Source organism: Saccharopolyspora sp. NPDC047091 (assembly GCF_040643635.1).
Lineage (GTDB): Bacteria > Actinomycetota > Actinomycetes > Mycobacteriales > Pseudonocardiaceae > Saccharopolyspora_C.
This window is the reverse complement of sequence record NZ_JBEYUS010000041.1, coordinates 1-55,453: the sequence shown is the minus strand read 5'-3', so window position 1 is coordinate 55,453 and position 55,453 is coordinate 1. Positions and strand designations below refer to the sequence as shown.

The 55,453-nt window shown below is 72.5% G+C and carries 53 protein-coding genes; 45 read left to right on the top strand and 8 right to left on the bottom strand.

The annotated features are described in order from the left end of the window. Nucleotides 1–134 precede the first annotated feature (134 nt). Nucleotides 135–1,526 carry a hypothetical protein gene (locus tag ABZ805_RS18605; protein ID WP_358441525.1) on the bottom strand — a complete coding sequence of 464 codons (1,392 nt, stop codon included), beginning with the start codon at nucleotides 1,524–1,526 and terminating at the stop codon, nucleotides 135–137. Between the two features lie 18 nt (nucleotides 1,527–1,544). Here ABZ805_RS18605 and ABZ805_RS18600 point away from each other — a divergent pair, with 18 nt between their 5' ends. From ABZ805_RS18600 to ABZ805_RS18550, 11 genes are all read left to right on the top strand, one after another. Beyond that, the gene (locus ABZ805_RS18600) at nucleotides 1,545–2,483 is read left to right on the top strand and encodes a hypothetical protein (RefSeq protein WP_358441522.1); all 939 of its coding nucleotides are present in this window, start codon (nucleotides 1,545–1,547) and stop codon (nucleotides 2,481–2,483) included. Next, complete coding sequence (locus ABZ805_RS18595) at nucleotides 2,480–3,520, top strand: HAD-IIA family hydrolase (RefSeq protein ID WP_358441519.1); 1,041 nt, start codon at nucleotides 2,480–2,482, stop codon at nucleotides 3,518–3,520. Before ABZ805_RS18600 ends, ABZ805_RS18595 begins: the two co-directional genes overlap by 4 nt. A 95-nt stretch (nucleotides 3,521–3,615) precedes the next feature. After that, complete coding sequence (locus ABZ805_RS18590) at nucleotides 3,616–3,852, top strand: hypothetical protein (protein ID WP_358441516.1); 237 nt, start codon at nucleotides 3,616–3,618, stop codon at nucleotides 3,850–3,852. A 5-nt stretch (nucleotides 3,853–3,857) separates the two neighbouring features. Beyond that, complete coding sequence (locus ABZ805_RS18585) at nucleotides 3,858–4,745, top strand: TlyA family RNA methyltransferase (protein ID WP_358441513.1); 888 nt, start codon at nucleotides 3,858–3,860, stop codon at nucleotides 4,743–4,745. Next, a complete protein-coding gene (locus tag ABZ805_RS18580; protein ID WP_358441511.1) occupies nucleotides 4,742–5,635 on the top strand; it encodes an NAD kinase in 894 nt (297 codons plus the stop codon). The genes ABZ805_RS18585 and ABZ805_RS18580 overlap by 4 nt, the downstream gene beginning before the upstream one ends. A gap of 114 nt (nucleotides 5,636–5,749) precedes the next feature. Beyond that, nucleotides 5,750–7,555 carry a DNA repair protein RecN gene (gene recN, locus ABZ805_RS18575; protein WP_358441510.1) on the top strand — a complete coding sequence of 602 codons (1,806 nt, stop codon included), beginning with the start codon at nucleotides 5,750–5,752 and terminating at the stop codon, nucleotides 7,553–7,555. Nucleotides 7,556–7,654: 99 nt separating this feature from the next. Further along, nucleotides 7,655–8,839, top strand: coding sequence for a putative cytokinetic ring protein SteA (gene steA / locus ABZ805_RS18570; protein ID WP_358441508.1), 1,185 nt, complete (start codon nucleotides 7,655–7,657; stop codon nucleotides 8,837–8,839). Further along, entirely contained in the window at nucleotides 8,836–9,783 is a 948-nt protein-coding gene (locus ABZ805_RS18565) for a copper transporter (protein WP_358441505.1), read from the top strand. The genes steA and ABZ805_RS18565 overlap by 4 nt, the downstream gene beginning before the upstream one ends. Nucleotides 9,784–10,039: 256 nt before the next feature. Next, nucleotides 10,040–10,948, top strand: a complete 909-nt coding sequence (locus tag ABZ805_RS18560; RefSeq protein ID WP_358441503.1) for a helix-turn-helix transcriptional regulator — start codon at nucleotides 10,040–10,042, stop codon at nucleotides 10,946–10,948. Between the two features lie 217 nt (nucleotides 10,949–11,165). Beyond that, nucleotides 11,166–12,866 carry a CTP synthase gene (locus tag ABZ805_RS18555; protein WP_358441500.1) on the top strand — a complete coding sequence of 567 codons (1,701 nt, stop codon included), beginning with the start codon at nucleotides 11,166–11,168 and terminating at the stop codon, nucleotides 12,864–12,866. 21 nt (nucleotides 12,867–12,887) lie between these two features. Continuing rightward, nucleotides 12,888–13,565 (top strand): NUDIX hydrolase, encoded by a 678-nt coding sequence (locus tag ABZ805_RS18550; protein ID WP_358441497.1) that lies wholly within the window; start codon nucleotides 12,888–12,890, stop codon nucleotides 13,563–13,565. Between the two features lie 186 nt (nucleotides 13,566–13,751). Here ABZ805_RS18550 and ABZ805_RS18545 read toward each other — a convergent pair whose 3' ends face one another. Further along, nucleotides 13,752–14,300, bottom strand: a complete 549-nt coding sequence (locus ABZ805_RS18545; RefSeq protein ID WP_358441495.1) for a DUF1707 domain-containing protein — start codon at nucleotides 14,298–14,300, stop codon at nucleotides 13,752–13,754. Nucleotides 14,301–14,513: 213 nt separating this feature from the next. Between ABZ805_RS18545 and xerD the strand changes: the two genes are divergently transcribed. The 6 genes from xerD (at nucleotide 14,514) to ABZ805_RS18515 (ending at nucleotide 19,954) form a co-directional block, all read left to right on the top strand. Then, the gene (gene xerD / locus ABZ805_RS18540; RefSeq protein WP_358441493.1) at nucleotides 14,514–15,464 is read left to right on the top strand and encodes a site-specific tyrosine recombinase XerD; all 951 of its coding nucleotides are present in this window, start codon (nucleotides 14,514–14,516) and stop codon (nucleotides 15,462–15,464) included. Nucleotides 15,465–15,592: 128 nt separating this feature from the next. Then, a complete protein-coding gene (locus tag ABZ805_RS18535) occupies nucleotides 15,593–16,534 on the top strand; it encodes a ParA family protein (RefSeq protein ID WP_358441490.1) in 942 nt (313 codons plus the stop codon). Nucleotides 16,535–16,568: 34 nt separating this feature from the next. Then, the gene (locus ABZ805_RS18530) at nucleotides 16,569–16,949 is read left to right on the top strand and encodes a hypothetical protein (protein WP_358441487.1); all 381 of its coding nucleotides are present in this window, start codon (nucleotides 16,569–16,571) and stop codon (nucleotides 16,947–16,949) included. A gap of 35 nt (nucleotides 16,950–16,984) precedes the next feature. Beyond that, nucleotides 16,985–17,845, top strand: a complete 861-nt coding sequence (locus ABZ805_RS18525) for a segregation/condensation protein A (RefSeq protein WP_358441535.1) — start codon at nucleotides 16,985–16,987, stop codon at nucleotides 17,843–17,845. Nucleotides 17,846–18,396: 551 nt separating this feature from the next. Next, a complete protein-coding gene (gene scpB / locus ABZ805_RS18520; RefSeq protein WP_358441532.1) occupies nucleotides 18,397–19,188 on the top strand; it encodes an SMC-Scp complex subunit ScpB in 792 nt (263 codons plus the stop codon). Next, nucleotides 19,181–19,954: a pseudouridine synthase gene (locus ABZ805_RS18515; RefSeq protein ID WP_358441484.1), complete on the top strand. Its 774-nt coding sequence runs from the start codon at nucleotides 19,181–19,183 to the stop codon at nucleotides 19,952–19,954. The genes scpB and ABZ805_RS18515 overlap by 8 nt, the downstream gene beginning before the upstream one ends. 216 nt (nucleotides 19,955–20,170) lie before the next feature. Here the strand turns inward: ABZ805_RS18515 and ABZ805_RS18510 are convergent, their stop codons facing one another. After that, nucleotides 20,171–21,349: a cation:proton antiporter gene (locus tag ABZ805_RS18510; RefSeq protein WP_358441481.1), complete on the bottom strand. Its 1,179-nt coding sequence runs from the start codon at nucleotides 21,347–21,349 to the stop codon at nucleotides 20,171–20,173. Between the two features lie 134 nt (nucleotides 21,350–21,483). Then, entirely contained in the window at nucleotides 21,484–21,966 is a 483-nt protein-coding gene (locus ABZ805_RS18505) for a TrkA C-terminal domain-containing protein (protein WP_358441479.1), read from the bottom strand. A 199-nt stretch (nucleotides 21,967–22,165) separates the two neighbouring features. Here ABZ805_RS18505 and cmk point away from each other — a divergent pair, with 199 nt between their 5' ends. From cmk to ABZ805_RS18480, 5 genes are all read left to right on the top strand, one after another. Beyond that, nucleotides 22,166–22,888, top strand: coding sequence for a (d)CMP kinase (gene cmk / locus ABZ805_RS18500; RefSeq protein WP_358441475.1), 723 nt, complete (start codon nucleotides 22,166–22,168; stop codon nucleotides 22,886–22,888). After that, a complete protein-coding gene (locus ABZ805_RS18495; RefSeq protein ID WP_358441472.1) occupies nucleotides 22,885–23,574 on the top strand; it encodes a lysophospholipid acyltransferase family protein in 690 nt (229 codons plus the stop codon). Before cmk ends, ABZ805_RS18495 begins: the two co-directional genes overlap by 4 nt. Next, on the top strand, nucleotides 23,571–25,034 hold the full coding sequence (gene der / locus ABZ805_RS18490) for a ribosome biogenesis GTPase Der (protein ID WP_358441469.1): 1,464 nt from the start codon (nucleotides 23,571–23,573) through the stop codon (nucleotides 25,032–25,034). The genes ABZ805_RS18495 and der overlap by 4 nt, the downstream gene beginning before the upstream one ends. 89 nt (nucleotides 25,035–25,123) lie before the next feature. After that, nucleotides 25,124–25,822, top strand: a complete 699-nt coding sequence (locus ABZ805_RS18485; protein WP_358441467.1) for a response regulator transcription factor — start codon at nucleotides 25,124–25,126, stop codon at nucleotides 25,820–25,822. After that, on the top strand, nucleotides 25,819–26,928 hold the full coding sequence (locus tag ABZ805_RS18480) for a histidine kinase (protein WP_358441465.1): 1,110 nt from the start codon (nucleotides 25,819–25,821) through the stop codon (nucleotides 26,926–26,928). Before ABZ805_RS18485 ends, ABZ805_RS18480 begins: the two co-directional genes overlap by 4 nt. Nucleotides 26,929–26,968: 40 nt before the next feature. On the opposite strand, the gene ABZ805_RS18475 is transcribed toward ABZ805_RS18480, so the two are convergent. Further along, entirely contained in the window at nucleotides 26,969–29,053 is a 2,085-nt protein-coding gene (locus tag ABZ805_RS18475) for a prolyl oligopeptidase family serine peptidase (protein WP_358441463.1), read from the bottom strand. Between the two features lie 140 nt (nucleotides 29,054–29,193). Between ABZ805_RS18475 and ABZ805_RS18470 the strand changes: the two genes are divergently transcribed. Further along, on the top strand, nucleotides 29,194–31,260 hold the full coding sequence (locus tag ABZ805_RS18470; protein WP_358441460.1) for a glycoside hydrolase family 43 protein: 2,067 nt from the start codon (nucleotides 29,194–29,196) through the stop codon (nucleotides 31,258–31,260). A gap of 63 nt (nucleotides 31,261–31,323) precedes the next feature. Here the strand turns inward: ABZ805_RS18470 and ABZ805_RS18465 are convergent, their stop codons facing one another. After that, nucleotides 31,324–32,112 carry a DeoR/GlpR family DNA-binding transcription regulator gene (locus ABZ805_RS18465; RefSeq protein ID WP_358441530.1) on the bottom strand — a complete coding sequence of 263 codons (789 nt, stop codon included), beginning with the start codon at nucleotides 32,110–32,112 and terminating at the stop codon, nucleotides 31,324–31,326. 140 nt (nucleotides 32,113–32,252) lie between these two features. Here ABZ805_RS18465 and ABZ805_RS18460 point away from each other — a divergent pair, with 140 nt between their 5' ends. From ABZ805_RS18460 to ABZ805_RS18435, 6 genes are read left to right on the top strand one after another with little or no spacing between them, the layout of a single operon-like run. After that, nucleotides 32,253–32,951 carry an HAD family phosphatase gene (locus tag ABZ805_RS18460; RefSeq protein ID WP_358441458.1) on the top strand — a complete coding sequence of 233 codons (699 nt, stop codon included), beginning with the start codon at nucleotides 32,253–32,255 and terminating at the stop codon, nucleotides 32,949–32,951. 27 nt (nucleotides 32,952–32,978) lie between these two features. Further along, nucleotides 32,979–34,145 carry an NAD(P)-dependent oxidoreductase gene (locus ABZ805_RS18455; protein WP_358441455.1) on the top strand — a complete coding sequence of 389 codons (1,167 nt, stop codon included), beginning with the start codon at nucleotides 32,979–32,981 and terminating at the stop codon, nucleotides 34,143–34,145. Then, nucleotides 34,142–35,608, top strand: a complete 1,467-nt coding sequence (locus tag ABZ805_RS18450) for an FGGY-family carbohydrate kinase (protein ID WP_358441453.1) — start codon at nucleotides 34,142–34,144, stop codon at nucleotides 35,606–35,608. The genes ABZ805_RS18455 and ABZ805_RS18450 overlap by 4 nt, the downstream gene beginning before the upstream one ends. Next, nucleotides 35,605–37,359 carry a dihydroxyacetone kinase family protein gene (locus tag ABZ805_RS18445; RefSeq protein ID WP_358441450.1) on the top strand — a complete coding sequence of 585 codons (1,755 nt, stop codon included), beginning with the start codon at nucleotides 35,605–35,607 and terminating at the stop codon, nucleotides 37,357–37,359. The genes ABZ805_RS18450 and ABZ805_RS18445 overlap by 4 nt, the downstream gene beginning before the upstream one ends. A gap of 2 nt (nucleotides 37,360–37,361) precedes the next feature. Next, entirely contained in the window at nucleotides 37,362–37,841 is a 480-nt protein-coding gene (locus ABZ805_RS18440) for a ribose-5-phosphate isomerase (protein ID WP_358441447.1), read from the top strand. Beyond that, nucleotides 37,838–38,476 carry a class II aldolase/adducin family protein gene (locus tag ABZ805_RS18435; RefSeq protein ID WP_358441527.1) on the top strand — a complete coding sequence of 213 codons (639 nt, stop codon included), beginning with the start codon at nucleotides 37,838–37,840 and terminating at the stop codon, nucleotides 38,474–38,476. Before ABZ805_RS18440 ends, ABZ805_RS18435 begins: the two co-directional genes overlap by 4 nt. A 67-nt stretch (nucleotides 38,477–38,543) precedes the next feature. Here the strand turns inward: ABZ805_RS18435 and ABZ805_RS18430 are convergent, their stop codons facing one another. Further along, entirely contained in the window at nucleotides 38,544–39,398 is an 855-nt protein-coding gene (locus ABZ805_RS18430; RefSeq protein ID WP_358441445.1) for an NAD(P)-dependent oxidoreductase, read from the bottom strand. A gap of 212 nt (nucleotides 39,399–39,610) precedes the next feature. On the opposite strand from ABZ805_RS18430, the gene ABZ805_RS18425 reads away from it, so the two are divergent. The 15 genes from ABZ805_RS18425 to ABZ805_RS18355 all read left to right on the top strand — a co-directional run bounded on the left by ABZ805_RS18425 (nucleotide 39,611) and on the right by ABZ805_RS18355 (nucleotide 52,899). Continuing rightward, on the top strand, nucleotides 39,611–39,808 hold the full coding sequence (locus tag ABZ805_RS18425; RefSeq protein ID WP_358441442.1) for a hypothetical protein: 198 nt from the start codon (nucleotides 39,611–39,613) through the stop codon (nucleotides 39,806–39,808). Nucleotides 39,809–40,215: 407 nt separating this feature from the next. After that, complete coding sequence (locus ABZ805_RS18420; protein WP_358441439.1) at nucleotides 40,216–41,217, top strand: LuxR C-terminal-related transcriptional regulator; 1,002 nt, start codon at nucleotides 40,216–40,218, stop codon at nucleotides 41,215–41,217. 183 nt (nucleotides 41,218–41,400) lie between these two features. Continuing rightward, nucleotides 41,401–41,580 carry a hypothetical protein gene (locus ABZ805_RS18415; RefSeq protein ID WP_358441436.1) on the top strand — a complete coding sequence of 60 codons (180 nt, stop codon included), beginning with the start codon at nucleotides 41,401–41,403 and terminating at the stop codon, nucleotides 41,578–41,580. Between the two features lie 57 nt (nucleotides 41,581–41,637). Then, the gene (locus tag ABZ805_RS18410) at nucleotides 41,638–42,042 is read left to right on the top strand and encodes a hypothetical protein (RefSeq protein WP_358441433.1); all 405 of its coding nucleotides are present in this window, start codon (nucleotides 41,638–41,640) and stop codon (nucleotides 42,040–42,042) included. A 193-nt stretch (nucleotides 42,043–42,235) separates the two neighbouring features. Then, complete coding sequence (locus ABZ805_RS18405) at nucleotides 42,236–42,931, top strand: HAD-IA family hydrolase (RefSeq protein ID WP_358441430.1); 696 nt, start codon at nucleotides 42,236–42,238, stop codon at nucleotides 42,929–42,931. A 77-nt stretch (nucleotides 42,932–43,008) separates the two neighbouring features. Beyond that, nucleotides 43,009–44,235 carry a transaldolase family protein gene (locus ABZ805_RS18400; protein ID WP_358441428.1) on the top strand — a complete coding sequence of 409 codons (1,227 nt, stop codon included), beginning with the start codon at nucleotides 43,009–43,011 and terminating at the stop codon, nucleotides 44,233–44,235. Between the two features lie 32 nt (nucleotides 44,236–44,267). Next, complete coding sequence (locus ABZ805_RS18395) at nucleotides 44,268–45,095, top strand: hypothetical protein (protein WP_358441425.1); 828 nt, start codon at nucleotides 44,268–44,270, stop codon at nucleotides 45,093–45,095. Beyond that, entirely contained in the window at nucleotides 45,092–45,823 is a 732-nt protein-coding gene (locus ABZ805_RS18390) for an SDR family oxidoreductase (protein WP_358441422.1), read from the top strand. The genes ABZ805_RS18395 and ABZ805_RS18390 overlap by 4 nt, the downstream gene beginning before the upstream one ends. Nucleotides 45,824–45,878: 55 nt before the next feature. Next, a complete protein-coding gene (locus ABZ805_RS18385) occupies nucleotides 45,879–47,021 on the top strand; it encodes a hypothetical protein (protein WP_358441419.1) in 1,143 nt (380 codons plus the stop codon). A gap of 66 nt (nucleotides 47,022–47,087) precedes the next feature. Then, on the top strand, nucleotides 47,088–47,855 hold the full coding sequence (locus tag ABZ805_RS18380; protein ID WP_358441417.1) for a class I SAM-dependent methyltransferase: 768 nt from the start codon (nucleotides 47,088–47,090) through the stop codon (nucleotides 47,853–47,855). 11 nt (nucleotides 47,856–47,866) lie between these two features. Then, the gene (locus ABZ805_RS18375) at nucleotides 47,867–49,192 is read left to right on the top strand and encodes an MFS transporter (RefSeq protein WP_358441414.1); all 1,326 of its coding nucleotides are present in this window, start codon (nucleotides 47,867–47,869) and stop codon (nucleotides 49,190–49,192) included. Next, a complete protein-coding gene (gene cysC / locus ABZ805_RS18370; RefSeq protein WP_358441411.1) occupies nucleotides 49,189–49,779 on the top strand; it encodes an adenylyl-sulfate kinase in 591 nt (196 codons plus the stop codon). The genes ABZ805_RS18375 and cysC overlap by 4 nt, the downstream gene beginning before the upstream one ends. Beyond that, nucleotides 49,776–50,711, top strand: coding sequence for a sulfate adenylyltransferase subunit CysD (gene cysD, locus ABZ805_RS18365; RefSeq protein ID WP_358441409.1), 936 nt, complete (start codon nucleotides 49,776–49,778; stop codon nucleotides 50,709–50,711). Before cysC ends, cysD begins: the two co-directional genes overlap by 4 nt. After that, complete coding sequence (locus ABZ805_RS18360) at nucleotides 50,711–51,982, top strand: GTP-binding protein (RefSeq protein ID WP_358441406.1); 1,272 nt, start codon at nucleotides 50,711–50,713, stop codon at nucleotides 51,980–51,982. The genes cysD and ABZ805_RS18360 overlap by 1 nt, the downstream gene beginning before the upstream one ends. Nucleotides 51,983–52,065: 83 nt before the next feature. Next, nucleotides 52,066–52,899, top strand: a complete 834-nt coding sequence (locus ABZ805_RS18355; protein ID WP_358441403.1) for an alpha/beta fold hydrolase — start codon at nucleotides 52,066–52,068, stop codon at nucleotides 52,897–52,899. A 19-nt stretch (nucleotides 52,900–52,918) separates the two neighbouring features. Here the strand turns inward: ABZ805_RS18355 and ABZ805_RS18350 are convergent, their stop codons facing one another. Continuing rightward, complete coding sequence (locus ABZ805_RS18350) at nucleotides 52,919–53,938, bottom strand: helix-turn-helix domain-containing protein (protein WP_358441400.1); 1,020 nt, start codon at nucleotides 53,936–53,938, stop codon at nucleotides 52,919–52,921. A 106-nt stretch (nucleotides 53,939–54,044) separates the two neighbouring features. Between ABZ805_RS18350 and ABZ805_RS18345 the strand changes: the two genes are divergently transcribed. Continuing rightward, nucleotides 54,045–55,340, top strand: a complete 1,296-nt coding sequence (locus tag ABZ805_RS18345) for a GNAT family N-acetyltransferase (protein ID WP_358441397.1) — start codon at nucleotides 54,045–54,047, stop codon at nucleotides 55,338–55,340. Nucleotides 55,341–55,453: the final 113 nt, after the last annotated feature.

Genomic DNA, 55,453 nt, shown 5'->3' with positions numbered 1-55,453 from the left:
CTCCAAGTGCTCGATCGGGCGGTGCTCCTCGAGGTCGGACTCGTCGGTGATCTCGCCGACGATCTCCTCGATGAGCGGCATCGCACACTCGGACGGCACCGGTAGACCGGTGGCGCCGAGGTCTACGCTGGTACTTAACCGAGTTTGCACGTCCAGGAGGTCTGGTGTCCGGGTCCGATGACACACGTGGCGGCGGCGACCGCCGCGGAGCCGATTCCGGCCGAAGCGGCCAGGCCGGCAAGAACGGATCGGCCGGGCGCGGGTTCGGCGGCCGGAACGATCGGGGCCGGGACAGTGGCCCCCGCGGTGGTTCCGGTGGCGACCGCGGCAAGCCGGCCCGTGGCGGCGACCGGTTCTCGAACAACCGCGACCGCAGCGGTGACCGTCGCGGCCCGCGCATCGAAGATCGCCGCGCGGACGGTGGACACCGCCAGCGCGCCTTCGGTCAGGGACGCGATGAGCAGACCTGGGGTCGGCCGGGGGACAAGGACGACTCCAAGTTCCGCAAGGACGGGCGTGGTCGCCCCGCGGACAAGGGCGGATTCCGCCGGGACTCCAAGTTCGACGACCGCAAGGGCGGACGTCCGGGTGAGCAGCGCCGGGGCGGGTTCCGCGACGATCGACGTGGGGACGATCGGCGCAACGACGCTGGCCGTGGCGGGTTCCGCGATGACCGGCGCGGAGACGACCGGCGCAACGACGGTGGCCGTGGCGGCCAAGGTGGTCCTCGGCGCTTCGACCGGCAGGACGACCGCGGGCGCAGCTTCAACCGGGACGACCGGCCCAATCGCCCGTACCGGGACGACCGGCGGCGGGACGACGACAAGCGCGGTGGCGATGACCGGAACCGTGGTGACTTCCGCGGCGGCGACCGGCGCGACAAGCCGCGGTTCGACGACCGCCGGGGCTCCCACTCCAACCGTGATGACCGACGCCCGGACAACCGGCGTCCCGAGCGGCGGGACGACGACCGGCGCGGTGGTGACCGCCAGGACGGCAACCGCTCCCAGGGTGGCAACCGCTCCCAGGGTGGCAACCGCTCCCAGGGTGGCAACCGCTTCCAGGGTGGTGGGCACCGCTCCGACGACCGTCCGCGGAACGACCGCCCGTGGCAGGACCGGAAGAACGACGGCCGGGATCGCGGCGACCGTCCCTGGGCGGACAAGCGCGACGATCGCGGGGGCGACCGGCGGCAGCGGGACGATCGCCGCGACGACCGTGGGGGCAAGCCCTCGTACGGCCGTCCGAAGGACGACCGCAGGGGCGGCGACCGGCCGCAGGGCAAGCGGGAGCGTTACGACAACGACCGGCCGCAGGGCAAGCGGGACCGCTATGACAACGACCGGCCGCGGCGCGATGACCGTCAGCGGCCGCACTCGGACAACCGCGGCGACAACCGCGGCCCGCGCCGCAATGACCGGGACGCGGGGCCGCGTTCCGGTGCCGCGGCCGAGGAGAACGTCGACGCGAAGCCCGTAGAGATCGCCCCGGAACTGCCGGACGACGTCGACGCCTCCGAACTGCACGGCGAGATCCGCCGGGACATGCGTTCCCTGCCGAAGGGCCTCGCGGACAAGGTCGCTCTGCACTTGGTCGCGGCCGGGAAGCTGATGGACACCGATCCGGAGCAGGCCTTGGTGCACGCGCGCTACGCGCGGCACCGCGCCTCCCGCATCGGTGCCGCGCGCGAGGCGAACGGGCTGTGCGCCTACCAGATGGGCGAGTGGACCGAGGCCCTGTCCGAGCTTCGCGCCGCGCGCCGCATGGGCGGCGGGCCCGGGCACATCGCGATCATGGCGGACTGCGAGCGGGCGCTGGGCCGCGCGGAGCGGGCGCTGGAGCTGAGCCGGAGCGCCGAAGCCGCGGAGCTGACCGGTGGGGAAGCCGTGGAACTCCGCATCGTCGCCGCCGGTGCTCGCCGGGACCTCGGTGAGGTCGAAGCGTCCGTGGTGAGTCTGCAGATCCCCGAGCTGGACCCGAAGGTTCAGGAACCGTGGAGCGCGCGGCTGTTCTACGCCTACGCGGACAACCTGCTCGCCGCCGACCGGGTGCAGGAGGCGTTCACGTGGTTCGTGCACGCTGCCCACGCCGACGACGACGGTGAAACCGACGCCCCGGAGCGCCTCGACGAACTGGTGGCGCTGCTCGGCGGTGACGCCGAAGCCGAAGAGCTCGTGGCCGAAGCCACCGCCGCCGGACCCGCCGTGCTCGATGAGGCGGACGACGTCGAAGTCACGCTGGAGGCGGAGGTGGACGCGGCAGACGTGGCGGCGGAAGCATCCGTGGACGCGGGCGACTCCGCCGCGGAACCGGACCCGGCCGACGAGGTCTCCGCGACTGACGAGGTCAGCAGCACCGAATCGGGCGTCACCGGATCCGACGAGGCTTCGGCTGCCGAAGCCGAACCGAAGCCGGAAGCGAACGAGCAGGCGGCCGCCCGAGCGGTGAAGGCGAGCGACCCGCGAGGGGACGAATCGCAGTGACCGAGACGCTGCTCGACCACCACGACGCGGTGCTGCTCGACCTCGACGGCACCGTGTACCGCGGCGGCCGGCTCGCCCCCGGGGCGGATGAGGCCATCGCCGAAGTGCGCCGCAACGGCGTGCAGGCGCGGTACGTGACGAACAACGCGTCCAAACCGGCGCAGGCCGTCGCCGACCACCTCAACGCGCTCGGCCTGCAGGCCACCGCGGACGAGGTCAGCACCAGCGCTCAAGCCGGGGCCGCACTGCTCGCCGAGCAGTTGCCCGCAGGTGCGAAAGTGCTGGTCGTCGGGTCGGAGGCCCTCGCGGCGGAGGTCGAGCAGCTCGGACTCACCCCGGTCCGGGAGAACGCGGACGAACCGGTCGCCGTGGTGCAGGGGCACTCGCCGGACACCGGGTGGTGGAACCTGGCGGAAGCGTGCCTGTCCATCCGGGCCGGAGCGACGTGGGTCGCCTGCAACGCGGACGCGACCTTGCCCACCGAACGCGGTGAACTGCCCGGCAACGGCTCGATGGTCGCGGCGCTGCGCGCGGCGACCGGGCAGGAGCCGCAGGTCGCGGGCAAACCGGAGCGTCCGCTGCTGGATCGTGCGGTGTCCTCGGCGCGGGCGAGCCGTCCGTTGATGGTCGGCGACCGGCTGGACACCGACATCAGCGGTGCCGTGCGGTCCGGGATGTCCTCGCTGATGGTGCTGACCGGGGTGAGCACTCCGGCGGACGCGCTGTTCGCACCGGTCGAACTCCGGCCCGAGCACATCGCGGACGACCTCCGCGGCCTGCACCTGCCGCATGCGGTGACCGCGGTCGGCGACCAGCCCGGCTGGAAGGTCCGCGTCGAAGATGGCGTCCTCGAACTGTCGGCCGCGTCGGACCAGGCGGCATCGGACCAGGCGGAGTCGGCCCGGGTGCGCGAGCGCGCGCTCGGTGCGCTGCGGGCGTTGTGCGCCGCGTGGTGGCCGGTCGGTACCGGCCAGGTCGCGGTCCGCCCGGCGGATTCCGCGTCCGCCGATGCGTTGCGCGAACTGGGCATCGCCTGAAGCGACCGGCTCCGCACGTCCGAGGTTCAGGTCGGATAGCGTTGATGTAGTCGCCGCGAGACGTCCGGCGATGTGGGCGACAGAAGCGGGAGACGATGACCTCTCCAGGGCAGGACGGCTCGTTCGCACCGAACCCGTCGATGCTGGCGAAGCCCTCGGACGACGGCTCGGCGGCCGAGCACGCCATCGGTGAAGCCCTCGCGCGTCTCGACGAGGTGCGCGAGCTGCCGGTGGCCGAGCACGTCCAGCGGTTCGAGGCGGTGCACACGGCGTTGTCCGAAGCGTTGAGCAGAGCCGAGAACATGCTGTCCGGCTCGACCGGCGGCGGGTGATCGGTGTGCCGCGCAAAGCGCGTTTGGACGCCGAACTCGTGCGCCGCGGCCTCGCCAGGTCGCGGGAACAAGCCGCAGAACTGATCGCCGCCGGCCGGGTGACCGTGCGGGGCATGGTCGCCGGAAAACCAGCGACCGCGGTCGAGATCGATGCCCCGATCGTGGTGGCCGAAGACGTGGACGACCCGAAGTGGGCCTCCCGCGGAGCGCACAAGCTGCTGGGCGCCCTGGAGACCTTCGGGCCGGACGGGCTGACCGTCGACGGTCGCCGGTGCCTCGATGCCGGCGCGTCGACCGGTGGCTTCACCGACGTGCTGTTGCGGCAGGGTGCTCGCGAAGTGGTCGCCGTTGACGTCGGGTACGGCCAGCTGGTGTGGGCGTTGCAGACCGACGAGCGCGTGCGGGTGCACGACCGCACCAACGTGCGCGCCCTGGAACCCACCGACATCGGCGGGCCGGTCGACCTCGTGGTCGCCGACCTGTCGTTCATCTCGCTGAAGCTCGTGCTGCCCGCGCTGCTGGCGTGTTCCGGGCCGGAAGCCGACCTCGTCCCGATGATCAAACCGCAGTTCGAGGTCGGCAAGGAACGACTGGGTTCCGGTGGCGTGGTGCGCGACCCGGAGCTGCGCGCCGAAGCGGTCCTGGACGTGGTCCGCTTCGCCGCCGAATCCGGACTCGGGTTGCGCGGTGTCACCGCCAGCCCGCTGCCGGGCCCGTCCGGGAACGTCGAGTTCTTCGCCTGGCTGCGAGCCGGGGCGAGCACCGACCCGGCGGAAGCGGCGGAGCTCGTCGCGGAAGCGGTGCGCACCGGGCCGCAGACGACGGACAAGGGCAGCGGGAGCCAGAAGGCGACCGCAGGCACGACCGGACACCGACGAGGGGGCCGCAGTTGACCCGAGAGGTGCTGCTGGTGGTCCACACCGGTAAACAGCACAACCTGCGCACCGCGGAGAAGGTCGCCGGCCAGCTGGTGGGAGCCGGCGTGCGAGTCCGGGTGCTGGAGGACGAGGCACGCGACCTCAGCCCCGGTTGCTACACGCAGGCCGTCCCGTCCGGGCCGCACTCCGCCGCGGGCACCGAGCTGGTGTTCGTGCTCGGCGGCGATGGCACGCTGCTGCGCGCCGCCGAACTGGCCCGGCTGCCGGGGGTCCCCGTGTTCGGGGTCAACCTGGGACGGGTCGGATTCCTCGCCGGTGCCGACTCGGACGCGTTGGACCAAGCGGTGCTGGCCGTGGTCGAAGGCCGCTACCACGTCGAGGAGCGGATGACCGTCGACATCACCGCGATGCTCGACGGGCGGGTGCTCGCGACCACGTGGGCGCTGAACGAGGCCAGCGTGGAGAAGAGCAGCCGGGAACGCATCCTCGACGTGGTCGTCGAGGTCGACGGGCATCCGGTGTCCGCCTTCGGTTGCGACGGGGTGCTGTGCTCCACCCCGACGGGATCGACGGCCTACGCGTTCTCCGCGGGCGGCCCCGTGGTCTGGCCCGAGGTGGAGGCGCTGCTGGTGGTGCCGAGCAACGCGCACGCGCTGTTCGCCCGCCCGCTGGTGGTGTCGCGGAACTCCACGGTCGCGCTGGAGATCGATCACGGCGGGCACGACGCGGTGCTCTGCTGCGACGGGCAGCGGCATTTCGACCTGCCCGCGGGCGCCCGGGTCGAGGTCGTGGCCGGGGCGAACCCGCTGCGCCTGGTGCGGTTGTACGACGCCTCCTTCACCGACCGCCTGGTGCAGAAGTTCGAGCTCCCGGTCCAGGGCTGGCGCGGCCCGGCCGCCGACTGACCGGCCGGGAACCGGGCCGAGGCGCGGTCGCGCGTCCAAGGTGTGCGCGAATCGGCGGGATTGATCGGACTGGCGGGGGCCGAGCGGTCGGGGCCGCCCGCTAGGGTGCTGGATGTGTTGGCTGAGATGCGCATCCAGGGACTGGGAGTCATCGACGATGCCACGCTCGAGCTGCACCCAGGCCTGACCGTGGTGACCGGTGAGACCGGAGCTGGCAAGACGATGGTGGTCACGGGGCTGCACCTGCTCAGCGGTGGTCGCGCCGATGCTTCGCGAGTCCGATCGAACACTCCGCGGGCTCTGGTGGAGGGGCGGTTCGAGGTCGTCCCCGAATCGGGGGCGGCGCGGGTCGCGGGCGAAGCCGGTGCCGAACCGGACGACGACGGCAGCCTGATCGCGCTGCGCAGCGTGAACAGCGATGGCCGTTCGCGCGCGCACCTGGGCGGCCGGGCGGTGCCGAACGCGGTGCTCTCCGAACTGTCGGAGCAGCTGCTCGCGGTGCACGGGCAGAACGACCAGCTGCGGCTGCTGCGCTCCGGCGAGCAGCGCGCGGTGCTGGACCGCTTCGCGGGTGAGCCGGTGGCCACCGTTCTCGAGCAGTACCAGCGGGTTCGCACCGAATGGGCCGCCGTGGTGCGGGAGCTGGCGGAGCGCACCGACCGGGCCCGGGAGTGGGCCCGCGAGGCGGAGCTGCTCAAGCACGGCCTGGACGAGATCGAGGCCGTGGCGCCGGAGCAGGGCGAGGACACGGCCCTCGTCGACGAGGCGCGACGGCTGTCCGACGTGGACCAGCTGCGCGAGATCGCGGCCGGTGCCCAGCACGCGGTGAGCGGTGCGGCCGACGGCGACCCGGAATCCCCCGGCGCGATGGGGCTGCTCGGCGATGCCAGGCGCCGGCTCGGCGCCGCCGAGGACCCGGTGCTGCTCGAGCTGGATTCGCGGGTCGCGGAGGCGACCGCGGTGCTCTCCGACGTGGGCGCCGAACTGGGCGGATACCTGGATCGGCTGGACGCCGACCCCGGACGGCTGGAGCAGGTGCTCGCCAGGCAGGCCGAGCTGAAGAACCTCACCAAGAAGTACGCCGCGGACATCGACGGCGTGCTGGCGTGGGCCGCGGACGCGCGGGAGCGCCTGGCCGGGATGGACACCTCCGAGGAGGCGCTGTCCGCGCTGGCGCAGCAGCGGGACGAGCTCGCCGCCGAACTGGCGGAGCACGCCCAGGCACTCACCAAGGAACGGCAGGAGGCCGCCGTCGGGCTCGCCGCCGCGGTCTCCGAGGAACTCGCCGGACTGGCGATGGCCCAGGCCAAGCTGGAAGTCGTGGTCGAGCCCAAGCAGACCGACGAGGCGGACGCTGCGGCGCTGGTGGTGGGGGACCGGACGCTGTCCGCCGGCCCCGACGGCACCGACGAGGTGGAACTGCGGCTCATCGCGCACTCGGGTGCCCCGTCGCTGCCGATCCACAAGGGCGCGTCGGGCGGTGAGCTCTCGCGGGTGATGCTGGGCCTGGAAGTGGTGCTCGCCGACGCCGACACGGTGCCGACGCTGGTGTTCGACGAGGTCGACGCCGGTGTGGGCGGTCGGGCCGCCGTGGAGATCGGCCGCCGGCTCGCGCGGCTCGCCCGGACCCACCAGGTGATCGTGGTGACCCACCTGGCGCAGGTCGCCGCGTACGCGGACCGGCACCTCGTGGTGGACAAGGGCGCGAACGACACCGGGCTCACCCGGAGCGACGTGCGCACCGTCGCGGACGGCAAGCGGGTGGCGGAACTGGCCCGCATGCTCGCCGGGCTGGACTCCACCGCCACCGGTCGGGCGCACGCCGAGGAGCTGCTGGCGACCGCCGCGTCCGACAAGTCGAAGGCGGAACCGGCGAAGGGCGGGCGCGGTGGGAAGAACGCGGCTGCGGGGTCCCGCTGACCCGAATGATCCATTTGGATCAATCAAGTAGGTCCGATCGGGCGCAGGCGTACGGCGTGGCGACCTCGCGGGCGTTGATCCGTTTGCAACCATCGATGCATGAAGCTCAGTGGTCTGCTCACACGTCAGGAGGAGGAGCTGCCGGGAGTGACCGGTACGGCGCGCGTCCCGCGCCGCACCGGCGAGCTGCCGCCGCGGCTCGGCCCCGGTGACATCGTCCTGCTGGACCAGGTCGACCTCGATCGCCGGACGGCGGACGCCCTGGTGGCTGCGGGGGTCATCGCGGTGGTCAACGCCGCACCGTCGATCTCGGGGCGGTTCCCCAACCTGGGGCCGGAGGTGCTGTCCGCGGCCGGCGTCACCCTGATCGACCGCGTCGGCCGGGACGCGCTGCGCGCGGTCAAGGACGGCGCCAAGGTGCGGCTGCACCAGGGCACGATCTACTCGGGTGATCGCGAGATCGCCACCGGTGTGGAGCAGGACGCCGACTCGATCGCGGATCAGCTGATCGAGGCCAAGACGGGCATGACCTCGCAGCTCGAAGCGTTCTCGGCGAACACCATCGAGTTCCTGCGCACCGAGCGGATGCTCATCCTCGACGGCGTCGGGGTGCCGGCCGTGACCGTGCCCATCGAGGATCGCCACGTCCTGGTGCTGGTGCCCGGTTACGGGCACGCCGACGACCTGAAGCGCCTGAAGCGCTACATCAAGCACTACCGGCCGGTGCTGATCGGCGTGGACGCGGGTGCGGACACCCTGCTGCGGGCCGGGTACCACCCCGACGTGATCGTCGGTGACCCGAACGGCATCGAGAAGGACACCTTGAAGCGGGCCACCGAGGTCGTGGTGCCGGCGCACCTGGACGGGCACGCACCGGGGATCGAGCGCATCCAGGACCTCGGCATCGGCGCGCTGACCTTCCCAGCCTCCGGGAACCCGGAAGACCTGGCACTGCTGATCGCGGACGCTCACAACGCCCGCCTCGTGGTGACGGTGGGCTTCCAGGCGACGCTGCACGAGTTCCTGGACCGCGGCCGGTCCGGTTCGAACCCCTCCACGTTCCTGACCCGGCTGCGGCTGGGCAGCAGGCTCGTCGACGGGGCCGCGGTGTCCGCGCTGCAGCGCAACGCCGGGTCGAACTGGGCAGTGGTCCTGCTGCTCGTGGCCGCGCTGCTGGTGCTGGGCGTGGCCTTGGCCGTGTCCGGGTTCGGGTCGTCCTTCCTCGCGGCGCTCGCCGACTTCGGCCGGTCCGCGTTCGGGAGCGTGCAGGAGTGGTTCGCATGATCTCGATGCGCCAACACGTGATCTCGCTGGCGGCGGTCCTGCTGGCCCTGGGGGTGGGGATCGTGCTCGGTTCGACCTCGCTCAGCGAGCGCGTGCTCTCGCACGTCGGTGAAGAGCGCGACTCGCTGAGCAACCAGGTCGACGAGCTCGGCGCGGAGCGCACCGCGCTCCGCGGCGAACTGGACGGGGTCAACCGGTTCAGCGCGGCGACGGCCCCGCTGACCGTGCGCGGGAGCCTGGCCGACCGCGGTGTCGTCCTCTACAGCACCTGGGACGTGTCGGAGCAGGACCGCGCCGGGATGCGCCGGCTGCTCGAGGAATCCGGCGCGCAGGTGACCGGTGAGGTGCAGCTGGACCGGGCGGTCGCCGAACCGGACCGGGCCGACCAAGTGCGGAAGCTGGTCACCCGGCTGCTCCCCGCCGGGGTGCAGCTGCCCACCGCCACCGACGTCGGGACGCTCACCGGTGGGCTGCTGGGGCCGCTGACCATGGCCGACCAGGGGGCCGGGGCGCCGCAGATCGCGCCCGAGGAGCGCGCGGCCGCGCTGACCGGCCTGTCCGAAGGCGGTTTCGCCACAGTGGTGGGCGAGGTGCGCCCCGCCCCGCTCGCGCTGGTGATGACCGGTGGCGACCAGGCCGGGGCCGAGGCCGGTGGGGCGGCCGATCGGGCCGCCTTCCTGGCCCGCTTCGCCTCGCAGCTGGACCGTTCCGGAAGCGGCGCCGTCCTCGCGGGTGCGCGTGGTTCTGCCGACGGCGACGGCCCGGTCGGCGTCGCCCGAGCCGACCGGGCGGTGTCCTCGGTGCTCTCCACCGTGGACAACGCGGACACCCCGCAGGGCAGGGTGGCCGCGGTGCTGGCGCTGCGGGAGCAGCTCGACGGCCGGGCCGGGCACTACGGCACGGCCAGCAGCGCGCAGGGAGCGGTTCCCGGCGTGCGCGACTGACCGGCGCGTCGCCCGGCCCGGCGGTACGGCCACGCCGGGCGGCGCGGACGCGGGGGCGCCGCCCGGCTGGGCGGCTCGGCACGCGGTACCTCCGGGCCGCGCCTCGGGACGGGGGTGGACGCGGCGGTTCGGAGCGGTGCCGAGCCGGGTTCGGAGAGCCATGCCATCGATGATGTTCGAGAATTATTCGATCCGCGATAATTCGATGGGGTGACATTCCTGTGCTGCGCGCCGAAGCGCGGCCAGAATCGGAGCCATGGACGAGATGCGAAGCGCGAACCCCGCCCCGGCCGAGCCGGCGTCCCGGGGGCGAGCCGCCGAACCCAGCCCCGTGGTCCGGCGCCACCTGCTCGCGGGTGAACTCCGGCAGCTGCGGCACGCGGCGCGGCTGACCCACGCCGACGTCGCGCAGCGGTTGGGCTGGCCGCAGGCGAAGGTGAGCAAGATCGAAGGCGCCCGCCAGCAGGTCGGCGTGGAAGCGGTGATCGCGCTCGCCGACATCTGCCACGCCGGTTCCGAGCGGCGCGACCGGCTGGTCGAGCTGGCGCACTCCGCGCGCGGCCGCGGGTGGTGGGAGTCGTACCGGGACGTGCTGCCCGCCGACGTCCGCGCGCACGTGGGGTTCGAGGCCGAAGCGGCCGAAGTGCGGGAGTTCGCCGTCGAAGAGCTCCCCGACCTGGTGCGGACCGACGAGTACGCCGCGGCCGTCGACGCGGCTCGCGAGCCGGAGCGCTCGCCGGAGGAGGCCGCGCGCTCGCTGGAGGTGCTGCGCCGCAGGCGGCAGCGGGTCGAGGACGGCGCGGTGCGGCTGGACCTGGTCCTGGCGGAATCGGCGCTGCACCGCGAGGTGGGCGGGCCGGCGGTGCTGGCGCGCCAGCTGGCAGGGCTGCGCGACCTCGCGGAACGGCCGACGGTGACGGTGCGCGTGCTGCCGTTCAGCGCCGGTGCGGCGGCGGCCCGAACGCCGTTCGCGGTGCTGTCGTTCGAGCTCGACGTGCCGGAGGTCGTGGTGAGCTCGAACGCCGGGCTCGTCGACCTGGTCGACGACCCGCCGGTCGCGCGGACGCACCACGCATTGCTGGAACGCCTGCGCGCGGCGGCGCTGCCACCCGAGGACTCGGTCCGGCTGCTGCATCCGGCGGGGAGGCTCACGATGTCCGGGTGACCCGGCGGGACGGGTGCGGCGGGCGGGGCGACCCGTCCGGATCGTGCCCCAACGGCGGTTGACCTGGAGCTCCGGGCCGTGTTCGAGGCCATGCGGGTCGCCGTGTACCCCCGGTTCATCGTGCGTTAGGCTGAAATCCCGTGGGAGCGACGGATTCAGCCGTCCTGCCAGCGCAGATTCACTCAGCCCGGCGACGGCTTGACCACGGGGAGCCTTCTTGGTGCCGCAAACACGCACGATCAAGCACGTGTTCGTCACGGGAGGTGTCGCCTCCTCACTCGGCAAGGGCCTGACCGCGTCGAGCCTCGGCGAACTCCTGACCTCCCGCGGCCTGCGGGTGACGATGCAGAAGCTCGATCCTTATCTCAACGTCGACCCCGGAACGATGAACCCGTTCCAGCACGGCGAGGTGTTCGTCACCGAAGACGGGGCGGAGACCGACCTCGACATCGGGCACTACGAGAGGTTCCTGGACCGGGACCTCACCAAGAACGCGAACGTCACCACCGGTCAGGTGTACTCGGCGGTCATCGCGAAGGAACGCCGCGGTGAGTACCTGGGCGACACCGTGCAGGTCATCCCGCACATCACCGACCAGATCATCGCCCGCATCCGCGCGATGTCCGAACCGGACGAGGACGGGCGCACGCCCGACGTCGTGATCACCGAGGTCGGCGGCACGGTCGGCGACATCGAGTCGCTGCCGTTCCTGGAGGCCTGCCGTCAGATGCGGCACGACGTGGGCCGGGACAACTGCTTCTTCCTGCACGTGTCGCTGGTGCCGTACCTGGCACCGTCGGGCGAGCTCAAGACGAAGCCGACCCAGCACTCGGTGGCCGCGCTGCGCAACATCGGCATCCAGCCCGACGCGCTGGTCTGCCGGGCCGACCGCGAGCTCCCCGAGGACCTCAAGCGCAAGATCGCGCTGATGTGCGATGTGGACTCCGACGGCGTCGTCGCCTGCCCGGACGCCCCGTCGATCTACGACATCCCGCGGGTGCTGCACGGCGAAGGACTGGACGCGTACCTGGTGCGGCGGCTCGGCCTGCCGTTCCGGGACGTCGACTGGACCGTGTGGGGCGACCTGCTCGACCGGGTGCACAAGCCGACCGAGCGGGTGCGGATCGCACTGGTCGGCAAGTACGTCGACCTGCCGGACGCGTACCTGTCGGTCACCGAGGCACTGCGCGCGGGCGGGTTCGCGCACCGCGCGAAGGTCGAGATCGCCTGGGTGCCCTCCGACGAGTGCGACACCGACGCGGGGGCGGCGCACGCGCTGGCCGGCATGGACGGCGTGCTGATCCCCGGAGGCTTCGGCGTGCGCGGCATCGAGGGCAAGCTGGGGGCGATCCGCTACGCCCGCACGCACGGGATCCCCACCCTCGGGCTGTGCCTCGGCCTGCAGTGCATGGTGATCGAGGCGGCCCGGTCGCTCGCCGATCTGAAGCGGGCGAACTCCGCCGAGTTCGAGGAGCCCTGCCAGCACCCGGTGATCAGCACCATGGCCGATCAGCGGGACGTGCTCTCCGGCGACCGGGACATGGGCGGCACTATGCGGCTCGGCTCCTACCCGGCGAAGCTGCTGGAGGGGTCGGTGGTCGCCGAGGCCTACGGCGAGACCGAGATCGCCGAACGCCACCGGCACCGCTACGAGGTGAACAACGCCTACCGCGACCGGCTGACCAAGGCCGGGCTGGTGTTCTCGGGCACCTCGCCCGACGACCGCCTGGTGGAGTTCGTGGAGCTGCCGCGCGAGCAGCACCCGTTCTTCGTCGGCACGCAGGCGCACCCGGAGCTCAAGAGCAGGCCGACGCGCCCGCACCCGCTGTTCGCCGCCTTCGTCCGGGCCGCCGTCGACTACCGCGCGGCGGAACGGCTCCCGGTCGAGCTGCCGGACAACGTGGAAGCCGGCGTCTGAACCGGACCGTAGGGTGGCGCCGTGAGCGCAGCGAATACGAACGACACGGGTAGCGGCGAGGACGTCCAGCGGACCGACGGAACGCACGAGTTCAGCACCGTTGCGTCCCAGGACGTCTACGTGGGCAAGATCCTGGCGTTGCGGGCCGACGAGGTCGCGATGCCGGGCGGCGGGCAGGCGCGGCGCGAAGTCGTCGAGCACCTCGGCGCGGTGTCGATCGTCGCGCTCGACGCGGACGACCGGGTCGTGCTGATCCACCAGTACCGATACCCGGTGGGGCGGCGGCTCTGGGAGCTGCCCGCGGGACTGCTCGACGTCGCGGGGGAGGACCCGGTGCGCACTGCGCAGCGGGAACTCGCCGAAGAGGTCGGGCTCGCCGCCGAGGACTGGTCGGTGCTGGTGGACATCGCCTCGTCCCCGGGTTTCACCGACCAGAGCGAGCGCGTGTTCTTGGCGCGGTCGCTGACCGAGGTGGGACGGCCGCCCGCCGTGGGCGACGAGGAGGCGGACCTGGTGGTGCGCCGCGTCCCGTTCGACGAAGCGCTGCGGATGGTGTTCGCGGGGGAGATCGTGAACGCCCCCGCGGTGTCCGGCCTGCTGGCGGCGGCCGCGGTGCGCTCGGGCCGCGCCGAGCCGCGGCCCGCGTCGGCGGAGTGGCTGGACCGCCCGCACCGGTTGGCCGAGCGCTTGCACGGCTGAACCGGAGCGCACCGGCATCCCCGGGCGGGGAGCGGAGGTACGAACGCCCCATCCGATCATCTGATCGGATGGGGCGTTCGGCTGTGCGCGGTCGAATTCGCGTCGAGCGGCCGGGAGCGGGAGACGGCCGCGCGTCGATCCGACCGCTGGGAGCGGTGAACCGGCCGCGCCGCGCAGATCACCAGGTCAGGACCTCAGCACGCGCCCGTTCGCATCGGTGCTCTCGGTGCTGAGCAGGACGATCCCGTCGACCACGCACCAGATGAGGGCGGCGAGGGTGCCCAGCCCGCAGGAGATCAACCCCCCGAAGGTGAACAGCAGCAGCTGCACGACCGCGATCCCGGTGTGCCCGGTGTAGAACCGCCCGATCCCGAACGGCAGCAGGATCTGCAGCAGTCCCGCCGCGAGTTTCGACTTGTCGGACGCCACGCCGTCCTCGTACGGGTTCCGCGGCATCCCGTACGGCGTCGGCGTGCCCGGACCCCAGCCGGGCCCCGGTGGGGGCGGCGCCGTCGGGTAGGTGACCGGGCCTCCCGCGGGGCGCGGGGCGGGCAGGTCGGTGAACAGGGCGGTCAGGTCGTCGCCGGTGACCGCGCGGGTCGCCCGGTCGACGCGTTCCTCGTATTCGCCGAGGCTCAGTCTGCTCACGGAGTAGTGCTCGCCGAGCGCTTCGATCGCCTGCGCGCGCTCGTGGTCGCCGATGCGCATCCGGCCGGGTTCGTACGGGAAGTCCACGGTGCGCAGATTAGTCGAACCGGATCGCTCCGGAGGGGAATTCAGGGGTATGTGGCATGCTTTCGGACTAATCGTTCTTGCTCCGTTCTCTCGCTGGGGGATACGCACTGCCGGTCGCCGGAAGTCCTTCGGCACCATGGCGGGTGGCCGGAGTTCCGGCGGCGCGGCATCGAGGCTGCGACCTGTTCGTTTTCGCGCAGAGGAGTTCGGCCCGTGAAAGCCTTCGAGGACCTTCCCGAGGGATTGCGCACCGCCTGCTCCGGTTTCCTGGACCACTTGGCGGTGGAGCGGGGCAGCGCCCGCAGCACCCTGGATTCGTATTCGCGGGATCTGCGTCGGTACGGCGGGCACCTGGCCGAATCGGGAGTGCGGGTGCTGCGCGAGGTGACCTCGGCGCACTTGGCGGCGTTCGCCGCGGAATTGCGCGAGGGGACCGACGAGCACCCGCCGCTCGCCCCGTCGTCGGCGGCGCGGGCGCTGGTCGCGGTGCGCGGCCTGCACCGGTTCGCGCACGCCGAGGGCTGGGTCGACGCGGACGTGGCGCGGGAGGTGTCACCGCCCAGCCCGGCGCGCCGGTTGCCGAAGGCGCTGCCGGTGTCCGACGTGCTGCGACTGCTGGACGGGGCGAACAGCCGGGACGTGCGCGGACTGCGGGATCGGGCGCTGCTGGAGCTGCTGTACTCCTCGGGGGCCCGCATCTCGGAGGCCGTGGGGTTGGACGTCGACGACCTGGACTCGGCGGAGCGCACGGTGCTGCTCAACGGCAAGGGCGGCCGGCAGCGGCTGGTCCCGATCGGGCGTCCCGCGTTGGAGGCGCTGGACGCCTACCTGGTGCGGGCGCGACCGGTGCTGGCGGCGCGCGGCAAGGGCGATGCGGCGGTGTTCCTGAATTCGCACGGCGGCAGGTTGTCCCGGCAGAGCGCGTGGAACGCGTTGAAATCCGCGGCGGACCGGGCGGGCATCACCAGTGCGGTATCGCCGCACGTGCTGCGCCATTCGTTCGCCACCCACCTGCTGGAAGGCGGCGCGGACGTGCGGGTGGTGCAGGAATTGCTCGGGCATGCCTCGGTGACGACCACGCAGGTGTACACGCTGGTCACGGTGAACACGTTGCGCGAGGTGTACGCCACCGCCCATCCGAGGGCGTTGCAGCGGGACGCGTGAACCCGATGGAGTGGGGTGGGACGCATTTCGCCGGTGCTCGGCGAGGCGCGTTGCCGCTGGTCGCGAATGCCACTTAGGCTGCGTTCGATCGGTATGATCGTCGCCGGCAGACAAGGAGTCCTAGCGCCATGTCGACACCGCAGCCCTCCGCCGATGGGCGGTCCCGGGGCGCGGTCGACCTGAGCATCGCCCCGCACAAGCCCTCGGCTTCGGGTGGTGAGGCCGAGTTGTCACCGGACGCGAACGTCGGCCCGACCGGCCGCCCGCGCAGGCACATCCCGGAACCGCCGCTGCTGGACCGGCACGGTCCGGCCTCGGTGCTGGCCATGTGCAACCAGAAGGGCGGCGTCGGCAAGACGACGTCGACGATCAACCTGGGCGCCGCGCTCGCCGAGTACGGGCGCCGGGTGCTGCTGGTGGACTTCGATCCGCAGGGTGCGCTCTCGGTCGGCCTGGGGGTGCAGCCGCACCAGCTGGACCAGACGATCTACAACGTGATCATGGAGCGGTCCGTCGACGTCCGGGACGTGGTGATGTCCACGACCGTCGAGGGCATGGACCTGCTGCCGAGCAACATCGACCTGTCGGCCGCCGAAGTGCAGCTGGTCGCCGAGGTCGGTCGCGAGCAGACCCTGCAGCGCGTGCTGTTCCCGGCGATGAAGGAGTACGACTTCATCCTGGTGGACTGCCAGCCGTCGCTGGGCCTGCTGACGGTGAACGCGCTCGCCGCCGCCGACGGCGTGATCATCCCGCTGGAGTGCGAGTTCTTCAGCCTGCGCGGGGTGGCGCTGCTGATCGACACGATCGAGAAGGTGCAGGAGCGGCTGAACCCGAAGCTGGAGATCAGCGGCATCCTGGCGACCATGTTCGACCCGCGGACGCTGCACTCCCGCGAGGTGATGGCGCGCGTGGTGGAGGCGTTCGGCGACGTCGTCTTCGACAGCGTGATCAACCGGACGGTGCGCTTCCCGGAGACGACGGTGGCCGGTGAGCCGATCACCCGCTGGGCACCGCGGTCCGCCGGTGCGCAGGCCTACCGCTCGCTGGCGCGCGAGGTGATCGCGCGGTGACGGTTCCCGTGCGGCCCGGTGTCGGGGAGGGCGCGTGAGGCGTCGTGCCGAGCTGCCCGGTGCGTCCGAGCTGTTCCGGACCACGACGCGCGGCTCCGAGCCGCCGGAACCGCCCGCCGCACCGCGGTCCGTGGATTCCGCTGGTCAGCGAACTGCCGAGCCTGCCGCCGAGGGGGTGCAGGGCAGGTCGGGGTCGGGACGTCGCAAGCACGATGCGAAAATCACCGTGTACGTCTCCGATGAGGAGTTGCTGGCGTTGGAACAGGCCCGGCTCGCGCTGCGCGCTGAGCACGGCATCGCGGTGGATCGCGGCAGGGTCGTGCGTGAAGGGGTGGCGATGCTGCTCGCTGATCTTGAGGCGCGGGGCGCGGATTCGGTGCTGGTGCGCGAATTGCGGCGGGAGTCCGGCGAGTGACCGACTCCGTTCCCGGCGGGGTCGATGCTGTTGAGGTGCAGGACCGGGCCGATGCCGAGGCCCCGGGCGGCGACGCCCAGGGGGAGTCCTCCTCGACGGGCCGCTTCACGGTGCGGCTGGACAACTTCGAGGGCCCGTTCGACCTGCTGCTGCAGCTGATCTCGCAGCACCAGCTGGACGTCACCGAGGTGGCGCTGCACAAGGTCACCGACGAGTTCATCGCCTACACCAAGGCGCTGGGCGAGCACTGGAACCTGGACGAGACCACCGAGTTCCTGGTGGTCGCCGCGACGCTGCTCGACCTGAAGGCGGCCCGGTTGCTGCCCGCCGCCGACGTGGAGGACGAGGACGACCTGGCGCTGCTGGAGGCGCGGGACCTGCTGTTCGCGCGGCTGTTGCAGTACCGGGCGTACAAGCAGGTCGCGGCGCTGTTCGGCGAGCTGGAGGCGGGGGCGCTGCGCCGCTACCCGCGATCGGTGGCCGTCGAACCGCGCTACGAGAACCTGCTGCCCGAGGTGATGATCGGGGTCGGACCGCAGCGGCTCGCGGAGATCGCGGCCGCGGTGTTCCGGCCGAAGCCGCCGCCATCGGTGTCGCTGGACCACATCCACCAGCACCAGGTGTCGGTGCGCGAGCACGCGGCGCTGCTGCGGGTGCGGCTGGCCGAGTGGGGGGCCGCGGACTTCTCGGCGCTGGTCGCCGACTGCGAGCACACCGTGGAGATCGTCGCCCGGTTCTTGGCCCTGCTGGAGCTGTTCCGGGAGAAGGTGCTCGTGTTCGAGCAGGAGGATCCGCTGGGGGACCTGGTGGTGCGCTGGGTCGGCGGCAGCCTGGAGGACGCGCGGGTGGCGGCCGATGCCGACCGGCGCAGCGCGAACGAAGAGGAATACGGGTGAGCGCAGTGCACGACGATGCGTCCGGTGCGGGCGAGGCCGAGCAGGTGGCGGACGCGGTGGCGCCGGAGGCCGTGGCGGGCGGGCCGGATCGGCTCGCCGAGCGGGGCGACGGGCGGGCCGGTGCCGAGTCCTCGGCCGGGGCTCGCGTTGCGAGCGGCGAGCCGGCGGCGGGGACGGCCACCGACGGCTCGCTTGCCGACGGTGAACCCGTCGGTGCCGAGCTCCCTGAGGCTGAGCCCGCCGGTGCCGAGTCCGCCTCTGTGGAGCCGACGGCTGCTGGGCCGACCGCTGTCGAGGCCGCTGATGACGAGCCGGTCGCCGTCGAGTCGACTGCTGTCGAGAAGACTGCGGCTGAGACGGCCCACGAGGAGCCGACCGCTGTCGAGCCGGGCGCTGTCGAGCCGGGCGACGATGAGACGGCCGACGAGACGGCTGACGAGACGGCCGACGAGCCGAACGACGACGAATCGACTGAGGGGTCCGCGGCCGACGAGCCTCCCGCCGTCGAGTCCGCTAGCGACGAGCAGCCCGGCACCGACCCCCTCGACGCCCTGCTCGCCGGAACCGGAGTTCCGGGTGAGGATCCGCCCGAGGCCGAGGCCGAGGCCGAGGCCGAGCCCGGACCCGGCCGGACCGACGACGGACGATCCGCGGATCCCGACCCCGCGGACTCCGACCCGCAAGGCTCCGGCCTCGGAGACTCCGACCCGAGAGGCCCCGACCCCGCGAATTCCGACCCCGCGGACGACTCCCCGTCCCAGTCCGACGCCGCCGTCCCCGTTTCGCGCACCCCGCCGGACCTGACCGAGGACGACGCCCTGGATTCCGCGCTGGAGGCGCTGCTGCTGGTGGTGGACGTCCCGGCGGGGGAGGAGCTGCTGGCCGACACCCTGGACCAGCCGGTCGCCCGCATCCGGTCCGCGTTGCAGCGGCTGGCCCGCGGTTACGAGGAGGCCGGGCGCGGCATCGACCTGCGGCGGGTCGGCGAGGGCTGGCGGTTCTACACCCGGGAGACCTACGCGCCGTACGTGGAGCGCTACCTGCTCGACGGGCAGCGCGCGAAGCTGACCAGAGCCGCGCTGGAGACGCTCGCGGTCATCTCCTACCGGCAGCCGGTGACCCGCGCGCGGGTGGCGGCGGTACGCGGTGTCAACGTCGATGGCGTCATCCGTACCCTGGTGGGGCGCGGCCTTGTCGAGGAGGCCGGTACCGACCCGGAGACCGGCGGGTTCCTGTACTGCACGACGGAGCTGTTCCTGGAACGGCTCGGCCTGTCGTCGCTGAAGGACCTTCCGCCGCTGGCTCCCCTGCTGCCTGAAGTGGATACGATCGACGATGTCTGAACACCGTGCCCCGGCTTCTTCCTCCGCTGCGGAGTCGCAGCCGGAGGGAATCCGCCTGCAGAAGGTGCTGTCCCGCGCGGGGGTGGCTTCGCGCCGCGCCGCCGAGGGCATGATCACCGAGGGCCGCATCGAGGTGGACGGCGAGGTCGTCACCGAGCTCGGCAGGCGGGTGGACCCGGAGAACTCGGTGATCCACGTGGACGGCACCCGCGTGAACGTGAACGAGGACGTGCAGCACCTGCTGCTGAACAAGCCCCAGGGCATCCTCTGCTCGATGTCCGACGACCAGGGGCGCCCGTGCATCGGTGACTACCTGCGGGAGCGGGACGGCAAGCTGTTCCACGTGGGCCGGCTGGACGTGGACACCGAGGGCCTGCTGCTGATCACGAACGACGGCGAGCTGGCGCACCGGTTGATGCACCCGTCCTACCAGGTGCTCAAGACGTACCTGGCCGAGGTGCCGGGGCCGATCGCGAAGGACCTGGGCAAGCGGCTGCGCGCCGGGGTGACCCTGGACGACGGCCCGGTGAAGCTGGACAAGTTCCGGCTGGTCGACGTGAACGAGGGGCGCGCGCTGGTCGAGGTCGTGCTGCACGAGGGCCGCAAGCACGTGGTCCGCCGGATGCTGGAGCACGTGGGGCACCCGGTGAAGCGGCTGGTGCGCACCGCGATCGACGAAGTGCGGCTGGGCAACGAGCGCCCGGGCGCGATCCGGAAGCTGGACCGCAAGGAGGTCGGCGCGCTCTACCGGGCCGTCGGCATGTGATCTTCTCGGCGGGACCCGCCTCGTTCGTCGGGGCGGGTTCTTCTTCGCTCCACCCGTTCGGTAGCTGCGATCGTCTCAGTGTCAGGTGAAATTAATCCGATGAACCGCGAAGACGAAACAGGCCGGGGAGGCGTGGCGACCACGTGGTCGTCCTGCCTCCCCGGCCTGAACCGCGTGGCGGCGTCCTGCCGCCCCGGAGATCTCAGCGCGCCGAGCTCACGCCGTCGCGTCCTTCTTCCGCGAGACGAACTTCCGCGCCACGGGCTCCACCACGCGCGCCGCGACCGGCCCGAGGATCGCCATCAGCAGCACGTAGGCGGTGGCCAGCGCGGCCAGCTCGCCCGAGACCGCGCCCGAAGCGACCGCGAGCCCGGCGATGACGATGGAGAACTCGCCGCGAGCCACCAGCGCGGCGCCCGCGCGCGCCCGGCCCATCTTGCCGATGCCCTGCGAACGGGCCGCGAACCAGCCCGTGCCGATCTTCGTGACCGCGGTGACCACCGCCAGCAGCAGCGCGAAGCCCAGCACCGGCGGGATCTTCGACGGATCGGTGTTCAGCCCGAACACCACGAAGAACACCGCGGCGAACAGGTCGCGCAGCGGCTCCAGCATCCGCGTCGCGTTCTGCGCCGTGGAGCCGGAGATCGCGATGCCCAGCAAGAACGACCCGACCGCCGCCGACACCTGCAGCTCCGAGGCGATCCCGGCGACGAGCAGGGCCGAACCCAGCAGCCGCAGCAGGAAGACCTCGGGATCCGGGCTGTCGATCAGCGCCGAGACGTAGCGCCCGAACTTCAGCGCCACCACCAGCACGATCGAGATCACGATCAGCGACACGCCCACGGCGGTCAATCCGCCCAGCAGGCTCACCCCGCCGAGCACCGCCGTGAGGATCGGCAGGTACAGCGCCATCGCCAGATCTTCGAAGACCAGGATCGACAGCACCACCGGTGTTTCGCGGTTACCGAGCCTGCCCAGGTCGCCGAGGACCTTCGCGATGATGCCGGAGGAGGAGATGTACGTGACGCCTGCCATCGTCAGCGCGCCGATCGGGCCCCAGCCCAGCAGCAGCGCGACGATCGCGCCGGGGGCCGAATTGAGCACCAGGTCCACCAGACCTGCCAGCCAGGAACGCCGGAGTCCCGTGACGAGTTCGCCAGCCGAGTACTCCAGCCCGAGTAGGAGCAAGAGCAGCACCACGCCTATTTCGGAGGCTAGATGCGTGAACGGCTCGATCCCGTGCAGCGGGATTAAGCCGCCGGTTCCGAAAGCGATTCCGCCGATGAGGTAAAGCGGGATCGGTGAAATGCCGATCTTCCAGGCGAGGCGGCCGAGAACTCCGAGACCGAAGAACACCGCTCCCAGTTCGATGAGGGAGATCGCCGTGTCGTGCACCAGTTTCCTCTCGCCCTGTCCGAGTACCTGTTCAGTTGTCCCGTGCCCAGAGCGCACGGGGTTCCCGCCCGAGAGCGCGGTGCTCCCGGGCGGCGCGGACGACCTTCACCTCTCGGCGATCGGCGCTGGAGCGCCTAGCCGCGTTCGAGGATCTCGCCTGCGGCCCGCAGGCCGTCGGCGGTGCCGACCACGACCACGAGGTCGCCGGCACTGAATTCGAAATCGGGACGCGGTGACGGGTGCACGGTTCCGCCGCGTACTACGGCGACGATCGAGGCCGAGGTGCGGGTGCGCATCTCGGTCTCGCCGAGGGTGCGCCCGTCGTAGGGCGAGCCTTGATCGACAGCGAGCTGCCAGGTGTTGATCCCGGCGACTTCGCGCTGCTGCTCGCTCAGGCGGGCCACCAGCTGGGGGGCGCCGAGCAAGTTGGCGAGGGTGTTGGTCTCCTCGGCGGTCAGACCGGCCGAGGCGGCTACCTTGTCCGGGTCGTCATGACCGGAGACGATCAGCTCGAAGCGTCCGTCTCGATACGTGATCACACCGATCCTGTGCCCGGAACGAGTAACGAAGTCCTGCTGGGTCCCGAGTCCCGGAAGCGGGGTCACTGTGACGTCCACGTGTTCGATCCTAGTACAGGAACCTGCGCGTTCGTGCGTCCCCCACGCGGAACCGGGGCGAAACGGACCGCGCGAACGGGCGGTGGGCGTGGCGGGCGTCCGATCCGGACGCAAGTGGGGAACGGCTCGGACCAGCGGGCACAATGGGTGGTTGGTCCGGCGTTTCCTCGGCCGGCGGCGATGAAGGAGGAGACTCGACGTGGCACACGCCGAGCTTCGTGGGGTGGTGGCCCTCGACGGTCCCTCGGGCACTGGGAAGTCCACGGTGGCCCGCAAGCTGGCCGCGGCGCTGTCGGCGTCGTACCTCGACACGGGCGCGATGTACCGGGCGGTGACGCTCGCGGTGCTGCGCGCCGGGGTCCCGGTCGCGGACGGGGACGCGGTGGCGGAGGTCGCGGCGGCCTCGCTGCCCGCGATGGGCTCCGACCCGCGCGACCCGGCGGTCTCGCTGGCCGGGGAGGACGTGGCGCTGGAGATCCGCGGTGCGGAGGTCACCGGCGCGGTCTCCGCGGTCTCGGCGGTCGCGCGGGTGCGCGACCTGCTCGTCGCCGAGCAGCGCCGGATCATCGCGGACGCGCTGGTCGCGCCGGGCGGTGTGGTGGTGGAAGGCCGCGACATCGGCACGGTGGTCGCGCGCGACGCCGCGCTGAAGGTGTACCTGACCGCGTCCTCGCAGGCCAGGGCGCGCCGCCGCAGCGACCAGGACGTGGCGGCCGGGCGGCTCGCCGACCTGGAGCGCACCCACGCGGACGTGCAGCGCCGGGACGCGTTCGACTCCGGCCGCGCCGTGTCGCCGCTGCGGATGGCGGAGGACGCGGTGGAGCTGGACACCACCGAGCTGGACGTGGCCGGGGTGCTGGACCGGTTGCTGGGGTTGGCGGAGGCCCGCGGGCTGTTCGCCGGAGTGGGGACGATCCGATGAGCGAGCAGGCCGGAGCGGACCTGCCGGAGGGCACGTCGCGGCGGATGCACCGCTTCGGGCGGTGGATCGGCCGGACCTTCGTGCCGCTGCCGTATCGCATGCGCGTCCACCACCTGGAGCGGGTGCCGCGGACCGGTCCGCTGGTGCTGGTGGCGAACCACAGCTCGCTGATCGACGGTCCGCTGCTGTTCGGAATGCTGCCCCGCGATTCGGTGTTCCTGGTCAAGCACGAGATGTTCAAGGGCCCGCTGGGCTGGTTCCTCCGCCGCATCGGGCAGATCCCGGTGCGCCGCGGGGAACCGGACCGCACCCCGCTGCTGGCGGCGGTGCGGGTGCTGCGCGCGGGCGGGCTCGTCGCGGTGTTCCCGGAGGGGACCCGCAGCGGCGGTGGCGACGTGGCCAACGCCGAGCACGGGGCGGCGTGGCTGGCGCGGACCTCCGGAGCGCGGATGCTGCCGGTGGCCTGCCGGGGCACGCGCCGTCCGGAGGGACGGGGCCGTAGGCTGCTGCCCAGGGTGGATGTGCTGTTCGGCGAGCCGGTCACGTTGCCGGTAGCCAAGGGGCGCGCCGGGTTGACGGCAGCGACCGAGCAGGTCCGCGACGAACTGGTCGGGCTGATCGCCGAATTGGACGGGCTGATCGCCGGGACCTCCGACAGCGACGATGCGAGAGGGAAACAAGCGTGACCGAAGAGTCGGTGGGCGGCCCGGACGTGGGTGCGCCGCTCGACGGCGGCCTGGACGGGACGTGGTCGGACGAGGCCGAGTGGGCCGAGTTCGACGGAGTCGAAGGCGCCGAGGACGACGCCGAAGGTGGACCGCAGCCGGTGCTGGCGGTGGTCGGCAGGCCCAACGTGGGCAAGTCGACGCTGGTGAACCGGTTGCTGGGCCGCCGCGAGGCGGTGGTGCAGGACAAGCCGGGCGTGACCAGGGACCGGGTGTCCTACGACGCGCTGTGGAACGGCAGGCGCTTCACCGTGGTCGACACGGGCGGCTGGGAGCCGGGCGCGAAGGGCTTGCAGGCCGCCGTGGCCCAGCAGGCCGAGATGGCGATGTCGACGGCGGACGCGGTGCTGCTCGTGGTGGACGCCCAGGTCGGGGCGACCGCGACGGAAGAGGCGGTGGCGCGGGTGCTGCGGCGCTCCAAGCGGCCGGTGCTGGTGGCGGCGAACAAGGTCGACGACGAGCGGACCGCGGCGGACGCGGCGTCGCTGTGGTCGCTGGGCCTGGGCGAGCCGCGGCCGATCAGCGGGTTGCACGGGCGCGGTTCCGGTGACCTGCTGGACGCGATCCTGGACGTGTTCCCGGACGTGCCGCACGAGCAGTTCGGTGCCACCGGTGGCCCGCGGCGGATCGCGCTGGTGGGCAAGCCGAACGTGGGCAAGTCGAGCCTGCTGAACCGGCTCACCGGTGAGCAGCGCGCGGTCGTCGACGACGTCGCGGGCACCACGGTGGACCCGGTGGACTCGCTGGTGCAGCTGGACGGCGAGGTGTGGCGGTTCGTCGACACCGCCGGGCTGCGCAAGCGGGTCCGCACCGCCAGCGGCACCGAGTACTACGCGTCGCTGCGCACCAAGGCCGCGATCGAAGCGGCGGAGGTGGCGGTCGTGCTGATCGACGCCTCGGAGCCGCTGACCGAGCAGGACCTGCGGGTGATCGGCATGGTCATCGAGGCGGGCCGGGCGCTGGTGCTGGTGTGCAACAAGTGGGACCTGGTCGACGAGGACCGCAGGCACCGGCTGGACAAGGAGCTGGACCGCGAGATGGTGCGCGCCCGCTGGGCGGAGCGCGTGAACGTCTCGGCGGAGACGGGGCGTTCGGTGGCGAAGCTGGCGCCCGCGCTGCGCACGGCGCTGGAGTCCTGGGACACCCGGATTCCGACCGGGCGGCTCAACTCGTGGCTGTCGGACCTGGTGGCGGCGAGCCCGCCGCCGGTGCGCGGCGGCAAGCAGCCGAAGATCCTGTTCGCGACGCAGGCGCACCCGCGGCCGCCGACACTGGTGCTGTTCACCACCGGGTTCCTGGAGGCCGGTTACCGGCGGTTCGTGGAGCGCAGGTTCCGCGAGGAGTTCGGCTTCACCGGCAGCCCGATCCGGATCTCGGTGCGCGTGCGGGAACGCAGGGACGGACGCAAGGCGCGCGGCTGATCGGACCAGTGGCCGGGTACTGCACGCAGACCAAGATTGCCTTGCCGATAACCTTCGGTCGGCCCTTTGTACCGGGGAGGTGACCCAGGGTGCGTGCTGACTCCGCCGCGGACGGTTCCGCGGCGCGGCCGATCCGCTTGGTCCTGGCCGACGACGAGGTGATGTTGCGGCGCGGCCTGCGGGTCCTGCTGGAGCACGACGGCCTGATCCGGGTCGTCGCCGAGGCCGGTACCGGTGATGAGCTGTTATCGATGGCGCGGACGCACCAGCCGGACGTGGCGCTGATCGACGTGCAGATGCCGGGCAAGGACGGGCTGGCGGCGTTGCGGGAGCTGCGCGGCCTGCCCCGTCCTCCGGTGTGCGCGATGTTGACGACCTTCGACCTGGACGATTACGTCGCGGAGGCGTTGCGGCTGGGGGCGCACGGGTTCCTGCTGAAGGACGCGGAACCGGATGCGCTGGTGCGGGCGGTGCAGGACCTGGCCGCGGGTGGTGCGGTGCTCGATCCGCGGATCGTGGTGCGGTTGCTGCCGCGGTTCCGCTCGCTGGGGGATTCGGCGCACGAGGTGCGGTTGGTGCGGAGCCTGTCCGCGCGGGAGCGGCAGGTGCTGGAGCTGCTCGGCGCGGGTCGTTCCAATGCGCACATCGGCGACCGGCTGGGGTTGACCGAGGCGACCGTGAAGAGCTATGTCTCCACGGTGTTGAGCAAGCTGGGCGCGGAGAACCGGGTGCAGGCGGCGCTGATCGCGCAGCGCGTCGCGGGGACGGGTGAGGGCGAGCTGCGTTGAGCGGGCCGGCCGGGTTCGGCCGCAAGCGCCTGCTGTGGGACGTGCTCGCGGTGCTGCTGCCGGTGGCGGTGGTGCTGCTGTCGGAGTCCGGCAAGCCGTGGGCCTTGCCCGCGGCGCTGGTCGCGTGCGCCGGTCTGGTGCTGCGGCACCGGTTCCCGCTGGTGTCGTTGCTGCTGTGCCTGCCGGGGTTGGCGGGCGGGCTCGCGTGGGCGCCGACGTGCGTGGCGCTGTTCCGGTTGGGCCGGGCCCGGTCGAACACGTGGTGGCTGCTCTGCTGGGCGCTGCTGGCGGCGTCGTCCGCGTTCGTGCCGGTGGCGGTCGAGCAGTGGCGGTGGTTGTCCGCGTCGAGCCTGACGATGGCGGCGGTGGCGGTGCTGGTGTGCGCGGGCGTGCCGACGGTGATGGGCACGTTGCTGGCGACGCGGGCGCAGTTGACGGCGAGCCTGGACCGGTTGCGGGCGGCGATCGAGTCGGAGCTGCTGGCCAAGGAGGGTGCGGCGCGCGCGGAGGAGCGGTCCCGGATCGCCCGCGAGATCCACGACGCGGTCGGGCACCACGTCACGTTGATCGCGGTGGAGGCCGCGGCGCTGGGTGCGAGCAGCGAGCAGGCCGAGGTGCGCGCATCGGCGACCCGGGTGCGGGCGCTGGCGAAGGAGGCGCTGGGCGAGATGCGCTCGACGCTGGGCTTGGCGGCCGATGAGCGGGACATCCCGGGGACGTCGGCGGTGCCGGATCTGGTGGCGCGGGCGCGGGAATCCGGCATCCGGGTGCGGTTCAGCGACGGGTGCGCGGCCATGCCCGCCGCGGGTGTGGGGCGCGCGGTGTACCGGGTGGTGCAGGAGGCGTTGACGAACGCGTCGAAGCACGCGCCGGGCGCGGAGGTCGTGGTGGACCTGTCGGGCGACGAGGAACGGCTGCGGGTCGAGGTGCGCAACGGTCCGCCGCGCGAGCAGCCGGTCGTCGACGGCGCGCCGGACGTGGGGTGCGGCGGTGCGGGGCTGGCCGGGCTGGCCGAGCGGGTGCGGATGCTGGGCGGTTCGCTGGAGGCGGCGCCGGTCGACGGCGGTTTCCTGCTGCGCGCGGAACTTCCGCTGGACCCGGCCTAGCCGGTTGCGGGAGGAGGCCGCGCGACCTCCTCCCGCCCGATCAGTTCCGCCGGTCGCCGCCGAGGGCGGCGCGGAGGAATTCGACCTGGATGAGCAGCAGGTTCTCCGAAGTGGTCTCGTCGGTCGGCATGTGGCTGACGCCGGGCAGCGACAGCATGGTGTGCGGCCGGGCCGCGGCCTGCAGGGCCGCGGACAGCCGCAGCGAGTGCGCCGGGAACACGTTGTCGTCGACCGTGCCGTGCAGCAGCAGCAACGGCCTGCGCAGGTCGGGGGCGTCGTCGGCGAGGGAGCTCGCCGCGTAGGCCGCCGGGTTCCGCGCGGGGTCGCCGAGGTAGCGCTCGGTGTAGTGGGTGTCGTAGAGGCGCCAGTCGGTGACGGGTGCGCCGGCGATGGCGGCGTGGAACACATCGGGGCGGCGGAGCACGGCGAGCGCGGCGAGGTAGCCGCCGAAGGACCAGCCGCGGATCGCGACCCGGCCCAGGTCGATCTCGGGGTGCTCGTCGGCGAGCGCGTGCAGCGCGTCCACCTGGTCCTGCAGCGGCGGTCCGGCGAGGTCGCCGCTGATCGCGCGGTCCCAGGCGGGGCCGCGGCCGGTCATGCCGCGGCCGTCGACGACGACGACCGCGTAGCCCTGGTCGGCGAACCACTGCGAGGTGAGGAAGCCCTGGCGCCGGGCCAGCACGCGCTGCGCCTGCGGACCGCCGTAGGGGTCGAGCAGCACCGGCAGCGGCCCGTCGTCCGGGGTGTGGCCGGTGGGCAGCAGCAGCGCGGTCCGCAGCCGCCGTGCGCCGAGGCGCAGCAGCTGCACGTTCGGCACGATCGACGGGTCCTCGGGGTGGCCGGCGATCTCGCCGAGGCTGCGGTGCCCGTCGGTGACCTGGAACCGGGTGTGCTGGGCGTCGAGCCCGGAGTGCGCGTGCACCAGGGTGCCGCCGGTGCGGGTCGCGCCGTGCACGCCGGGTTCGGTGCTGAGGCGTTCGGCGCTGTCGGCGGTGCACCGGTAGAGGTGGACTTCGGCGGGGTCGTCGGCGGAGGCGGTGATGAGCACGTCCTCGTCGATGTCGACGAGGGAGCGCACCTGCAGGCCTTCGGGGGTCCACGGGGTGTCGCCGACGAACAGCCGGTAGCTGTCGCCGTCGACGCCGATGCGCACCAGGTCGCCGCCGGGGTGCCAGGCGGGCCAGCCGGGTTTGATCTCGATCCAGTGCTCGTCGGTGTCGCGGTGCACTTCGCGGGTGGCACCGGTGGCGGGGTCGACGGCGAGCACCAGCTGTTCGCGCTGGTCCCGGGTCTGCACCGCGATCAGCGGCGGGCCGTGCGGCGTCCAGTGCGCGGTGACCAGGTAGGGGTGGGTGGTGCGGTCCCAGCGGACTTCCACGGGTGCGGTGTCGATGCCGAGCACGGTGAGCCCGACGTCGGCGTTCGCGGTGCCCGCGGCGGGGTAGCGGAGTTCGCGCGGCGGGGTGGCCGGGTCGGCGGGGTCGGCGAGGTACCAGTGCTGCACGGGTCCTTCGTCGACGTGGGCGGCGAGCACGGCGGTGCCTTCGGGGGACCACCAGTAGCCGCGGTAGCGGGCCATCTCCTCGGCGGCGATGAACTCGGCGGCGCCCCAGGTGGTGGTGCCGTCGCCGGGTTCGGCGAGGGCCCGGTCACCGGTGCCGTCGGTGCCGATCAGCCGCAGGGCGCCGCCGGAGAGGTAGGCGATCCAGCGCCCGTGCGGGTCCGGCCGCGGGTCGGCGGCGGGTTCGAGCGCGGGCAGCTGCTGCACGGCGCCGGTGCCGAGGTCGGCGTGGAACAGCTTGCCGGACAGGGTGAACGCGACGTGGGTGCCCGCCCCGTCGGTGGCGTAGCCGGTGATGCCGGTGGCGCGTTCCCGGGACCGCTCCCGCCGGGCCTGCTCTTCGGCGGAGACCTCGTCGTCGACCAGCAGCGCGGCCGGGTCGGCGATGCACGTCTCGGTGCCGGCGTCCCAGCGCCACAGGGCGTTGCTGCGATCGGTTCCGCTGCCGGAACGCAGGAACAGCACGGTCTTCCCATCGGGGGTGATGGTGAAGGTGCGCGGCACGCCGAGGGTGAAGCCCTGGGTGCGCGCGCTGTGGCGGGGGAACGAGGGAACGGTGGGCATACCTGCACTTTGCCAGCTTCGGCGGTGCGCGCGGCAGCCAGGTGGCGCGGGCGTGTCGGCCCTTGACAACCGGTGTTGATCAGAGGAAGTGTTCACCGCTGGTGTCCGGTCGGGGCCGGTGCGTGACGAGGAGGACCTACGTGTCCGTCAGGTGGTCTCGAGTTCGCGGCATCCTGTTCGCGTTGCCGATCCTGCTGGCGTCGGCCGCGCACGGCGCGGCCGCGGAGCCGCGTCCGGTGAGCGACGCGACCTACTTCAACGATGCGGCGCTGCCCGCCGCCGACCCGTTCGTGCTGCGCGACGAGGGCAGCGGCGACTACTTCGCCTACTCGACCGATGGGGCCGATCCGGGGTTCGCGTTCGCGATCTACCGCTCGCCGGACCTGGTGACGTGGCAGCGGATTCCGGGCGGGGCGCTGGACCTGGGCGACGGCACCCAGTGGGGGCGGGACTGGTTCTGGGCGCCGGAGGTCTACCACAACCCGGTGACCGGCCGGTACTTCCTGTTCTACTCGGCGCGGTTGCGGGACGGGATCGCCGAGCAGTTCGGGTTCGCGGACTTCGAGGAACCCAGCAAGGTCGGCGTGGCGGTGGCCGACTCGCCCGCGGGGCCGTTCCGCAACATCGCGCCGGGGCCGATCGACTACCACCCGTACGACCCGGACTACCACGACGTGAACCTGCTGATGGACGCCGAGCAGAAGAAGCCGCCGGAGACCCTGGAGGAGGGGTTGACGGCGCCGCTGGGCACCTACATCCCGTTCATCGATCCGAACGTGTTCTTCGACGACGGGCGGATCATCCTGTTCTACTCCCGCAACGCCTACCGGAACTGGGTGTGGGACCACGACCTCGGCAAGTACGTGGAGGAGTCCAACGTGCTCGCCGTGGAGCTCACCTCGGAGTGGTGGGACGACCCGGCCGGGAGCACGATGCCGCGGGTCGCTCCGGGGTACGTGGACGCGAACCGCGATCCGGCCGATCCGCCGGGGGTGCGCAAGGACGGCTACCGCTCGATCATCGACTACGGGTCGGACCCGCAGCAGTGGGAGAACGCGCACGTCGACGACTACGCGAAGACTCGGGGCAGGGAGAAGAACCGGCGCTGGTCGGAGGGTTCCACGGTGGTGCGCGCGACCACGCGGGAGGGGAAGGCGCGGTACTTCCTGACGTATTCGGCGAACAACTTCGCGAACTCGTTCTACGGGGTCGGTTACGCGGTGGCGGACGATCCGCTGGGGCCGTGGCGCAAGAGCCCGGCGAACCCGGTGCTGGCGCAGGACGCGACGCAGGGGCTGTTCTCCACGGGGCACGGCAGCGTGATCGCCTCGCCGGATTCGTCCGAGCTGTACTACGTGCACCACGGGCGGCCGTCGCCGGAGGTGGAGCGCAGGCTCTACACCTCGCGGCTGCGCCTCGACGCGGACCGGGATGCGCTGCGCATCGACGGGACGACCGCGGATCGGCCGGTGCCGTCCGGGGTGGCGCCGTACGCGGTGCGCGCGGATCGCCCGGTGGTGGAGGTGCGCGACGGGGTGGGCGAGGTCGGCTGGCGGGTGGACACCGCGTCGGGTTCGCCGATGCCGCTGGGGAATCCGCTGAACCGGGTGCTGCCGCAGCCGGACCCGGGCAGCGCGTTGCAGGTGGAGGCGTCCGCGGACGGCGCGGTGCTGCGCGGCGCGCCGCGCGGGGTGGAGGCGCTGCGGCTGACCTACCAGCGGGCGCGGACCGGTGCGGGCCAGGTGGACGTGCACCAGGGCGGTGTTCCGGTGCGGGCGGTGGTGCCGGTGGCGGCGTGCACGCGGACGCTGTCCGGGCCGCAGGACGAGCTGGTGGTCTCGGAGGGCGTGACCTGCCTGCGCGGCGCCCAGGTGCGGGGTTCGGTGCGGGTGGCGCCCGGGGCGTCGTTGCTGGTGCTGGATTCGGCCGTGGAGGGAGCGGTGCTGGCGGACGCGCCGGGTTCGGTGTGGGTGTCCGGCGGCCGGATCGCCGGTTCGGTGCGGGTGCGCGGCTCGGCCGGGGTGGTGCGGCTGGACGGGACCGAGGTGGGCGCGTCGGTGGTGCTGCTCGGCAACGCCGCGCCGGTGGTGGCGGGCACGTCGATCGGTGGCGGGGTGCGGTGCCGCGGCAACGCGGTGGCGCCGGTGGACGAGGGCCGGGCGAACTCGGTGACCGGGTCGAAGCTGGGGGAGTGCGGCGAGCTGTAGCCCGGCGATATCAGCACCGGTGTTAAACCGACCAGGAAGCCTGTGATATCGGAGGGCGGCGGGTCAGCCGACCGGGACCAGCTGCACCTCGGAGTGCTCGCGCATCGAGTCGACCAGCGCGGCGTCGAGGTCCCCGGCCAGCAGCACGTGGTCGAAGTCGGCGACCGGCGCGAGCCGGTGCAGCGCGGCGCGCCCGACCTTGCTGGCGTCCATCATGAGCACCCGCGTCGTCGCGCAGTGGATCATCGCGCGCTTCACCAGCACGATCTCCTGCTCCTGGTGGAAGGTCATCTGCGCGTTCATCGCCGAGGTGGACAGGAACATCAGGTCCACCGACAGCCCGTTGATCATCTCCTGGCAGGGCAGGCCGATGTAGGAGTCGTGGGTTCGGGAGTACTCGCCGCCGATGCAGATCAGCCGCACGTCCGGAACTTCGCGCAGCACTTCGTGCACCTGCCGGTAGTTGCTGACCACGGTCAGCGGGCCGACGTCCGGCAGCAGCCGGGCGAGGGTGAGCGCGGTGGTCGAGTCGTCGAGCAGCACCGACATGCCGGGCGCGATCAGCGGGAGCGCGGCGGCGGCCAGTGCCTCCTTCTCCCGGGTGTGGGTGTGCAGCCGGAAGTCGGAGCTGCTCTCGAACACGGTGGACGGTTGGGCGGAGACGCCGCCGTGGAACTTGCGCAGCAGCCCGCGGGCGGCGAGGTCGTCGATGTCGCGGTGCACCGTCATGAGGCTGACGCCGGTGAGCGTGGCGAGTTCCGCCGCGCTGGCGAAGCCGCCCTGCACGACGTGGTCGATGATCCGCTGCTGGCGCAGGAGCCGGGGGGACTGCTTCTTCGGTGCGGACGCCATGACCGACATCTTGCCTCCTCGAGGTGCGCGGCCGAGCGTGGCGGGGCCGGGAACGAGCACTTCATATCACCGCAGTGGTGACATTTAACTATCTCACTGTTAATTTGAACGTCAACGTTGCACGGGTGGGAGGTACACCGATGACGCAGCCCGACGGTTCGCCGGGTGCGCACCGCGCAGTCGTGTTCGACATGGACGGGGTCCTGGTCGAGAGCGAACACCTGTGGGAGCGGATGTGGGCGCGGTTCGCGGCCGCCCGCGGCCGGGGCTGGACCGCCGCGGAGACCGCCCAGGTGCAGGGCATGAGCGCCCCGGAGTGGGCCGCGTTCCTCGCCGCGCACAGCGGTGCCGCGGAATCCGTCGCGGAGACCGAGCGGATCGTCGTCGACGACATGATCGCCGCCCTCGACGCGGGCGAGGTCCAGCTGCTGCCCGGCGCCGAGCGGATGGTGCTGGAGATCTCGGCCCGGGCACCCGTCGGGCTGGCCTCGTCCGCGCCGCGCCGGGTCATCGACGCCGTGCTCGACCGGCACGCGCTCGTCGAGCACTTCGCCGCCACCGTCTCCAGCGCCGAGGTGCCCCGCGGCAAACCCAGCCCCGACGTGTACCAGCAGGCCGCGCGCGAGCTGGGCATCGACCCGGCGCTGTGCCTGGCGGTGGAGGACTCCAGCAACGGGCTGCGCGCCGCCGCGGCCGCCGGGATGACCGTGCTGGCCATCCCCAGCCCCGACTACCCGCCGGCCGCCGATGCGCTGGCCGCGGCGTCGTTCGTGGCATCGGACCTCGACGAGGTGCGGGTCCGGCTGCTCGAATCGTTGACGACGCCCGTAGCGGGCTGACCGCCTCGGACAAAGGAGTCTGCAGCAATGACCAAGGTCCTGGCCGCGGGGGACCGCTTCGTCGACCCGCAGCTGTTCGTCGACGCGCTGACCGCGCAGGCGCCCGGGCACGACCTGAGCTTCCGCACCCTCGCCACCGGCTGGCCGGTGGAACCGTTCGGCCCGGTCGGCGGGGTGCGTGAGGCCAGCGGGACCGAGCAGCAGGTGCTCGAGGCCCTCGGTGACGCCGAAGTGCTGCTGACCCAGATGGCGCCGGTGACGGCCGGGGTGCTGGCGAAGAGCCCGGACCTGCGGTTCGTGGGCGTCGCCCGCGGCGGGCCGGTGAACGTGGACCTGGCCGCGGCCACCGAGGCCGGGGTCATCGTCGGTTTCACTCCGGCCCGCAACGCGGCCGCCGCCGCCGAGTTCGCCGTCGGGCTGATCCTGGCTTCGATGCGCCGCATCGTCGACTCGGACGCGGAGTTGAAGAGCGGCCACTGGCGCGGCGACTACTACGCCTACGAGAACGCGGGGCTCGAACTGGAAGGCGCCACCGCCGGACTGGTCGGCTACGGCGCGATCGGGCGGATCGTGGCGCGGGTGCTGGCCGCGTTCGGTGCGGACGTGCTGGTCGCCGATCCGTTCGCGGATCCGGTGCAGGCGACCGCGGACGGCGTGCGGCTGGTCGAGCTGGACGAGCTGCTGCGCGCCAGTTCGGTGGTGAGCCTGCACGCCCGGCTCACCCCGGAGACCGAGCACCTGCTCAACGCGGAGAACCTGGCGCTGCTGCCGAAGGGCGCGGTGCTGGTGAACTCGGCGCGCGGCGGGCTGCTGGACTACGCGCCGCTGCCGGAGATGCTGCGCTCCGGGCATCTGGCCGGGCTGGCGCTGGACGTCTACGACGAGGAGCCGCCGCCGGCGGACTGGCCGCTGTTCGACGCGCCCAACGTGATCACCACGCCGCACCTGGCGGGCGCGACCCGGCAGACCGCGGACCGGGCGGCATCGATCGTGGCCGCCGACGCGGCCCGCTACCTCGCGGGCAGGCGGCCGCGGCACGTGGCGAACCCGGAGGTGCTGGATCGGCTGGAGGAGCTGGGTCGGCTGGAGGGCCCGGACCGTCCGGAAGAGCCGGGCAGTCCGGAAGAGCCGGGCCGTCCGGAAGAGCCGGACCGGCCGGCGGAGTCGGGGCGGCTGGAGGACCTGCGGCCATGATCGTCGGAGTCGATGTCGGCACCTCGGTGACGAAGGCGTCGCTGCTGGGCCGGGACGGCTCCGCGCGAGTCACCCGCAGCACCCGCAGCACCCTGCACCGCTCGCCTGGCGGGCGGGTGGAGCAGGACCTCGACGAGGTCGTGGACTCGGTCATCACCGTGGTGCGCTCGGTCGCCGCCGAAGCGGACGTACCGGTGCAGGCGCTGGCGATCACCGGTCAGGGCGACGGGTTGTGGCTGCGCGACGCGGCCGGACGGCAGGTCGGACCCGGGCTGTCCTGGTTGGACGCGCGGGCGGCACCGGTGCTGGACCGCTGGGAGGCGCGGGGCGTGCTGCGCGAGGTGCACGCGCTGACCGGCTCGGGCATGTTCCCCGGTTCGGCGGGCCCGCTGCTGGCGCACGTCGCCGAGCACGAGCCGGAGCGGCTGGCGCGCGCGGAGGTCGCCGGGTACTGCGTTGACGCGATAGTGCAACGGCTCACCGGCGAGATCACGGTGGACGCCTCGGACGCCTCGCAACCGTTCCTGGACGTGCCCACCCGCAGCTACAGCACCGCGGCGCTGCAGGCCTGCGGGCTCGCCGAGTTCCGCGGGCTGCTGGCCGAACCCGCGCCGCCCGGGAAGTTGTTCGCGCTGGACGCGCGCAGCGCCGCCGAGCTCGGCCTGCCCGCGGGTCTGCCGGTCTCGGCGGGCCCGTTCGACCTGCCCGCTTGCGCGTTCGGGTCCGGGATGCGGGAGCTGGGCGACGGGGCGCTGGTGATCGGCACGACGCTGGGCTGCCAGGTGCTGGGCGAGCAGGTCACGATCGACCCGGCCGGGGACGCCGCGGGCATGTGGCTCGCCACGCCCAGCCCGGACCGGGTGCTGCGGGTGATGCCCGCGATGGTCGGCACCGCGAACCTGGACTGGGGGCTGCGGATGGTCGGCGCGAGCGTGGCCGACCTGGAGGACCTGCTGGCGGCGAGCCCGCCGGGGGCCGGTGGGGTCGCCGCGCTGTCCTTCCTGTCCTCCTCGGGCGAGCGGGCCCCGTTCGTGGAGCCCCGCGCCAGCGGCCAGTTCACCGGGCTGTCGCTGGAGACCTCGCCCGCGGACCTGGTGCGCGCGCTGTGCGAGGCGGTGGCCTACGCGGCGCGGCACAACCTGGAGGCGGCCGGGCTGACCGGTGAGGTCGCGGCCTGCGGCGGCGGGGCGCGGTCGGCGTCCTGGAGCCGGATCTTCGCGAGCGTGCTCGGCAGACCGCTGCACGTCCCGAAGGAGGAGGGCGTCGGCGCGCGCGGCGCGGCGATGACGGCGTGGGATTCGCTGGGCGAACCGGTGGATCGCGAGGAGTGGGCCACCGCCCGGCACGTGGTCGAGCCGGACCCCGCGGTGGCGGAGATCTACGAGCGCGGATATCGCGCATACCTGGAATCGATAGAGCGGGCCCGGCCGGTGTGGCGGTCGGGGGGAGGAGTGACCCGATGACTCGTCTGTACGACGATCCGGCGACGTTCACCGAGGACGCGGTGGCGGGGTTCGTCGCCGCGAACCCCGGCTACGTGCGCGAGGTGCGCGGCGGGGTGGTGCGGGCGCGCCGCGCCCGCCGGGGCAAGGTCGCGGTGGTCACCGGCGGCGGATCCGGGCACTACCCGGCGTTCTGCGGCGTGGTGGGACCGGGTTTCGCCGACGGTGCGGTGGTGGGCAACATCTTCACCTCGCCGTCCGCGGAGGACGCCTACTCGGTGGCGAAGGCCGCCGACACCGGTGCGGGCGTGGTGTTCTCGTTCGGGAACTACGCCGGGGACAACATGAACTTCGGCTTGGCCGTGGAGCGGCTGCGGCGGGAGGGCGTCTCGGCGCACAACGTGGTGGTCACCGATGACGTGGCCAGCGCCCCGGCCGACGAGGCGGGCAAGCGGCGCGGTGTGGTGGGCGACTTCGTGGTGTTCAAGGTCGCCTCGGCCGCGGCGGAGGAGGGCTACTCGTTCGACGAGGTGGTGCGGGTCGCCGAGCACGCCAACGACCGCACCCGCAGCCTCGGGGTGGCGTTCGCGGGCTGCACCCTGCCGGGCAGCGGGCAGCCGCTGTTCGAGGTGCCCGCGGGCCGGATGGGCCTGGGCCTGGGCATCCACGGCGAACCCGGTGTGTCCGAAGTGGACATGCCGTCGGCGTCGGAACTGGCGCGCGAGCTCGTCGACGGGGTGCTCGCCGAAGCGCCGGAGCGGACCGGGGAGAAGCCGCGGGTCGCGGCGATCCTCAACGGGCTCGGCTCGACCAAGTACGAAGAGCTGTTCGTGGTCTGGAAGACCGCGTCCCGGCTGCTGGCCGAGGCGGGCGTGGAGGTCGTGGAGCCGGAGGTCGGCGAGCTGGTCACCAGCCTCGACATGGCCGGGTGCTCGCTCACCCTGACCTGGCTGGACCCGGAGCTGGAGCGGCTCTGGCACGCGCCGGCCGATTCCCCCGCCTACCGCAAGGGGAGCATCGTCGAGTCCGATGTGGACGACGAGGTCGTGGCGGAGGCCGCCGAGGTCGTGGAAGCGGCCACCGCGGTCGCCCCGCAGGCCGGGCAGGACACCGCGAAGCTCGTGGTGGGCGGCCTGCGCGCGATCAGCGACCTGCTGCACGAGCACGAGGACGAGCTGGGCAGGCTCGACGCGGTGGCCGGCGACGGCGACCACGGCCGCGGCATGTCCCGCGGCAGCGGCGCCGCGATCGAGGCCGCCGAGCGGGTCGCCGCCGAGGGCGCCGGACCGGCCGCGGTGCTGGTCGCCGCCGGGGACGAGTGGGCGGCGAAGGCCGGCGGCACCTCGGGTGCGCTGTGGGGCGCGGGACTGCGCTCCTTCGGCGACCTGCTGCCCGACGACCGGGAGCCCACCGCCGAGGACCTGCTGGCGGGCGCTCGCGCCGCGCTCGAATCGGTGCAGCGGCTGGGCCGCGCCGAAGCGGGCGACAAGACGCTGGTGGACGCGCTGATCCCGTTCGTGGAGGAATTCGCGGCCGCGGTCGGCGACGGCGCCGGGACCGCCGACGCGGTGGGCCGCGCGGCCCGGGAGGCCACGGCCGCCGCCGAGCGCACCGCCGAACTGACCCCGCGCACCGGGCGGGCGCGCCCGCTCGCCGAGCGCAGCGTCGGCACCCCCGACCCGGGTGCCACCTCGCTGGCGATGGCGCTGAACCGGGCACTGGACGTCCTCAGCGGACGTGAAGTCGAACTCGACGCGACAGAGGTGAAGTGACGATGACCGAGAACACGAGCGGCTGGCGCATCGTCGTCGGTTCCGACGACGCGGGCATGGACTACAAGGACGTGCTCAAGGCCGATCTGGAGCAGGACCCGCGGGTCGCCTCCGTGGTCGACGTGGGCGTCGGCTCCGACGAGCACACCGACTACCCGCACGTGGCGGTGAACGCGGCCCGCAAGGTCGCCGCGGGCGAGGCGGACCGGGCGCTGCTGGTGTGCGGCACCGGGCTCGGCGTGGCGATCAGCGCGAACAAGGTGCCGGGCGTGCGGGCGGTGACCGCGCACGACAGCTACTCGGTGCAGCGGTCGGTGCTGAGCAACGACGCGCAGGTGCTGTGCTTCGGGCAGCGCGTCATCGGGCTGGAGCTGGCGCGGCTGCTGGCCGGGCAGTGGCTCGACCTGCACTTCGACGAGACCTCGGCCTCGGCGAAGAAGGTCGCCGCGATCGGGGAGTACGAGTCCGGGACGGCGTGTTGAGCCCAGTCCTCGAAGCCGAGCGCGCCGAGGTCATCCGCATCGCGCGGAAGATGGTCGACGACGGCCTCGTGGTGGGCACGTCGGGCAACGTGTCGGTGCGCAGCGGTGAGCTGGTCGCGGTGACACCGTCCGGAGTGGACTACGACGTGCTGACCCTCGCCGACGTCCCGGTGGTGCGGCTGGACGGCGCGGTCGTGGACGGCGAGCGGGCGCCCAGCTCCGAGCTGCCCATGCACCTGACCGCCTACGCCGATCACGGCGCCGACGCGGTGGTGCACACGCACTCGCTGCACGCCACCGCGCTGTCGCTGCTGCGCGACGACGTGCCCGCGGTGCACTACCAGCTCGCCGAGATGGGCGGGGTGGTGCGCGTCGCCGAGTACGCCACGTTCGGCACCGACCGGCTGGCGGCGAACATGTCGGCGGCGCTGGAGGGGCGCGGGGCGTGCGTGCTGCGCAACCACGGGACGGTGGCGATCGGCTCCACCCTGGCGGCGGCCTACAACCGGGCTCGGCAGCTGGAGTGGCTGTGCCGGTTGTGGCTCACCGCCCAGCAGGCCGGGCAGCCGCGCGTGCTGGACGACGACGAGCTGAACCGCTGTGCCGAGCAGTTCGCGTACTTCGCGGGGCGCTGAACCGCTTCCGCGTCAGGTGAATGGCCCATTCGACCGGGTTTCCGGGGCGGGTGGGCCATTCACCTGCTCAGCCGCGGAAGGAGGCGTAGTAGGCGGCCGCCATGTCCTGCGCGCCGTGGCCCGCCTCGGCGGCGCGGGTGAAGCGGGCGCGCACCGCCTCGGCCACGTCCAGGCGCAGCTCGCCCGCGGCCTCGGCGATCAGCCCGGCGTCCTTGCGGGCACCGTCCACTGTGAACGCCGGGGTGAAATCGCCGTCGAGGATGGCGGAACCCTTCAGGTGCGCGTACGGCGAATCGACCGCGCCGCCCTCGATGGCCTCCAGGAACCGGTGCGGGTCCACGCCCAGCGCCTCGGCGAGCGCGATCGACTCGCCGACCGCGTTCGTCAGCGACAGCACCCAGTTGTTGGCCGCGAGCTTCACCCGGGTCCCGTCGCCGCGCGCCGCATCGGTGCCCAGCCACAGGGTGCGCCCGCCGACCGCGTCGAACACCGGCCGCACCCGGTCCCGCACCTCCTCCGGTCCGGCGGCGAGCACGGTCAGCGTGCCCTGCTCGGCGGGCGCGCGGGTGCCCAGCACCGGGGCGTCCACCAGCGTCGTGCCGCCCGCGACGGCGGTGACCTTCGCCAGCCCCTCCAGGCCGATCGTGGCCATCTGCACCCAGGGCGTCCCGGCCGGGAGCGCGGCCGCGGCGGCACCGCCCGCCTCCACCGTGGCGTCCGCGTCCAGCAGCATCGTCACGAGCAGGTCCGCGCCGTCGGCTGCCTCGGCCGGGGTGCCGGTGACGGTGGCGCCGTCGGCGGCGAGCTCGTCGGCGCGGGCCCGGGTGCGGTTCCACGCGCGCACCGCGAACCCGTGCGCGAGCAGGTTGCGCGCCATCGGTGCGCCCATCGTGCCGGTTCCGAGGAAGGCCACGGTCGTCATCGCTGCATCCCAACATCTCGCGGATCGTGTTCCGGGGCGGTCGCGGCCGTCCCGGCGCCGATTCTCCTCGCCGGTGCCGCCGCCGTCCGCGCGGGCGCCGCGAGCGGTGGCGGGATCTTGTCGAGATCTGGCGTTGCCGCCACTCGAATCGGCGGGCGCCGCGCTCCATGCTGGTGGCAACCCACCGATCAGGACTCGACAAGGAGCCCGTCATGCGCGCACTTCTCCTCGCCTGCTGGAACATCGCCCGCGACGTCGCCTACGGCGTCGATGCCGGTCACGCGATCAAGCACGGCGCGACCCCGGCGCCGCAGCCCGCGCCGCTGGTGGCGCGCGACCGCCGCCCGCGGCTGGAAGTCCGTCCCCGGGTGCGCCGCCCGGTCGGCGGCGGGTTGAGCATGGCCCGCTGATCCGGGCGGCTCGCGGAATGGTCCGCCCGATTTCCGCAGGAATCCGCGGTCCGATCGTGGTCGAGACCATTCCGGTGCGCCGTTCGCCGGTTCTCGGATGCGGCTGATCGGCGCCGTTCCGCACACCCGGACGGACTTGGCGCGACCGCCGTGGAACGGGCGGAAATCACCGTCCACTGCACCACCCGCGTCCCTCTCACCAGTACCGATGTCCCTGATTCCGTGCAATAGCGTTCTCCGTCGCCCGCGCGGGCAACCGAATCGGAGCGAGACCGGAATGCGTTCTGCGACCCGGATGCGCACGCATCCGGGCCGTTAGAATGAGCCGATTCTCTCCGGTTCTACGGATCGGGCTGTCGATCCGGCCGCTCCGCGCGGTCCGCGCAACTGCCAGGAGGCGACGGAGGATGCAGGCACGCTTGTCCCCGGAGGCGGTCGCCCTGTACAAGTTCGCGGTATCCACTCCACTGTGGACCAATGGCGAGGCCGCCGCGGAGCTGGGCCTGACCGAGCACCAGGTGGCCGACGCCGAGAGCACGTTGCTGCGGCTGCGGTTGCTGCGCGTCTCCCCGGACGGCGATCGGGACCACGACGCGGTCGGCCCGGAGACGGCCCTCGCCGAGCTGCTGTTCGACGACGAGGCCGAGATCCGCCGCAGGCAGGTCGAACTGGCCAGGGTGCGCGGCGAGGTGATGTGCCTGCTGCCCACCTACTACGAGGGCCGCCGCGCGCAGCGCAGGCACGAGGCGATCGACGTGATCGAGGACGTCGGCACCATCAACCAGCTCATCGCCGACAGCGCCCGGCAGGCCACCCAGCAGGTGCTCATCGCGCATCCCGGCGGCGGGATGGACGCCGACAGCATCGACCGGATCCTCAAGGTGGACCTGGACATCCTGGCGCGCGGCATCGAGCTGCGGATCCTGCTGCAGCACTCCACCCGCTCGCACCCGCCGTCGCAGGAGCACGCCCGGCAGGTCTCGCACGGCGGCGGCATGATCAAGACGGTGCCGATCGTGCCGCGCAGGCTGCTGGTCTACGACCGGGAGGTCGCCTACATCCCGCTGGACGGCGAGGACGTCTCCAAGGGCGCGCTGCGCATCAAGGAGCCCGCCGTGGTCGACTTCGTCACGGCCACGTTCAGCTCGATGTGGGATTCGGGGCGGCCGATGGGCATCGGCGCCGACGACGAGGTCGACGACATCCGCTCCGAGCTCACCCAGGCCATCCTGGGCCAGCTGGCGACCGGCGCGAAGGACGAGCTCATCGCCCGCAGGCTGGGCATGTCGGTGCGGACCTGCCGCAGGCACATCGCCGCGATCATGCTGCACCTGCGCGCGGAGAGCCGGTTCCAGGCCGGCGCGCTGGCCGCCCAGCTGGGCCTGCTGCCGGACGAGGGATACCGCTGATCAGGCAGCGCGCGGCCGGGCGGAACTGCGAGATGTGGTAGTTCGCTGCCAGTCAGGAAGCTGACAGCGGGCACTTCTGGACTTCGTTGTGAAGCACCGACGATGATTGTTCCAACAGGGCGAGAGCGAATACCGAAGCGAATCGCCCGGAACCATTCGGACTTCATGAATTGAGGGATCGCAGTGAACGCCAAGACCACTTCCATGTTCGTCCTCGCCGGTGCGCTCGTCTTTCCCCACGCCGTCGAAGGAGCGTGGGCCGAGACCGGAGCGGACCCGGCGGTCGCGTTCGAATCCGCGCTCGGATTCGAGGCCCGCGACGGCAACGGGAACGGGTGGCGGCTGACCGACATCGCCGTGTGAGCGGCGTTCGACGAAACGGCCCCGGCGACGTTGCCGGGGCGTGGGAATGGGGATGCGGTGAATCCGGACAAGGTGCGCGGCCACGTGGAGATCGACCACGTCGTGGGGCCGTCGGACACCGCCGACCACTGGGGCGGTGATCTCCCGGTGCTGGCCACGCCGGTGCTGGTGTGGCTCAGCGAGCTGGCCGCCGTCGAAGCGCTGCAAGGGGCGCTGGACGACGACGAGTCGAGCGTGAGCGTGCAGCACGACGCCAAGCAGCTGACCACCGTCCTGGAGGGCAGCGTGATCGTCGTCCGGGTCACCTCCGTCGGCGCCTCGCACCAGGTGGCCGTGTTCGACGTCGAGGCCAGCGACCACAACGGCATCATGTTCCGCTCCATGCACGTCCGGGAGATCGTCAAGCTGCGCAGCACCCCCGCGCGCCACGGCGGGTACCACCGGTACCTCGACCTCGGCTAGTCCGCCGGGTCCTCCTGCTCCTCCCGCCCCGTTCCGGGGAGTTCGACCGCAATGCGCCCGGGATGCCGCACATCCGGGAACACCCGATCAACCCATTTGATTTCCGCTGCCGCGAATATCGCGCTCCACGTCGGATCGCGGGAACGGCAGACGCATTCGCCAAGCCATTCGTGCTATTCGGAAAGTGGGCGTCATGGACGTGGAACTGCTCGTGTTCGATTGCGACGGGGTGCTCGTGGACAGCGAGCGGCTCAGCGCGCTGGTGCTGCGGGAGATGGCCGCGGAACTCGGTCTCGCCCTCACCGCGGCCGACGCGCTGGAGCGCCTCCGCGGCCGCAAGGTCGCGGACTGGGTCGCCGAGCTCGCCGCCCTGATCCCCGGTGGCCTGCCCGCGGACTTCACCGAGCGGTTCCGGGCCCGCACGGCGGAGGCGTTCGACGCGCACCTCACCGAGATCCCCGGGGTCCGCCGCGTGCTGGACACGGTCGAGGTGCCGTACTGCGTCGCCTCCAGCGCCCCGCTCGCGAAGATCCGGCACACGCTCGGGATCACCGGCCTGCTGCCGTACTTCGGCGACCGCATCCACAGCGCCTACGAGGTCGGTTCCTGGAAACCGGACCCGGGCCTGTTCCGGCACGCCGCCCGGCACGCCGGTGCCGCGCCGGAGCGGTGCGTGGTCGTGGAGGACAGCCTGCCCGGGGTGCGGGCCGGGGTCGCCGCCGGGATGGCGGTCCTCGGCTACGCCCCGCCCGGGAGCGGAACGGCCCCGGTGCTCGCCGAGGCGGGCGCCCGCACCTTCACCGCGATGTCCGAACTCCCGCTGCTGCTGCACCGGGTGCGGGAGCCCGGCGGCACCGTTCGCCCGCTGACGCCCCTGCACGCCCGTTGATGCCCCTGCACGCCCGCTGACGCGTCCCCGGACGCCCGGAAAACCCTGTCACGGCACGAGAAGCGAGGTTGATCCTGTTGTCACGCGTACTGGAGCAGTTGCAGCGAACCCACGAATCGGCCGAGATCTGGTGGGACTCCTCACCGCTCGACTTCCCCGCCTGGCGCGACGGCCTGCTCGCCGGCGCCCCCGACAGCACCACCCGGCAGCGCTGGGCGTCCCGCCTCGACGGATTCCTGGACCCGGGCAGAGCCGACCGGGCGCTGGTGCGCGGGGTGACGACCAACCCGTCGCTGGTCGCCGCCAGCGTCCTCGCCGACGTCCCGCGCTGGGAATCGTGGCTGCGCGCCGCGATCCGCGACGACGAGATCACCGACCCGGAGGACGCGTTCGGCACCGTGTACGAGGAGGTGCTGCGCCGGGCCGCGAACTTCATGCGCCCGCAGTGGAACGCGACCGCCGGCCGCTACGGCTGGGTGTCCGGCCAGCTCGACCCGCGGCTGATGTTCGAACCCGAGCGGATGCGCGACCAGGGCAGGCGGTTCGCCGCGATCGCCCCGAACCTGATGGTCAAGGTGCCGGGCAGCGCGCAGGGCTACCAGGTGGTGCGGGCGCTGGTCGCCGAAGGCATCTCGATCAACGGAACGCTGTCCTACACGGTGCCGCAGTTCGCGGCCTGCGCCCGTGCCGTCGAGGACGGCCTCGCCGAAGCGCACGCGAAGGGCCGCGACCTGTCGCGCTGGCGGGCCGTGTTCACGCACATGGTGGGCCGGTTCGGCGCGAACGTGGACCTGCGGATGGAGGCCGCCGCCCGCGGGATCTCGCTGGAGACCAGCGACCTGCGGTGGGCGGAGCTGGCGATCCTCAAGCGCATCCACGGGCTCATCCAGGAGCGTTCGCTGCCGGTGAAGCTGCTGCTGTCCAGCCTGCAGACCGACGAGCCCGCCGACGGGTGGTTCAGCGCGCACCTGGAGCAGAGCTCCGGCGCCGACGTCGCCTACACCTGCAAGCCGAGCTTCATCGCCGAGCTGATCCGGCGCGAGGACGAGTTCGGCGGGTTCCGCCCCGACGGCATCGACCAGGAGGTCCCGCCGGAGGTGCTGGCCAAGCTGCTGCGGCTGCCCTCGTTCCGGGACGCCTACGCCGAGGACGGCATGGCACCGCCGGAGTTCGCGCACTACGGCTGCTTCATCTCCACCTACGCCGAGGTGATGCAGAACAACCGCGCGCTGCTCGACTTCGCCTCCCGCCAGCTGCACCACGCCGAGCGGAGCCGGACGCCGCTGCTGGCGACCTCCCGCTGATCCCCGGGAACCGAACAGGAGGAAACAGGAACATGCACCGGTCGATCGCGCTGTGGAGCCATCCCCGTTCGATGTCCACCGCACTGGAGCGGTCCTTCATCGAACGGGGGGACTTCACGGTCTTCCACGAAGAGTTCGCCTACGTCTTCTTCATGCACGAGCAGCGGGCCGACATCCCGCACAAGAACACCGACCCGGACCACCCGCTGACCTACCCGGAGATCCGGGACCGGATGGAGGCCGCCCGGGACGGGAACCCGGTGTTCCACAAGGACTTCCCGTACCACGCGCTGGACCACCTGCTGGCCGACCCGGGCTACCTGCTGGCGCAGACGAACACGTTCCTGATCCGCGACCCGGCGGAGGCGGTGCTCTCGCACGCCACCGTGCACCCCGGGCTGACCCGCGAGGTCCTCGGCTACGCGGAGCTGGCTCGGCTGTTCGACGAGGTCCGGGAGCTCACCGGGCGGATCCCGCCGCTGATCGACGCCGCGGACCTGGCGGCCGACCCGGCGGGCACCCTCGCCGCCTACTGCGCGGCGGCCGGCATCGACTTCCGGCCGGAGGCGCTCAACTGGTCCAGCGGCGAGGCCCCGGAGTGGAAGACGTGGAGCGGCTGGCACACCGACGTCGCCGCCAGCAGCGGAATCGCCCGCCCGGCCCGGAAGTACCGGGCCACCGCGGAGGACGACCCGCGGCTGCGGGAGTTCGTCGAGCACTGCCGCCCCTACTACGAGCACCTCCACCAGCACCGCATCCGACCGGCCGCGGTCCCGCAGCAGGGCCCGGGACCGGAACCGATCGACATCCTGCACCGGCCCGGCATCCCGCAGCAGCAGCGGACGGAGACGACGGCATGAGCATCCAGAAGGTCATCATCACCGGCGGCGCCAACGGCGTCGGACGCGCCCTGGTGCGGCGCTGCCTGGACGACGGGCAGACCGTGATCGCCTGCGACATCGACGAACCCGCCCTCAAGGAGCTCGCCGCCGAGCACGAGGGCAGGCCGCTGGAGGTGCACACCTGCGACGTCGGCTCGCACGAGTCCGTCGACGCGTTCCTCGACGTGGTCCTCGCCGAACACCCCGACGTCCGCGGCCTGGTCAACAACGCCGGCCTCTACCTGGGGCAGCCGGTGGCGGCCTACGACGACGCCACCATCGACCGGGTCATCGACGTCAACGTCAAGGGACCGGTGTGGCTGTCCCGGCGGTTCGCCGAGCACGTGATCGCGGCGGGGGAGCGGGGCGCGATCGTCAACCTCGCCTCCGTCGCCGGTGAGGTCGGCAGCTCCGACGCGCTGTACGGCACCGTCAAGGCCGGTGTCATCGGGCTGACCAAGTCGAACGCGATGAACTTCGCGCCGCTGGTGCGGGTCAACGTGGTCTCGCCCGGACTGATCATCCGCACCGCCATCGCGGACCGCATCCCGGACTACCGGTACGCCGAGTACAAGCGGCAGGAGCAGCTCGACGGGGACATCACCCCGGAGGCGGTGGCCGCCGTGTGCGCCTACCTGCTCGACGACGACTCCGCGCTGATGACCGGCGCCGTCCTGCGCGCCGACAACGGCTGCTACCCGCGCTGACCCCCGCTCCCGGCCCGCGCCGGCGGGCCGGGAGCACTTCCCCCAGGAGGCGGACATGACCGACGAACGGCATCCGGAGAAACCGCTCATCATGCTGGTGGGCATGGGAGACCTGTCCTCCCGCGTGCTCACCATGCTGCTGAACGACCCGGCGACCTCCCGCATCGTCGTCGCCGGGCGCGACGTCGAAGCGCTGCGCCGCCGCGCGAACCTGGCCCGGTTCACCGCCGCGAACCTCGGCACCCACGGCAGCGTCGACGCCGTGCACCTGGACCTGCACGACGTCGACGCCACCGCGGAGACCATCGCCCGGGTGCGGCCGGACATCGTGTTCATGGGCGCCTCGTTGCAGTCCTGGCGGATCATCACCCAGCTGCCCCCGGCGGTGTTCGCCGAGCTGGACCAGGCGCAGTTCGGCCCGTGGCTGCCGATGCACCTGACGCTCAACCACCTGCTGATGCGGGCGGTGCGCGACTCGGGGGTGCGGCCGGTGGTGGTGAACGCCGCGTTCCCGGACGCGGTGGGTCCGGTGCTGGACGCGGTCGGGCTCGCCCCGACCATCGGCGTCGGCAACGTCGCCAACATCATCCCGGCGCTGACCTACGGGTTCGCCCACGAGCTCGACGTGGACCCGGCGGCGGTGCGGCTGCGGCTGGTCGCCCAGCACTACTTCAGCCACTACGTCCCGCGGGCCGGAGACGCCGGCAACGGCGCCTACCACCTGGACGTCGAGGTGGACGGCGCACCGCCGAGCCGGGAGGTGCCGCACGAGGCGGTGTTCCGCCAGCTCGACGGGCGGCTCAAGCGCCTCGGCGGGGTCGACGGGCAGCTGCTCACCGCGTCCTCCGCGGTACGGGTGCTGACCGGCATCGCCACCGACAGCGGCGTCCACGCGCACGCCCCCGCACCGGGCGGCCTGCCCGGCGGCTACCCGGTGCGGGTGGGCCGCACCGGCGGGGAGCTCGACCTCGGCGACCTGCCCCGGGACGAGGCGGTGCGCATCAACGAGCGGTGCCAGGCCGCGGACGGCATCGAGCACATCGACGCCGACGGCACCGTCACCTTCACCGAGCCCGAGATGGCGATCATGCGGCGGTTGCTGGGCTACGAGTGCAAGACGATGAAGCTCGCCGACTCCGCCGCGCACGCCGACGAGCTCGCCGCGAAGTACCGCGCCTTCGCCGAATCCCACGCGTGACCCCGGTGGCGGCCTCCTCCGGGAGGCCGCCGCGGGACCCGAACCCACCAGCGAACGGAGGACATCATGACCGCGCAGATCCCCGCCAACCCGGCGTCCGTCGAGGACGGTGCCGCCCAGTACGTCCAGTCCTTGGTGGACCACTGGGACGAGCTGATCGACTGGGAGCGGCGCAAGGCGGGCGAAGGCGGTTTCTTCGACGCCCTGCTCTCCGGCACCGGTGCCCGCCGCGTGCTCGATGCGGCGGCGGGCACCGGATTCCACGCCGTCACCCTCGCCGAAGCCGGCTACGACGTGACGGCCGCGGACGGCAGCCTGGCGATGATCGAGCAGACCGCCCGCAACGCCGCCGCCCGCGGCGTGGAACTGCCGACGGTGTGCGCCGACTGGACCGAGCTGCGCTCGCACCTCGACGGCCGGTTCGACGCGATCGTCTGCCTGGGCAGCTCGTTCCCGCACCTGTTCGACGCGGCGGAGCGCGCCACCGTGCTCCGCGAGTTCTACGAAGCCCTCGAACCCGGCGGCGTGCTCGTGCTGGACCACCGCAACTTCGACGCCATCCGCGCGCACCGCTACCGCAGCAGCGGGAACTTCTACTACTGCGGCGGGGTGCAGGTGTCGGTCGCGCACGTCGACGCGGAGCGCTGCCGCTTCCGCTACGAGTTCGACGGCGAGGTCACCCATCACCTGGAGGTCTACCCGGTGCTCGCGGACGAGCTGGCGGGGCTGCTGCGCACCGCCGGCTTCGAGTCCGTCGAGCGCTACGGGGACTTCCGCGCCGAGTTCGACCCGCATGGGGCCGACTTCATCATCCAGGTCGCCCGCAAGTCGTGAAGGAACAACCCATGAACGCATCAACGCACTCCGCTGCGCCCGCGAAGCGCAGCCCCCTGGTCGGTTTCGTGGTCACGGTGCTGCTGACGAGCTTCGTCGCCGCGACCTACGGCTTCGGCTTCTACCTGTTCTCCCAGATCGTCACCGACATGCGGCTGGAGCTCGGTTTCGGCTTCACCGCCGTCGGCACCATCACCGCCGCCGGGCAGCTCGGCTTCCTGGTGTTCGCGCTGCTCGGGACCTGGCTGTCCACCCGCATCGGCGGCGGTTGGATGACCTTGGGCTCGGCCGTGCTGTGCGGGCTGTGCCTGGTGCTGGTGCCGGTGACCGACGACATCGTGGTGATCGGGGTGCTGCTGACGATCCTCGGCGGCACCGCGGCCTCGGTGTACGTGCCGCTGGTGGAGATCGTCGGCCGGATCATCAACTACGAGCACCGGGGCAAGGTCCTCGGCCTGATCTCCAGCGGCACCAGCTACGGCGTGTTCATCAACAGCATGTTGGTGCCCTCGTTCGTCAGCGACGACAACTGGCGCGGGCTGTGGTACGCGGTCGGCTCCGGGACGCTGATGGTCACCGCGGTCGCCACGTTCACGTTCTGGCGCATCGGAATCCTCTCCGGCACCGCCGACGAGTCCACGGTGGACTCCGGTGGTGACCGAGCGGAATCCGCCCGCGCCGGCTGGAAGATGGTGCTGGTCCGCTGGGTCGTGATCGTGTGGATCATGAAGTTCCTGAACGGCTTCGCGTCCATGCCGTTCCAGAACTACTTCTCCCCGTACCTGCGCGAGGACCTGGGCTTCGACATCGGTTTCGCCTCCACCGCCTGGGGCGTCATCGGGGTCGTCGGCATGGTCTCCGGCTTCGCCGTCGGCTGGCTCTCGGACAAGATCGGCGTCCGCGCCGCGCTCGTCCTGTGCTACTCGTGCTTCTTCGTGGCCGCGGTGATCCTGGTGGTCGCCCCGGTCGGCTTCCTGCCCATCGCGTCCGGCGTCCTGTTCGGACTCGCCTTCTACCCGATCTACGGACTGGTCCCCGCCTACGTGGCCAAGACCGCGAGCGGTGCGGCGGCGACCATCATCTTCGGCGTCACCAACGTCACCCAGGGCGTCGGCGGCATCGCGGGCAACTACCTGGCCGGCGCGCTGAAGAACCTCACCGGCGGATTCATGTGGTACTACGTCGTGATCGCCGTGACCACCGTGGTGCTGGGCTTCCTCACGCTCCAGCTGCCGCGCGAGGGATCCGTGTCCGACACCGCCGAACCCGCTCGCCCCGACGTGCCGGAGGCCGATCCGGCACCGGTTCCCCGCCCGATCACGGAGGTAGTGCGATGACCCTCGCTCCGAGCTCATCCCGTCCGGACGCGGAGGCCCGGTGGTGCACCTGCCATCCCGGCGCGACCGTCTGGCTGACCGGCCTGCCCAGCGCGGGCAAGACCACCATCGCCCTGGCCCTCGCCGGACGGCTGCGGGAGGAGGGCCGCCGCGTCGAAGTGCTCGACGGCGACGTCATGCGCACCACCCTGTCGCTGGGCCTCGGCTTCTCCCGCGAGGACCGGGAGGCCAACGTCGCCCGCATCGGGCTGATGGCGGAAACCCTGGCCCGCAACGGAGTTCTCGCCCTGGTTCCGGTGATCGCGCCGTTCGCGTCCAGCCGGGCCGCGGTCCGCGATCGCCACAACCGCAGCGGCGCCGACTTCATCGAGGTGCACGTCGCGACCTCGGTGGAGCTGTGCGCGGCCCGCGACGTCAAGGGCCTCTACGCCAAGCACCGAGCGGGCGGGCTCACCGGCCTCACCGGGGTCGACGCCCCGTACGAGGCGCCGGCCGACCCGGACCTGCGGATCGAGACCGACCAGCACAGCGTCGAGGAATCCGTGGTGAGCCTGCGGGCGCTGCTGTTCCAGAGGGGGTTGGCATGACGACCGTCGCCGGACCGTTCACCGACACCGCCGAGACGACCGGCCTGTCGCACCTGGACGTCCTCGAATCCGAAGGCGTGCACATCATCCGGGAGGTGCTGGGGGAGTTCGAGCGGCCCGTGCTGCTGTTCTCCGGCGGCAAGGACTCCATCGTGATGCTGCACCTGGCGCTGAAGGCGTTCGCCCCCGCGCCCGTCCCGTTCCCGCTGCTGCACGTCGACACCGGGCACAACTTCCCGGAGGTGCTCGACCACCGGGACCGCACCGTCGCCCGGCACGGCCTGCGGCTGCACGTGGCCTCCGTGCAGGAGTTCATCGACAGCGGCCGGCTGCGCGAACGCCCCGACGGCACCCGCAACCCGCTGCAGACCGAGCCGCTGCTCGACGCGATCCGCCGCGGGGGGTTCGACGCCGTGTTCGGCGGCGGGCGCCGCGACGAGGAGAAGGCGCGGGCGAAGGAACGCGTGTTCTCGCTGCGCGACGAGTTCGGCGGCTGGGACCCGCGCAGGCAGCGGCCCGAGCTGTGGCAGCTCTACAACGGCAGGCGCGCCCCCGGTGAGCACGTGCGGGTGTTCCCGCTGAGCAACTGGACCGAACTCGACGTGTGGCAGTACATCGAGCGGGAGCGCATCGACCTGCCGAGCATCTACTACGCGCACGACCGCGAGGTGTTCGCGCGCGGCGGGATGTGGCTGGCCCCCGGCGAGTGGGGCGGGCCGCGCGAGGACGAACCCGTCGAGACCCGCACGGTGCGCTACCGCACCGTCGGCGACATGTCCTGCACCGGGGCCGTCGACTCCACCGCGGGCACCGTCGCCGAGGTGATCGACGAGATCGTCGAATCGCGGCTGACCGAGCGCGGCTCGTCCCGCGCCGACGACAAGCTGTCCGAATCCGCCATGGAGGACCGCAAGCGGGAGGGGTACTTCTGATGGGCGTCATCGAGCGGAACCGCGAGATGTCCTTGCTGCGCTTCGCCACCGCGGGCTCGGTGGACGACGGGAAGTCCACATTGGTCGGACGGCTGCTGCACGACTCGAAGTCGGTGCTGTCCGACCAGCTGGAGTCCATCACCCGCGGTGCACCGGAGCACGGGACCGCCGCGCCGGACCTGGCGCTGCTCACCGACGGGCTGCGGGCCGAGCGGGAGCAGGGCATCACCATCGACGTGGCCTACCGGTACTTCGCGACCCCCGGCAGGCGGTTCATCCTCGCCGACACCCCGGGGCACGTGCAGTACACCCGGAACATGGTCACCGGGGCCTCCACCGCCGACCTGGCGATGGTGCTCGTCGACGCCCGCCACGGGCTCGTCGAGCAGACCCGGCGGCACGCCGCGGTCGCGGCGCTGCTGCGGGTGCCGCACCTAGTGCTGGTGGTGAACAAGATGGACCTCGTCGGCTGGTCCGAGCAGCGGTTCACCGAGATCGTCGACGAGTTCGTCCGCTACGCCGCCTCGCTCGGCGCCGGGGACGTGCTGGCCATCCCGATCTCCGCGCTGGAAGGGGACAACGTCGTCGTGCCCTCCCGGCACATGGACTGGTACGGCGGGCCGACCGTGCTGGAGCACCTGGAGACCGCGCCCGCCGACCGGGACCCGGCCGCCGATCCGGTGCGGTTCCCGGTGCAGCACGTCATCCGCCCGCAGACCCCCGAACACCTCGACTACCGCGGCTACGCCGGCCGGTTGTCGTCCGGGACGCTGCGGGTCGGGCAGCGGGTCACCGTGCTGCCGTCCGGGTTGACCAGCACCGTCGAAGCCATCGACGTGCTGGGCGAACCGGCGGCGGTGGCCCGCGCGCCGCAGTCGGTGACGGTGCGGCTCGCCGACGACCTCGACGTGAGCCGCGGTGACCTGCTGGTGCCGGTCGCGGACGCGCCGCGGCCGGTGCGGGAGATCGAAGCCACCGCCTGCCACCTGCACGAGCGGCCGCTGGTCGCCGGGCAGCGCGTGCTGCTCAAGCACGCGACGCGCACCGTGCAGGCGGTGGTGCGCGAAGTGCGGCACCGGCTCACCCCGGAAACGCTGGAACGCAGCCCCGCCCCCGGCGGATTGGAGATGAACGACATCGGCGGGATCGTGCTGCGCACCGCGGAACCGGTACCGGTCGACGCCTACGCCGAATCGCGGGCGACCGGATCGCTGCTGCTGATCGATCCCGGCGACGGCTCGACGCTCACGGCGGCGATGGCGCTGCCCTGATCCGGGGTTCCCGTTCCCACGCGGCTGGCATACTTCTCCGGATCGAAGCTGAGTCGATCAAGACGAATCGAGAGGGAGCCTTCGTGCAGGAGTGGGAACTCGGTCGAGTCCACCGCAGCAGCGCCGGTGACGTCCGCTGGGACGTGCTGGGCGAGGAGGGGAAGGAACCGGTCGTGCTGTTGCACGGCACGCCCTTCTCCTCCTTCGTCTGGCGGGGTGTCGCCAGAGCGCTCGCCCCGCACTTCCGGGTGCACGTCTGGGACATGCCCGGCTACGGGACGTCGGAGAAGCGCGACGGGCAGGACGTGTCGCTCGCCGCGCAGGGCCGGGTCTTCGCGGAACTGCTGGAGCACTGGGGATTGCAGCGGCCCGCGGTGGTCGCGCACGACTTCGGCGGTGCCGTCGCGCTGCGCGCGCACCTGTTGCACGGTGCCGAGTACGAGCGGCTCGCCGTCGTCGACCCGGTCGCGCTGGCCCCGTGGGGATCGCCGTTCTTCCGGCTGGTCGGGGAGAACGTGCAGGTCTTCGAACAACTGCCGCCCGCGATGCACCGGGCGCTGGTGCGCGAGTACATCCGCTCCGCCAGCCACCGCGGGCTGGACGACCCGCTGGTGGACGCGCTGGCCGAACCGTGGCTCGGCGAGCTCGGGCAGCCCGCGTTCTACCGGCAGATCGCGCAGGCCGACCAGTGCTTCACCGACGAGGTGCAGGGCTCCTACGACCGGCTGCGGATGCCGACGCTGGTGTGCTGGGGCGCCGAGGACACCTGGATCCCGGTGGACAAGGCGCACGAGCTCACCGGCCTGATCCCCGGCTCCGAGCTGCGGCTGATCCCCGGCGCCGGGCACCTCGTGCAGGAGGACGCCCCGGCGGAACTCGCCGCGGCGCTGTTCGCCTTCCTGCAGCGGAAGGACTGATCGCGGGCGCGCCCCGGGCCTACCCGGCCTGGGGCGCGAGCGCGCGGGCCGGCGCCGGGGCGGGCGCGGTGTGGAACAGCCTGCGGTAGGCCGTCGGCGAGGTCCGCATGATGCGGCTGAAGTGGTACCGGTAGGTCACGACCGATTCGAAGCCGACCGCCTCGGCGACCTCGTCCACCGGGTCCTTCGTCTTCTCCAGCAGCGCCAGGCTCGCCCCGATGCGCTGCGCCGCGAGCCAGCGCATCGGCGAACTCCCGGTGGCGTGGGCGAAGTGGCGCAGGTAGCTGCGCTCGGACATGTGCGCGGCCCCGGCCATCAGCTCCACGGTGAGCGGTTCGGTGAGGTGCGCCAGCGCCCACTCCATGCTGCGCGCCACCCCGTCGTCGGCCGGTGATCCGGCGACCGGCGTCTCCACGTACTGGGCCTGTCCGCCCTCGCGGTGCGGCGGGATCACCAGCCGGCGCGCCACCGTGTTCGCCAGCGCCGCGCCGAGGTCCTTGCGCACCAGGTGCAGGCACAGGTCCAGGCTGGCCGCGCTGCCCGCGCCGGTCAGCACGTCGCCCTCGTCGACGTACAGCGGCGCCGGATCGACCTCGACGCTCGGGTACCGGGTGCGCAGCAGGTCCGCGTAGCGCCAGTGCGTGGTGGCCCGGCGCCCGTCGAGCACCCCGGCGGCGGCGAGGGCGAACGCGCCGGTGCACGTCGACACCAGCCGCGCGCCGCGGTCCCCGGCCGCGCGCAGCGCCGCGACGAGTTCCGCGGACGGCGCCTCGTGCGGGTCGGCCCGGCTGGTGACGATCACCGTGTCGGCGGCCGCGAGTTCGGCGAGCCCGTGCGGGGTGCTCATCACCGCCCCGCCCGCCAGCGGCACCGCGCCCGAGTCCTCCGCGCACACCGCCAGCTCGTAGTGGCTGGGGATCAGGTCGAGCAGGTAGTGCCCGAACACCGCCGAGATCACGCCCAGTTCGAAGGGCGCGGTGCCGGTGGTCGGCAGCACGGCCACCCGGTGCTTGCCCGCGGACCCGGTCGCAGTCGTCATGGCGTGATCTTATCCGCGTGACGGGTTCTCGCCAGGACCGTTCGGCTTAACGGCGCCGTCATCCCGCCGCGGGCCGGGGGAAACATCCCGCGGGCAAGGTCGGGGCATGACCGAGCACCGCGGAATCCCGGCAGCGGCCCCCGTCCGAGGTGGCTGGACGCGCGAAGTCGTCGAACTCGCCCTGCTGTGCGCGGCGGCGGGCCTCGCCCACCTGCTCGCCACCGGACGGCCGACCGCCCCGTCGGTACTGCTCATCGCGGCGGGCGCGCTGCTCGCGGCCGGTGCCGCGGTGCGGTTCTCCTGGACGCGGCGCCCGGTGCCCCCGCCGGAGTTCGCGCCGGAACAGGTCCTCGGTGAACCCGCCGCACCGCGCGCGCTGTGGCGGCTGCGCGCCTCGGTGACCGACGACCCGGGCAGCCTCGCCGGGCTCGCGTCCGGGCTCGCCGGTCTCGGTGGCGACATCCGCACCGTGCACGTCCACCCGGTCGCCGACGGCGCGGTCGACGAGGTCCTGGTGCACGTGCCCACGTCCGCGGGCGAAGCGGACCTGGTGCGGGCCGTGGCCGACGCGGGCGGCCGCGACGTCACCGCCCGCCCCGCCGACGTGCGGGAGCTCGACGACGTGCCCACCCGGACGCTGCACCTCGCCGCCGACTTGGTGCGCGGGCGCGGCGACCTGGTGCGGGCGCTGCGCGGCACCCTCGGCCCGGTCGAAGTCCGCTGGCAGGAGCACTCGGCCGAACCCGACGGCGTCGACGGCCGGTGGCTGCGGCTGACCGTGCCCGGCGGCGGTGCGCTGGTGCTGGACCGGGCCGGTGCGGCGTTCACCCCGGCCGAGTTCGCGCGGGCGCGGGCGATGGTCGACCTGGCGGCGACCTGCCGGGAACGGCTGCGCCCCGAAGTGCGGGAACTCGTCACCACCGGCGGGGAAGCGCTGGTCCTGCGCACCGCGGACCGCGCCGACCTGGAGCTCGTCGCCGCGTTCCACGCCCGCTGCTCGGCCGCCACCCGCTACCGCCGCTACGCCAGCCCCGGCCCGGCCGGTGGCGACCGCGGACTGCTGCGGCTGCTCACCCCGGAACTGGGGCGGTCGCTGCTGGTGCTGGACGCGGACGGGCAGGTGGTGGCGATGGGGAACCTGATGCGCGACGGCACCGCCGCGGAACTGGCGCTGCTGGTGCGCGACGACCGGCAGCGCAGCGGCATCGGCACCCGGCTCGCCGCGGAACTCGTCGCGCAGGCCGACGCGGACGGGATGACCGCGGTGTGGGCGCACACCCGCGTGGACGACACGGCGATCGCCCGCACGCTGCGCGCGGCGGGGCTCAAGCTGGTAGGAGTCCCAGAACCAGGCGAGTGGAGCTGGTCCCGCACTTGCCGTGGGCTCGAACCATCGCGGTGAAGTCCCCGCTGCTCCTGTTGCGCAGTGCTCCGGTGGCGGAACCTCAGCGGTTCCCTCGCTGCGGGATCGATTTCACCGGTGGCTCCGCCACAGGAGAAATCGCTGTCCTCGCG

Coding starts and splice junctions, on each gene's coding strand:
- ABZ805_RS18375 (WP_358441414.1), top strand. CDS start 47,867: ATGAACGCATCAACGCACTCCGCTGCGCCCGCGAAGCGCAGCCCCCTG.
- ABZ805_RS18380 (WP_358441417.1), top strand. CDS start 47,088: ATGACCGCGCAGATCCCCGCCAACCCGGCGTCCGTCGAGGACGGTGCC.
- ABZ805_RS18425 (WP_358441442.1), top strand. CDS start 39,611: ATGCGCGCACTTCTCCTCGCCTGCTGGAACATCGCCCGCGACGTCGCC.
- ABZ805_RS18385 (WP_358441419.1), top strand. CDS start 45,879: ATGACCGACGAACGGCATCCGGAGAAACCGCTCATCATGCTGGTGGGC.
- ABZ805_RS18515 (WP_358441484.1), top strand. CDS start 19,181: ATGTCTGAACACCGTGCCCCGGCTTCTTCCTCCGCTGCGGAGTCGCAG.
- ABZ805_RS18600 (WP_358441522.1), top strand. CDS start 1,545: ATGCGTTCCCTGCCGAAGGGCCTCGCGGACAAGGTCGCTCTGCACTTG.
- ABZ805_RS18560 (WP_358441503.1), top strand. CDS start 10,040: ATGGACGAGATGCGAAGCGCGAACCCCGCCCCGGCCGAGCCGGCGTCC.
- ABZ805_RS18390 (WP_358441422.1), top strand. CDS start 45,092: ATGAGCATCCAGAAGGTCATCATCACCGGCGGCGCCAACGGCGTCGGA.
- ABZ805_RS18350 (WP_358441400.1), bottom strand. CDS start 53,938: ATGACGACTGCGACCGGGTCCGCGGGCAAGCACCGGGTGGCCGTGCTG.
- ABZ805_RS18565 (WP_358441505.1), top strand. CDS start 8,836: ATGATCTCGATGCGCCAACACGTGATCTCGCTGGCGGCGGTCCTGCTG.
- cysD (WP_358441409.1), top strand. CDS start 49,776: ATGACGACCGTCGCCGGACCGTTCACCGACACCGCCGAGACGACCGGC.
- ABZ805_RS18360 (WP_358441406.1), top strand. CDS start 50,711: ATGGGCGTCATCGAGCGGAACCGCGAGATGTCCTTGCTGCGCTTCGCC.
- ABZ805_RS18465 (WP_358441530.1), bottom strand. CDS start 32,112: ATGGCGTCCGCACCGAAGAAGCAGTCCCCCCGGCTCCTGCGCCAGCAG.
- ABZ805_RS18420 (WP_358441439.1), top strand. CDS start 40,216: ATGCAGGCACGCTTGTCCCCGGAGGCGGTCGCCCTGTACAAGTTCGCG.
- ABZ805_RS18455 (WP_358441455.1), top strand. CDS start 32,979: ATGACCAAGGTCCTGGCCGCGGGGGACCGCTTCGTCGACCCGCAGCTG.
- ABZ805_RS18445 (WP_358441450.1), top strand. CDS start 35,605: ATGACTCGTCTGTACGACGATCCGGCGACGTTCACCGAGGACGCGGTG.
- ABZ805_RS18460 (WP_358441458.1), top strand. CDS start 32,253: ATGACGCAGCCCGACGGTTCGCCGGGTGCGCACCGCGCAGTCGTGTTC.
- ABZ805_RS18590 (WP_358441516.1), top strand. CDS start 3,616: ATGACCTCTCCAGGGCAGGACGGCTCGTTCGCACCGAACCCGTCGATG.
- ABZ805_RS18395 (WP_358441425.1), top strand. CDS start 44,268: ATGCACCGGTCGATCGCGCTGTGGAGCCATCCCCGTTCGATGTCCACC.
- cysC (WP_358441411.1), top strand. CDS start 49,189: ATGACCCTCGCTCCGAGCTCATCCCGTCCGGACGCGGAGGCCCGGTGG.
- ABZ805_RS18440 (WP_358441447.1), top strand. CDS start 37,362: ATGACCGAGAACACGAGCGGCTGGCGCATCGTCGTCGGTTCCGACGAC.
- ABZ805_RS18535 (WP_358441490.1), top strand. CDS start 15,593: ATGTCGACACCGCAGCCCTCCGCCGATGGGCGGTCCCGGGGCGCGGTC.
- ABZ805_RS18405 (WP_358441430.1), top strand. CDS start 42,236: ATGGACGTGGAACTGCTCGTGTTCGATTGCGACGGGGTGCTCGTGGAC.
- ABZ805_RS18450 (WP_358441453.1), top strand. CDS start 34,142: ATGATCGTCGGAGTCGATGTCGGCACCTCGGTGACGAAGGCGTCGCTG.
- ABZ805_RS18345 (WP_358441397.1), top strand. CDS start 54,045: ATGACCGAGCACCGCGGAATCCCGGCAGCGGCCCCCGTCCGAGGTGGC.
- steA (WP_358441508.1), top strand. CDS start 7,655: ATGAAGCTCAGTGGTCTGCTCACACGTCAGGAGGAGGAGCTGCCGGGA.
- ABZ805_RS18475 (WP_358441463.1), bottom strand. CDS start 29,053: ATGCCCACCGTTCCCTCGTTCCCCCGCCACAGCGCGCGCACCCAGGGC.
- ABZ805_RS18430 (WP_358441445.1), bottom strand. CDS start 39,398: ATGACGACCGTGGCCTTCCTCGGAACCGGCACGATGGGCGCACCGATG.
- ABZ805_RS18495 (WP_358441472.1), top strand. CDS start 22,885: ATGAGCGAGCAGGCCGGAGCGGACCTGCCGGAGGGCACGTCGCGGCGG.